Consider the following 43,679-nt stretch of genomic DNA (forward strand, 5'->3'; position numbering starts at 1 on the left):
TTCATTCTGCGCTTGGTTATTTGCCTCCGGATGAATTTGAAGCTGAGCTATTTGAAAAAGAACATAAATTTGGTCCCTGTCAATTTAGTCTAAGCTAAGATTACAGACATAGGGGTTCACTCCAATATGAATCGTCACTGTGAAAATCAAAATTATATTTATCTTTTAGGAAAATCAGAAAATTTGGATAATTGCTTATATTGTCTCCGGTAAGATCGTTATCATTTTTATTTGAAGAATAAAGTCCAAAACGAGATAATCCTATACCAATAAACTCTTTTAACAAAGGTGTTCCCGCTGGTTTAGAAGCTCCTGCCCCAAATATAAAGACTTTATTCATAATCTAATCCTATTTTTTGCGCTGGTTTTTCCGGTGACATCATAAGCTGATGAATCGCTTCAAAGATTGATATTATCTTTTCATCTTTAAATTTACCATATATTCAATTCTCAGTGGCAAAATTAATATAAGAATCCAAATAGCCACAATGGGATTTTATTTTTAAAACCGGTCTCTGTATCATCTAAAACCAGGAATGAATCTTTAAGATTTTTAATCTGGTCAAAATTTTTATTTTTTCCGCCGATTTCAAAGATATTTTTGTTATCAATAAGAAAATCTCCTTTTGATGGGATTGAGACTTTATGAGAAGTATTAAGCATATTCAGGAAAAAAGTTTCCCTGATATTTCCAATATTTGCGGTCTTGTAATCTGTTATTGCATGAATTAAGTTCGGATTATTGAGATAAATCTTTTCAGGTTTTTCCAATTCCCGCAGGCCTCCTTTGCCTTTAGAAATACTCATTATTATCCCCGCGTCTTCCAAATATTTTAGATAAATTTTTAATGTCCGCTCATCTCCAATATCAAGAATGTTTTTTAGATTTTTTAAATCAGGCGTAAAAGGAACAGATGACGCTATAATAGATAAAAGCCTTTTGATTTTTTTAATACTATTACCGTTTAATGAAGGATGTATAAGCATTAAATCGCTTTCGAGTGTAGTATGTATATTTTGCTCCAGTGTTAAACGAAAAATGTTTTTATCCGCGTATTCCTTAAAATAAGGATAATAACCGTAGCTTAAATATTCCTTAAATAATGCAAGGACTTTTCTATTTTTTTGTTCAAGCATAGTTATAGCTTTGGCGGATATTTTTTGGTGATTTTTAGTTATTTCTTCAAGCCCATAACTTTGAAGCTCGCTTTCAGTTGTAATTTCAATAAATTCTCTAAACGATAACCCGGCCATTTTAAAAACAACTGCCCGCCTACTAAGATCATGGGTCCCCTTGTATATCTCCAGCGCCGAACTTCCGGATGCTATTATTTTTAATTTTGGAAATGTGTCATTTATGCTTTTTAATTCTTTTGACCAATTTGAATATTTGTGTATTTCATCAAAACATAAAAGCTCTCCGCCAAGCTTATAAAACTGCTCTGCTATTTCATAAAGTGAATATTTGCCGACAAGAAAATGATCTGCCTGTACATAGATAGCCTTATCTGTAAAAATATCGTTATTATACGAGGAGAGGATGTATTGAATCATTGCAGTGGTTTTTCCTACACCCCTCTGTCCTGTTATTATGGAAAAACGATTAGTTAATGGATTAACTTTCAGAAAATATCTCTTATATTCTCTGTTATAAATGTTAATAAAATTCTGGCTGAGTTTAAATAACTCTTCTATCATATAGCTCCTTTCTGATAGTATTGCAATACTATTAAACCATTAGTTTGTTAGTATTGTATTACTATTATATACATAATTTTTAGTATTGCAATGCAATTTTTTTAAATAGTTGACATTTGTATCCAAAAATGTGTATCATTTAAATCATTATGAATTTTCAAAACAAAATCTGGGGGAAACATCCGGTATTAGAAGCGATAAAATCGGGCAGGAGGGAAATAAAGGTAATATTTTTCAGCAAGGAGCTGAAAAGGGATAGTGTTGATGAAATCAAAAAATTAGCCAGGGAGAAAAATATTGATTTTGTTTCCAAAGACAAAGGTTTTTTTTATAATTTCGGCCAGAGCCACCAGGGTGTCGCGGCGCTTTTAGGTGACGCGGAAAGAAGGATACAAACCAGCGTTGAAGATATTTTAGAGGTAAGTAAAAAAAATGGGAAACCGGCATTTATTATTCTTTTGGACAGTATCATGGATCCGCATAATCTCGGGGCGATCCTTCGCACGGCTGAGTCCGCCGGAGTTGACGGGGTGATTATTCCCAAACACCGCGCGTGCGGCTTAACAGGGACGGTTGCAAAAACCTCCGCAGGCGCGGTGGAACATATTTTGATTGCTGAGGTAACGAATTTATCGCAGGAAATCGAACGGCTGAAAAGTGAAAATATCTGGGTAGTAGGATTAGATACCAGGGCTGAAAAAAGTATTTATGAAATGGACCTGAAAATACCTTTGGCTATTGTTATTGGAAGCGAAGGAGAGGGCTTGCACAAATTGATTAAAGAAAGATGCGATTTTCTGGCCAATCTGCCCATGAACGGCAAAATAAATTCGCTTAACGCCTCTGTTGCCGCGGGAATTTGCCTGTATGAAGCGGTGAGACAGAGAAAAAATAGTTGATATTGACTAATTTATTTTTTTTGATATAATAATAATTTATTTTTAAATTTGGCGGTTTTTGCCGATGTAGCTCAATGGTAGAGCAAGTGATTTGTAATCACTAGGTTGGAGGTTCGATTCCTCTCATCGGCTCCAGATTTTTGCGCAAGACGCAAAAATCAGAGCAATCGAGAATCGAAATTCGAAAATAGAGGAAAAAATTCGATTGCGGTCTATTTTCGATTATCAATTTTCAGAATTTCATATTTACCAATTCGGGGAGATACCCAAGTGGCTAAAGGGAACAGACTGTAAATCTGTCGTCTTCGGGCTTCGAAGGTTCGAATCCTTCTCTCCCCACCAGTTTTTTGCTCTTTGAGTAAAAAACAGAGCAATCGAGAATCTAGATTCGAAAATAGACAGAAATATTTTATTAATCTAATTTCGATTCTCAAATTTCGATTTTCTAAAAAGCGGGAGTAGCTCAATGGTAGAGTTCTAGCCTTCCAAGCTAGCCACGGGGGTTCGATTCCCCTCTCCCGCTCCAAGATTTTTGCACTTTCGCGCAAAAATCAGAGCAATCGAGAATCGAAATTCGAAAATAGAAAAAATCTTTTATTAATCTAATTTCGATTCTCAAATTTCGATTTTCTAAAACGCCCATGTAGCTCAGTTGGTAGAGCACATCCTTGGTAAGGATGAGGTCACCAGTTCAATCCTGGTCGTGGGCTCCACACTTCGCTAAAGCTTCGTGTGGCCTGTGGCCATTCAAAAGCGAAATGTGTCAAGAAACTTGGGATTGAACTGGGAAAAAAGGTTTAAAAAAAACGGTGGATGAATATCTTAAAGATGAAGATGTCCAGCTAATGCTTCGTTTTAAAGACGGTGATAATTCATCCTTTGAAATTCTTCTTGAAAAATATCAGTCCCCGATAATTAATTTTTTATATAAAATAACAGGAAATAAAACAGAGGCGGAGGATTTGACCCAGGAGGTTTTTATCAGAGTATACCATTCCGGGAAAAAATACATTCCACAATCGAAATTCTCCACATGGATTTATATTATCGCGAAAAACACTGCGCTAAATGATATAAGAAGAAAAAAAGGTATTTTGCGTTTTTTAAAAAAGGATTTGGAAGAGCCAGAGAAAAAAATTCCGGATAATAAAAATCCATCAGCCTTGGCTCAGCTGGAACTAAAAGATCTCCAAAAAGTTGTTAAAAACGCGATTGATTTACTGCCGCCAAACCAAAAGATTGCCGTGATTTTATCTAAATATGATAGTTTATCCTATGAAGAAATTTCACAAATTATGGACTGTTCAATTTCTTCTGTAAAATCCCTTTTAAACCGCGCGAAAATATCTTTAAAAGAAAAACTTGAAAAATACGTTTATGATTAAATTTTAATTGTTAATAATTTATGGCCGGAAAAAACTGTAAAAAGAAAATATATGAAAAAGCGATAAAAAATTGGCCGCAGGATGAGAGGCCCAGAGAGAAGCTCTTGAGATGCGGTGAACATACTCTTAGCGATACGGAATTACTGGCCATAATATTACGGACAGGTATAAAAGGACAAAGTGCCGTTGATTTATCCAGGACGATTATCCAAAAGTTTAAAACATTTCGCAATATGGGCCATACAAATATTAAAGACTGGGACATAAAAGGTTTAGGAATGGCGAAGATTGCCCAGGTTAAAGCAGCTATTGAAATAGGCCGCAGGTTCGGAGAAGAAATTCTGAAGGGAAAAAAGGTAAAAATAGAAACTTCACATGATGTGGCAAAGATATTGATGAACAGGCTTAGAGACTTAAAAAAGGAAGTGTTTAAAGTGCTGTATCTGGATGTCAAAAACCAGGTAATTGAAATAAAAGAAATTGAAGAAGGTTCGGTAAACCAGGCAAGTCCAAATGTCAGGGAAATTTTACTGCCCGGTTTACAAAATTTTTCTTCGGGGATCATTTGTATCCATAATCATCCTTCAGGAGATTCATCTCCCAGTGAAGAGGACAGGCAATTTACAAGAAATGTAAAAGATGCCTGCGGCAGCCTGGGATTAAACTTTTTGGACCATATTATTATAGGCGACAATAAATACTTTAGTTTTGCGGATAAGGGATTGATATAAAAATTTTTTATTTGACCGCTCTGTTAAAGACTCTTTCAAGTTCTTCGGTATTTAATGATGCGGTTATAAACCCGGAAGCTCCGTAATGCAGTAATTTCAAATATTCTTTATTTTTTAATTTGTCCCCCGAAGTTATCAGGGCGGGTATCATGGGGAACAATTCTTTTAATTTTTTTAAAATCTCTGCTTGATTTTCTATTTCTTTAATAATACCAATTATAACCAGATTTATCCGGACATTATTCATAATCTCCAGGGCCATTTCTAAATTTAGGGCAAACATTATAAGATGTCCTTTTTCTGCCAGGGTCAGGCCCAGGGAATCAAGAATTTTAGGGTTTTTGTTAATAATTAGAATGTTGAATTTTTTTTGTCTCATAATAGATAATCCTTTCAGTGTTTTCCCAGCGCATTTAAAATTTCTTTTTTTAACGCTCCTTTGGTTTTTACGCTGTTTATGTCAAGTGACAGGTTCTTAAAGAGAAAAAAGAAATGGTTAAATATCATTGAACGGGGGATATTGGCATTTTTTTTGCAGCATAATTTATTTAAAAAAACTAATTCTTTTTTATTCAGCTTTAGAAAGATAATTCTGTCTTCCTTTTTATTATTTTTCATTTTTATTTCCCTTTACATGAAAAGTTGTTTAGGGCTTTTCAAAAATTAAAAAAATCAATTTCTTTTTTTATATGCTGCCACTGCCTCGGAGACCCTGACTCTCAGATCTTTTTCTTCCTTTATTCCCATAACATCAATTTTTAAATCCATCATCGCGTCTAAAATGGCCCTTAAAATATATGATTTAGGTAGTCTGTATCCTCCGGACCTTCTCATTGTGCTTCGCAGATTTTCCAGCCAATCATCTATTTCGGGAGTAATTGTAACAGGTATTCTGATAAGGTCTTTTCGGACATTACCGCGAAAACGTTTATATACAGTTCTTTTTTCCATACTTTGAAATATTATAATGTTTTGTAAAAAAAATCAAGTAAAATGTCAGAAAAATATCCATATTTTTTACCGCAACTTTTTCCTTAAATCTGTGTTTATACATATGGAGGCCAAAAAATGAGTTGCCGTGAAATAAAAAGCTCGCTGCCTTTATTCCTTGCAGGGGAGTTGCCGCAGGATGAAAAATCCAGGATAAAAATACATCTTGAGAAATGTTTAAATTGTAAAAAAGAATTGGAACTATTTCAAAAAAGCTGGGATTTGCTTGATATTGCTGATAAAATCCAGCCTTCAATTGCTTTTAAATCGAAAGTCCGCCGGAAGATTTCTGAAAACGGATATGACTGTCAGAAAAATAAATTTTTAAGGATGCCTGAATTTTTGCCAAAATGGGTGCCTGCGGCAGTTATAATGTTTTTATTAATGACCGGCGGCGGCGGGTTGTATTTAAGAAAAATTTTTATAAACCAAAGGATCCAGAATTACGCTTTGATATTTGAATATGAAAATACCCGGATCCCGGATGACCTGGATTTAGCGGAGGAATTGGAATTAATTGAAAATATGCACGTGCTGGAGGAGGTTGAATTAATTGATTCGATTAACTTGTAAGGTAGTTGTATTGACTTTATTTATCGCAGTGATTTCGGTTTTTATGGAAAATGGGGATATTGTCTTCGCGGAAGATTCCGTTGAAGTTATTACAGGGGAAGATATGGACATAGTTGAAAATCTTGAATTGCTGGAGAATGAAGATATCGAAATGTTTAGGAAGATGGAAATTTTAGAAGAAGACGATTTTGAATCGGTTGAAGAATTGGATGTCCTTGAACCGGAGGTGTCTGAAGATGAAGAAAAAAAATAAAATAATGTTTATCCTTGCGGTGAATCTTTGCATTTTTTTGGGATGGAAAGGGCCTTTTGTATTTGCGGGTGTGGATAACCCGGGAATTAAAGTAAATGGAGCATTGATAGAAAAATGGAAAAGGTTATCTCCTAAAGAAAGAGAAATGATAAGGGACAGGTACCGTCTTTTCAAAGATATTCCTCTGTCCGAAAGGGAAAGCTTTAAAAGAAATTTAAAACGGTTTAACGCCCTTTCGCCTGAAAAAAAAGCGGAAGTTAAGCGTAACTGGAAAAGGATGCAGAATTTATCGGTAACGGACAGAAAAAGGATTTTATTAAATTATGAAAAATGGAAAAATTTACCTCCCGGGAAAAGAGAAGAATTAAAAAAGTTATATAATAAGTTTAAAGAAATGCGGTCTGAAGAACGCAGGCTTTTTTGGGAGAAACAAAAACGCTGGCAGTCTTTGACCCCTGAAGAAAAGAGGCGTTTACGGCAGGAATACCAGATAAGAGAAAGAAACCGCAAAAGACCGCCTCCGCGGGAATAAAAATTTTTTAAAAATTTAATTGAAACTTTTTTTGGAGAATTATTGGTATAATAAAATATAATTAAAAAGAAAGGAGTGTAATTCATGAAAAATAAAGCAGTAAGCATATTTTTGACAGTATTTGTGTTTTCCGTTTTTTTTACCGGATGCAATATGTTTGGAAAAGATGACGAAAATAATCCGACATCATCAACAACTACCGGGGGAGGCACTACGACGACGGGAACTGCTTCTACATCTGACCAGAGTGATGTGGAAGAGGCTCTGGCAAACGATGATCTGTTTACCCAGGAAATGAGCGATATGCTGGACGAAGATGAAAGTATGATGGAACTGTCATCCAAAGATGATGGATTTAAACTTTCCCCGCTGAGTCTTATTGACACAACTCTGCCGAGGGCAGAATATCATCAACGCTGGAGAAGACAAAGAACGGGACTTTCGAATATTAGTAAAACGTTGGAATTTGGTAAAAGTGGTGATACAAGCTATTGCAATATTACAGTTGCCAGAAATATTACGGGACTGTTTTGGGTTGATACGACCCGCGACGGCATAAAGAATCCCGGGCATAAACCTTTCGCGGATACAATTACCCACAAGTGGTATTTTGAGAAATATCCCGGCAGGGGCTGGCACCTGGCAAAAATTTCCCCGCGTGAAATAAAATTGACTGATACATCAAAACAAAAAGTCTTTATTGATAAAATCCAGGTTGTGTCTAATGGTCAGACGGTTATAGAAATAACCTCGCCGGGCCAGATGATTTTAAGGGATAGCCTGCCTCTTTTTACCTCGGGGCAAGAGGTTAAAGTAATGGCGACAGTTAGAAATACCAGCCCAAGTTATTATCCGGAGACCTTTGTTTTCCTGCACCATTTTTCAGCGTTTGGAATACATAAACGTTTAAAGATGGTCGATGACGGAACAAACGGTGATGATATCGCCAATGACGGAATCTGGACAGGTACATGGAGGGTTTGGGGAAATTTAAGGCATTATGCGGTTATTGACGTTTTGGATTCAAAATGTCTCCAGAACCAGACAGATGACGATTATAATTCAAACGCGTGGGGTTTGCCATACAGGGTGATACCTTAAGTAAATTATAATTTTTAGAATAATTAAAAAACCTCTCTTAAATTTAAGGGAGGTTTTTTATTGGAAAGTTAAGAAATAAATAAAATTTGAATGAATTTTAATTTTTTTCTTGACAAGTTATATTTTTTTGTTATACTTTACACTTTATCGGTATAATTATGCCGGTAATCGTGAAGGAAGTATAACGTAAAACGTAAAAAGTGTATAGAGTTAAAGTTATATACGTGTTACGAATCACGAATTAGGTATTTAACGAGGAGGAATAAAAAATGGCTAAGGAAAAATTTGAGAGGAAGAAGCCGCATGTAAATATAGGGACAATAGGGCATGTAGATCATGGAAAGACGACGTTAACGAGCTCGATAACGAAGGTATTATCAAAGAGCGGTTTAGCGCAGGCAAGGAACTATGATGAAATAGACAACGCACCGGAAGAGAAGGAAAGAGGAGTAACAATCAATGTGCATCACACGGAATATGAGACAGCGAACCGGCATTACGCGCATGTAGACTGTCCCGGTCACGCGGATTATATAAAGAATATGATAACGGGGGCGGCGCAGATGGACGGAGGGATACTGGTGGTAAGCGCGGCAGACGGGCCTATGCCGCAGACAAGGGAACATATACTGTTGGCAAGGCAGGTAGGGCTGCCTGCGATAGTGGTATTTTTGAATAAGATAGACATGGTAGATGATAAAGAGCTTTTGGATTTGGTGGAGTTGGAAGTAAGGGAATTATTGAGCGCGTATAATTTTCCCGGGGAGGAGATACCTGTAATAAAAGGGAGCGCGTATAAGGCGATGGAATGCGCATGCGGGAAGAGAGAATGCCAGTGGTGCGGGAAGATATATGAGTTAATGGACGCGGTGGACAAATATATACCATTGCCGTCAAGGGACGTTGACAAGCCGTTTTTGATGTCAGTAGAGGATGTGTTTACGATAACTGGACGTGGGACGGTAGCGACAGGGAGAGTGGAGAGGGGGATAGTAAAGGTAGGGGAAGAAGTGGAAATAGTCGGGATAAAGGACACGAAGAAGACGGTAGTGACTGGGATAGAGATGTTCCGCAAACTGCTGGATGAAGGAAGGGCGGGTGACAACATAGGCGCGTTGTTAAGAGGCGTGGAGAAGAATGATGTGGAAAGGGGCCAGGTATTGGCGAAGCCCGGGAGTATAACGCCGCACAAGAAATTTAAAGCAGAGGTGTATATATTGACAAAGGAAGAAGGAGGGCGTCACACGCCGTTTTTCAACGGGTACCGTCCGCAGTTTTATTTAAGGACGACGGATGTAACAGGAATGACGAAACTTCCGGAAGGTGTGGAGATGGTGATGCCTGGAGACAATGTAACAATGGAAGTGGAGTTAATATCAAAGATAGCAATGGAAAAAGGGTTAAAATTCGCGATACGCGAGGGCGGCCGGACGATAGGTGCCGGGGTCATCGCGGAGATACTGGAGTAGAATGAAATGCGGGAGATAATTACTTTAGCATGCACTGAATGTAAAGAGCGTAATTATTCGACGATGAAGAATAAAAAGAAACATCCGGATAGAATGGAGACTAAGAAGTATTGTTCTTCGTGTAATAAACATACCTTACATAGGCAGACAAAATAGAAAATCTGCATTTTACGGGATAAAGGTTATTTCCCATCCTAACTAGTGGTAAATAATCAAAATATTTCTTTAGCTCTTGATTCTAGGAGCGTCGGTTAACGGTAAACCACCGGTCTCCAAAACCGGAACTGCGGGTTCAATTCCTGCCGCTCCTGCCAAAATTTTTCGCTTTGCGAAAAATTAGAGTAATTAGTAATTTGTGAAAAAAAGGAGAAGTTTTTAGTCACACATATATAGGATAAAATGGTAGAAAAGATAAAACCTTTTTTTGAAGAAGTAAAAACTGAGATTTTTAAAGTAACCTGGCCTACTAAGCAAGAAGCTTCAGCAGGGACAGTATTGGTGGTAATAGTTTCTATATTGTTATCCGTTTTTATAGGATTTATGGATTTGGGTTTTTCGAAATTAATTCAATTTTTATTAAAATAACTTCGATATTTTGGGATCGATATGGCAAAAAACTGGTACGTACTTCATACCTATTCAGGGTATGAGATGAAAGTAAAAGCGAATCTGGAGCATAGGCTGGAAACAATGGGGATGACCGATAAGGTTGGTAAAATTCTCATTCCTACCGAAGAAGTTGCTGAAATAAAAAAAGGTAAAAAAGAGATAACCGTTAAAAAAGCTTTTCCGGGCTATATTCTTATAGAAATGGAAATGGACGAGGAGTCTTGGTATGTTATCAGGAATACACCCGGAGTTATGGGGTTTGTTGGTGCGGGCGCTAAACCTATACCTTTGGAGGAAAATGAGGCTAAAGGTATTATTGACAAGGTAGAGAGAGAAAAATCTAAACCGAGGGCAGAAATACCATTTAAGAAAAACGATACAATAAAGGTAACAAATGGGCCCTTTGTGGGGTTTTCCGGTGTGATAAAAGAAATTCATCCTGAACGCGGGAAAGTTAAAGTGATGGTGACAATATTCGGCAGATCGACCTCTGTCGAATTGGATTTTTTGCAGATAGAAAGAGCGTAAAGAAAACTAAAGGGCTGAAAACAAAAGAACGAAGATATAAAATTTTAGATTGATAAAGGAGTTATATGGCGGGGAAACTGATCGCGATAGTAAAATTACAAATACCGGCCGGGAAGGCTAATCCTGCTCCACCGGTAGGGCCGGCACTGGGCCAGCACGGTGTGAACATTATGGAGTTTTGCAAGGCTTTTAATGCAGCTACACAGGCTCAGATGGCTGAAAATTTAATAATTCCTGTAGTTATCAGTATTTATAGTGACAGGACCTTTACATTTATAACAAAGACTCCGCCAATGGCTGTTCTTATCAAGAAATCCGCCAAAATTGCTAAAGGATCGAGTATGCCTAACCGTGAAAAAGTTGGAAAGATTACAAGGCAGGAAGCGGAAAAAATTGCCCAGACAAAAATGAAAGATCTTAATGCAAAAGATTTGAAAGGCGCGGTGAAAATGGTTATGGGAACTGCACGAAGCATGGGTGTAGAGGTGGAGGAAACATAATGCAGCATAGTAAACGTTATAATACAGCAAAAAATTTAGTTGAGAAAGATAAAGCTTACACATTAAAAGAAGCAGTAGCTTTATTTAAACAAATGCCAAAAACAAAATTTGATGAGACAATAAACGTAACCATAAAACTTGGTGTTAATCCAAAGCACGCGGATCAAATTGTTAAGGGGACTGTAGTGTTGCCGAAAGGAATTGGCAAAACAGTGAAAGTATTGGTTATTGTAAAAGGTGAAAAAGAGAAAGAGGCTAAGGAGAATGGTGCGGATTATGTCGGCGCTGAAGATATATTAGAAAAAATTTCAAAAGGCTGGCTGGATTTTGATGTAATAGTGGCAACTCCGGATATGATGAAGGAACTAAGCAAATTAGGAAAAATATTAGGCCCGAAGGGATTAATGCCCAATCCTAAAATGGGGACAGTCACTTTTGATGTCGGCAAAGCGGTGAGAGATATTAAAGCCGGGAAAGTGGAATTTAAAGTTGATGATGCCGGTGTCATGCATACAATTGTAGGTAAGGCCTCTTTTAATGAAGAGTCAATTTTGGAAAATCTAAAGACATTATTGGAAGCTGTGTTGATCGCCAAACCATCTGGTGCTAAAGGGCAATATTTAGAAAATGTTTACCTTTCGTCCAGCATGGGGCCTTCCATAAAACTGGATAAGCAAGAAATAGTAGCGCTTCATTAGGAAATTAACAATTGTAAATTGTCAATTGACAATTGGTATTAAGTAGGGGGTGAAAGCAGTGGTTCGAGCAGAAAAACAAAAAAAAGCTGAAGAGTTGCAGGATAAGATTTCAAAGGCCAAATGTTGTGTTTTAACCGAATATCGCGGGTTAAATGTAGAGAATATTAATAAGTTGAGAAAAAAAATAAGAGAAGCCGGGGGCGAATATCGTGTTGTAAAAAATACATTGACTAACATAGCCTCAAAAAATCTGGGTCTGAACGGATTGGAAAGCCATTTGAAAGGGCCTACGGCAATAGCATTTGGATATGAAAATGAAAGTGCGGTGATTAAAATATTATTTAATTTTAGCAAAGGTTTTGATAATTTCAAGGTAAAAGCAGGAGTTTTGGATGGGGTTAACGTAATAGATGCAGATATGCTTAAAAAATTATCAATGCTGCCTGGTAAAGAAATTTTATTATTACAGTTAATATCTTGTATAAAAGGGCCATTGTTTAATCTTGTTAATGTATTACAGGCAAATTTACAAAATATGGCTTTGGTAATTAATGAATTAAAACTTAAAAAAGAAAAAGAAGGTGTTTGAACAATTTAAAATTAATTTAAAATTTGCACTTTGCAATAAATTGCAATGTAGCGAAGCGACAAGGAAAGGAGCAAAGAAATGCCTGATACAAGAATAAATGAACTAGTGGAAAATATTGGAAAATTGAGCGTGCTGGAATTATCCGAATTAGTTAAAGCAATTGAGGAAAAATTTGGAGTAAAAGCTCAAAGCGGTATGACTATGGCATTTGCGCCTGCCGCAGCAGCCGGGGGCGCCGCGGCAGAAACAGCGGCCAAGGCGGAAAAAACTGAATTTGATGTTGTTCTTGTTTCTGCGGGGGAAAAGAAAATTCAGGTTATTAAAGTAGTCAGGGAGCTTACAGGATTGGGGTTAAAAGAGGCCAAAGATTTAGTTGATAACGCGCCTAAGAATGTTAAGGAAAAAATAAGCAAGGAAGAAGCGGAAAAATTCAAGGCTAAACTGGAAGAACAAGGCGCAAAAATTGAAATAAAGTAAAAATTATATTGACAAATACTATTATAGTATAATATAATAAAAATTTTGTGATTATTAAATAATTATGGCAGACTATAAAAAATACGGTTTAAGAAAAAGACTAACGTTTTCAAAAATTCCGGAAGTTTTGGATGTTCCTAATCTGATGGAAATACAGAAAAATTCATACGAGGAATTTTTGCAGATGGACACCCCGCCTGAGAAAAGAAAAATGCAGGGGCTCCAGGAGGCATTCAGTAAAATATTTCCTATTACGGATTTTAAGGGAAATGCAACGCTGGAATTTGTAAGTTACAATTTCGGGAAGCCTAAATACTCGGTTTTGAAATGCCAGGAAAGGGATATGTCTTATACCGCGCCCCTAAGAATAAAGACCCGCCTTATAATACGTGAAGACGATAAAACATCCGGAGAGAAAAAGGTAAAAAGTATTAAAGAGCAGGAAGTATTTATGGGTGAACTTCCCTTGATGACTGACAGGGGTACATTTGTAATTAATGGTGCTGAAAGGGTAATTGTAAGCCAGCTGCACCGTTCCCCCGGCGTAGCCTTTTCTACGGAAGATAAGGCTGGCAGGCATACACTGGGCAGAAGATTGTATGTCGCTGAAATTATTCCCTACCAGGGGGCATGGATGTCTTTTGAAGTGGATGCCAGGGAAGTCATTTATGCAAGGATTGACAGGAAAAGAAAATTTCCTGCAACAATGCTTTTAAGGGCCTTAGGGTATAGTTCCACCGAGGACATTCTTAGTTTATTCTTTGATGTCGTAAAAACAGATTTACGGAAAAAAACAAAGAAGGAAGTTGTTGATTTGATTTTAGCGCAGGATGTGGTGGATGTTTCTACCGGTGAAATAATCGCGCAGGTTAATCAAATAATTACACAAGAATTATATGACAGTCTGAAAAAGGCTGAGATAAAAGAAATAAAAGTCCTTGATGGGAAATTAATGGAATTTTCTCCTGTCAGGACGACACTTTTGAGAGACACGGTTTTTACCACAAAAGAGGCATTAATAGAAATATATAAAAAGCAGAGGCCGGGGGACCCTCCAAGCGTTGAAAGCGCTCAGGCGCTTTTGGACCGCTTATTTTTTAATCAGCGCCGGTATGATTTGTCCCGTGTAGGGCGGTATATGTTAAACAGGCGGTTAGGTTTAGATGTTTCTATTGATGTAAGGACCTTACGAAAAGAGGATGTGGTTGGTACTATAAAAGCTTTGCTTTTTTTAAAACATGAAGGAGAGGTTTTAGAGGATATAGACCATCTTGGGAATAGACGCGTCAGGTCAGCGGGAGAACTGCTTCAAAATCAGATAAGGATTGGTTTAGCCAGGATGGAACGGACAGTAAAAGAACGCATGTCGATTTCAGATATGGATGTTATTATGCCAAGCCACCTGATAAATGCTAAACCGTTAACTGCAGCTGCGCGGGAGTTTTTTGGAAGTTCACAGTTGTCCCAGTTTATGGACCAGACGAATCCTTTAAGTGAATTAACCCATAAAAGAAGATTGTCGGCTTTAGGTCCCGGCGGACTTTCGAGAGAGCGGGCGGGTTTTGAGGTCAGAGATGTTCATTATACGCATTATGGCCGGGTTTGCCCGATTGAGACGCCGGAAGGTCCCAATATAGGGTTGATTGTTTCTTTAAGCACATATGCAAGGGTTAATGAATATGGTTTTATTGAAACACCATATAGAAAAGTAACTAAAGGTGTGGTGAGTGATGTTATAGATTATTTGTCGGCAGATGTGGAGGATAAATATATCATTGCGCAGGCAAATGCCACAATCGACAGCAAAAATAAATTCCTGGCTGATAGAATTTCTGCACGGCATAAAGGCGATTTTCCGTTAATTACGCCGTCTGAGATTAATTATATGGATGTTTCGCCAAAACAACTTGTCAGTATAGCGACTTCCTTAATTCCTTTTTTGGAACACGATGATGCTAACCGTGCGTTAATGGGGTCGAACATGCAAAGGCAGGCAGTTCCGCTACTCCGGGCGGAGTCTCCGCTTATCGGTACCGGAATGGAATACAGAGTGGCCCGCGATTCAGGAGCAGTGATTATCGCGAACCACAGCGGTATTATTGAATCTGTCTCTGCAAATGAAATTGTGATTTCTTATATGGATGAGGATAAGAAAAAGCCGCAAAAAGATGTATATTCCCTAATGAAATTTAAACGGTCAAACCAGGATACATGTATAAACCAGAAGCCGTTAGTTTCTGCGGGGGACAAGATAAAAGCCGGCGAAATAATAGCTGACGGCCCCGCTACGGAATTGGGGGAGTTGGCTCTTGGCCAGAATGTTCTTGTCGCATTTATGCCCTGGTGCGGGTACAACTTTGAAGATGCGATTGTTATCAATGAAAATATTGTAAAAAAAGATTTTTTTACATCTATTCATATAGAACGTTTTGAATTAGAGGCGCGGGACACCAAACTCGGCAAAGAAGAAATCACCCGTGATATACCTAACGTGAGTGAAGAGGCGTTAAAAAACCTGGATGAACGGGGAATTATCAGGATAGGTGCGGATGTCAAGCCCGGCGATATTTTAGTCGGCAAAATCAGCCCGAAAGGCGAGGTTGAATTGACACCGGAGGAAAAGCTTTTAAGAGCAATATTCGGGGAGAAAGCAGGAGATGCAAGAGACGCTTCACTGCGTGCATCGCCTGGTGTTGAAGGTAAAGCCATAGATGTCAAGGTTTTTTCACGCAGTGAGAAGGATAAAGATGAAAAGACACGCGAAGAAGAAAAACAGAGATCTAAAGAGATTGAAAAAGAGTATTTAAAAAAATGTAACACGATTGAGAAAAAGATGTGTGAAGATATTGCAAAAATAGTGGAAGGTTTGCCATCGAATACTAATATTGTAAATGAAGAAAACAAAAAAATATTAATTAAAAGCGGTAATACGCTGACTTCTGCGAGATTGGAAAGATTGGAACCAAGCCAGATTAAAAATATAAAAGTCCCGGATAAAGAAATAATGTCGAGGGTCCAGTCTATTAAACTGGAGGCGCAGACAAAAATTGCGGAACTTGAACAGGAAAAGGAAATACAGCTTGAAAAGATAAAAAAGGGGGATGAACTCCCGCCCGGAGTCATTAAATTAGTAAAAGTTTATATAGCTAAGAAGCGTAAATTGTCGGTTGGGGATAAAATAGCAGGCCGTCATGGGAACAAGGGAGTGGTTGCGAGAATTGTCGCGGAAGAAGACATGCCGTATTTGAAAGATGGGACACCGGTGGATATTATTTTAAATCCACTGGGGGTTCCTTCGCGTATGAATGTAGGCCAGATTTTAGAAACTCATTTGGGATGGGCCGCGCATAAATTAGGATGCCATATTGCATCTCCGGTGTTTGACGGGGCAAAAGAAATTGAGATTAAAGAATTGCTTAAAAAAACAGGATTTCCTGAAAGCGGTAAAACCACTCTTTATGATGGACGGACAGCCGAACCATTCGGCCAGGATATTACAGTTGGTTATATTTATATAATGAAGCTGGCCCATTTAGTTGATGATAAAATTCACGCGCGTTCAATCGGTCCCTACTCGTTAGTTACTCAGCAGCCTTTAGGCGGTAAGGCCCAATTTGGCGGGCAAAGGTTCGGAGAAATGGAAGTTTGGGCATTGGAAGCGTATGGCGCGGCATATACTTTACAGGAATTATTGACTGTAAAAAGTGATGATGTCATGGGGCGGACAAGAATTTATGAATCAATAGTCAAGGGGAATAATGTGTTGGATGCCGGAATGCCTGAGTCATTTAATGTTCTTGAAAAAGAGTTACGCAGTTTAGGCTTGAATATTACGAGAGAGATGTGTGAAGAAGATTCTGAAAAGAATTTAGATGATTTAACTTTTCAAGGACGGGAAGAGAAATCCGCCTCGAAAAAAGATAAAAAGAAAAAGAAAAAAGAAAAAAAATAATTAAAATTATGCAGGATTTAATAAAAAAATTAAAAGGCGAAGAGAAAAAAGAATTTAATGCCATTAGAATTAGTTTAGCATCTCCGGAAATGGTGATTTCGTGGTCGCACGGTGAGGTGAAGAAGCCCGAGACAATTAATTACAGGACTTTTAAACCCGAAAAGGACGGTTTGTTTTGCGAGAGGATTTTTGGACCGGTAAAAGACTGGGTCTGTAATTGCGGAAAATACAAAGGAATAAAACACAAAGGTGTTGTTTGCGATAGATGCGGAGTTGAAATTACACAGGCCAAGGTTCGCAGGGAAAGAATGGGCCATATTGAATTGGCAACACCGGTATCCCATATATGGTTTTTTAAAGGGACCCCGAGCAGGATTGGATATATATTGGATATTTCATTATCCTCACTTGAAAGAGTTTTATATTATGAGGATTATATAGTTATTGACCCCGGGAAGACAAATTTCCATAAAAAACAGCTTCTGAATGAAGAGGAATATCGCAAGGCGCGTGAAAAATACGGAGATAGTTCATTTTCCGCAAAGATGGGAGCCGAGGGGATAAGAGGCCTTTTAAAAGAGGTAAGTGTCGGTAAATTAAGCGATGAGTTAAGGCGTGAAGCGAAAGAGGCATCCACCTTAAAGAAAAAAAAGATAATTAAAAGATTGAAGGTAGTAGAAGCTTTCAGGAAATCCGGGAATCTCCCTGAATGGATGATTATGGATATTATTCCCGTGCTTCCCGCGGAACTTAGGCCTTTGGTTCCATTAGATGGCGGGCGGTTTGCGACCTCTGATTTAAATGATTTATATAGAAGAGTAATAAATCGTAATAACAGGCTAAAAAAGCTTATTGAATTAAGGGCGCCCGATGTTATTATCCGGAATGAAAAAAGAATGCTCCAGGAGGCTGTGGACGCGCTTTTTGATAACGGCCGGCGGGGCCAGGCAGTAAAAGGGCCGGGAAAGAGGCCGTTGAAATCCCTGAGCAGTATGCTTCGCGGAAAACAGGGCAGGTTTCGCCAGAATCTTTTAGGTAAACGGGTTGATTATTCCGGCCGTTCAGTAATTGTAGTCGGCCCTGAATTAAAGTTACATCAGTGCGGGCTGCCCAAAAAAATGGCTTTAGAATTATTCAAGCCGTTTATAATAAAAAAATTAGATGAAAAAGGATTTACACATACAATTAAAAGCGCGAAAAAAATGGTTGAAGATGTCCGCCCGGAGGTATGGGATATTTTAGAGGATGTTGTAAATGAGCATACAATTTTATTGAATCGCGCCCCTACTCTTCATCGTTTAGGTATACAGGGTTTTGAACCGGTTTTGGTTGATGGAAAAGCCATCCAGATTCATCCATTGGTTTGCGCTGCGTTTAATGCTGATTTTGATGGTGATCAAATGGCAGTTCATGTCCCTTTGTCTGTTGAGTCTCAGGTAGAATGCAAGGTCCTTTTAATGGTAACCAATAATATTCTTTCTCCCTCAAATGGCAAGCCCATTACAACTCCAACCCAGGACATGGTTTTAGGATGTTTTTATTTAACCTCAGTTAAAAGCGGGGAAAAAGGCGAGGGCCGGATTTTTTCCAATCCGGATGAAGTGGTTTTTGCGTATGAATCAAAAGAACTTGGTTTACATTCAAAAATAAAAGTTCGAATACAGGGTCAGCTTATTGAAACAACTACAGGCAGGATTATTTTTAACCAGTTATTGCCGCAGGAATTGCGTTTTATAAATAAAAACATGGACAAAGGGTCTCTGGTAAAATTAGTAACACAGTGTTACCATAAGCTTGGACAGAAGGACACAATTCTTCTTTTAGATAAATTGAAGCATATTGGATTTGAACATGCAACATTGGCAGGTATCTCAATCTCTATCGATGATATGATAATACCCAAGGAAAAGAAAAAGATACTGGACAAGGCTATATCAAAAGTTCAGGTTTTAGAAAATCAGTATAGAAAAGGTATTATCACTGAGGGTGAAAGGCATAATAAAGTAATAGATACATGGACACATGTTACTGAGGAGATAACGGACAAATTATTTTCTGAATTGCGGGAAGAAAGCGATATTAAAGGCAATTTTAACTCTATTTTTATGATGAACGAATCAGCCTCCCGCGGCAGCAAGCAACAGATCAGGCAATTAGCGGGGATTAGAGGTTTAATGGCAAAACCGTCCGGAGAGATTATAGAGTCGCCGATAACGGCAAATTTCCGTGAAGGTTTGACAGTTTTGGAATATTTCATTTCTACTCACGGAGGCAGGAAAGGACTGGCAGATACCGCATTAAAGACAGCTGATTCAGGATATTTAACAAGACGGTTGGTTGATGTTGCCCAGGACGCAATTATTGTTGAGGACGATTGCGGAACAGCAAACGGGATTAAGATTGAAGCGATTAAAGAAGCAGGCGAGGTTATCGAAAAATTGGGAGATAGAATTTTAGGAAGGGTTGTCCTGGATAATATTGTTGATCCGATTACAGATGAATTGATTTTGAGCGGGGGAGAGGAAGTAAATGAAAATGCAGCTGTTAAAATAGAAAAAAGCAGAATTGAACGTATACGGATTCGTTCTGTTTTAACATGCGAATCAAAAAGGGGAATATGCGCGAAATGTTATGGAAGAAATTTGGCAAATGGAAGGCTGGTTGATCTGGGCGAGGCTGTCGGTGTTATTGCGGCACAGAGTATCGGAGAACCCGGGACACAGTTAACGATGAGGACATTTCATATCGGCGGGACGGCGAGCCGGGTGGTTGAGCAGTCCCGGATTGAAGCTAAAGGCCAGGGGATTATTAATTTTCATGATATGAGGACAATAAAAAAGTCTAATGGAATAACAGTCGTTCTCAGCCGCCAGGGAGAGATTTCAGTAAGTAACGAAGCGGGAAGGGAGCTTGAGAGGCATACGGTTTTCTACGGCGCAGAATTAATGGTGGAAGAAGGAGATAAAGTAAAAGAAGGAGATATTCTGGTCCAATGGGATTCTTATAATATTCTGATTTTAAATGAACATACAGGGAAGGTGGTTTTCAAGGACATTAAAGAAGGTATTACAATGCGGGAAGAGCTGGACAGGGATACAGGTTTGAAAGAAAGACTTATTGTTGAACATAAAGAAGAAACGTTGCAGCCGCAAATACTTGTTGTTGATAAATCAAGCGGAGACGCATTGGCACGTTATCCTATGCCTATCAAGGCTCATTTAGCAGTTAATAGCGGTGATATGATAACAGCAGGAGATATACTTGCAAAAATTCCGCGCGAAACCACTAAAACTAAAGATATTACAGGCGGGTTACCCAGGGTCGCTGAGTTATTCGAGGCGCGCCGGCCAAAGGAATATGCGATAATTTCGGAAATTGACGGAATTGTCAAGTTTGCCGGCATATCAAAAGGTTTAAGGAAGATAATCGTTTATAATGAAGAAACAAACATGGAAAAGGAATATTTTATTTCGCAGGGTAAACACCTTACTATCAGAGAGGATGATAAAGTTAGAGCTGGTGAGCAATTAATGGATGGGCCTCTTAATCTTCATGATATATTACGGGTAAAAGGTGTGGAGGCTCTGCAGAGATACTTAGTGGATGAGGTCCAGGAAGTTTACCGCCTGCAGGGAGTAAATATTAATGATAAACATATAGAAATTATTGTCAGGCAAATGCTTAGAAAAGTAAAAATAGAAGATGCTGGAGATACAAGCTTTTTATCACGGGAAGAGGTTGATAAAATCGAGTTCAAAGAGGAAAATGAAAGAGTAATAGCTAAAGGCGGTAAACCCGCCACAGCGAAACCGATACTTTTAGGAATAACAAAAGCGAGTTTAAGAACAGAAAGTTTTATATCCGCGGCCTCGTTCCAAGAAACGACCCGTGTTTTGACTGAAGCAGCAGTGTCCGGAAAATGTGATTTTTTAAGAGGGTTAAAAGAAAATGTGGTAATAGGGCATTTGATTCCAGCTGGAACTGGAATGGAAAAATACAGGAAGGAAATTTCACCGGCTGAACAGGAAACTCAACCGGTTGCAGAATAATCAAAATATTTTAAAGGGGATTTTGATTTTAATAAAAGGGAAGATATGCCGACAATAAATCAATTAATAAAGAATGGAAGAAAAAAACCTTATTGGAAAAGTTCAGCCCCGGCGCTGCACGAATGTCCTCAAAAACGCGGGGTTTGTATCAGGGTTTATACAACTACCCCTAAAAAACCCAATTCAGCTTTAAGAAAAGTTGCAAAGGTAAGATTAACGAACGGAATAGAAGTAACTACTTATATTCCCGGAATAGGCCATAATTTGCAGGAACATTCAATAGTCTTAATTAGGGGGGGGAGGGTTAAGGATTTACCTGGTGTCCGGTATCATATCGTGCGTGGAGTATTAGATTCTATGGGTGTTCAGGACAGAAAACAAGGCCGGTCAAAATATGGTGCAAAAAGGCCAAAGGCGGAAAAATAAATAAGAACCTAGGGGTGATATTATGTCAAGAAAAAAGATAGTAATAAAAAAAAGAATAAATTTTGATTCCAAGTTTAACAGCGATATAATTGATAAGTTTATTAATAAACTTATGATGAGAGGAAAAAAGAGTATCGCTGAAGGGGTTTTTTATGGAGCAATGGAGCGGATTGAAAAAATTACAAAAGAAAATCCAATGGAAGTTTTTAATAGAGCGCTGGATAATGTTAAACCTTATGTTGAAGTAAAGTCCCGGCGGGTCGGAGGTTCCACCTATCAGGTTCCTGTTGAAGTTAAGCCTGACAGGAGAGTGGCCTTGGCTACTCGCTGGATAATAAGTTATTCGCGTGAAAGAAAAGAAAAAACAATGGCGGATAACTTGGCTTCAGAGATAATCGATGCAGGTAAAAAACAGGGTGGATCTGTAAAGAAAAGAGAGGATACGCACAAAATGGCTGAGGCTAATAAAGCTTTTGCTCATTATCGCTGGTAAGGTAGGTAATAAGTTTTAAGTCAAAAGTTATAAGTTAAAAGATTGAGACTAAAAAGGGAGGGAAAAGAAACGCTTAACTCTTTCAAATAGTTGGGATTTTACTTAAGCTTAAGATTTAATAAACACTTAAGACTTAAAACTTATTACTTATTGACTATTTTGAAGGAGGTTAGTTTTATGGGACGACCCGTCCCCTTGGAAATGACAAGAAATTTCGGTATCATGGCGCACATTGATGCCGGGAAAACAACAACAACAGAACGGATTTTATTTTATTCTGGAAAAACACATAAGATAGGTGAAGTTCATGACGGTACGACTGAAATGGATTGGATGGTCCAGGAAAAAGAGCGGGGAATAACAATCACTTCAGCCGCGACTACCTGTAGCTGGAGAAACCACCGGTTAAATCTAATTGATACCCCTGGCCACGTGGATTTTACGATAGAAGTTGAACGTTCTTTGAGGGTTTTAGACGGTGCAGTTGCAGTATTTTGCGCGGTAGGAGGTGTTGAACCTCAATCAGAGACGGTATGGCGGCAGGCTGACAAGTATAATGTCCCAAGGATAGCATTTATTAACAAAATGGATCGCAGGGGATCGGATTTCTGGAATTGCATTAAAGAAATGAGGGAAAAATTAGGAGCAAATGCACATGCAATTCAGATACCGGTTGGAAAAGAAGATGAATTTACCGGTGCTATAGATTTGGTCAAAATGAAAAAAATAGCATGGGCAGATGATGACAGCGGAAAGGGTTTTATTATAGAGGATATCCCGGAAGATTTAAAGGAAGAAGCTTTGAAAAACAGGGATAAGCTTATTGAAGCTATCAGCGAAATAGATGAAGGGTTAATGGAAAAATATGTTGAAGGTGCTCCTATTACAGATAATGAATTGAGTAATGCAATAAGGAAAGCCACTGTTGAAATTAAGGTTTTTCCGGTTTTGTGCGGGGCTTCTTTAAAAAATAAAGGTGTTCAGGCGCTTTTGGACGCAATTGTAGATTATCTTCCAAGCCCATTGGATATACCGCCAGTGAAAGGGAAAGACACTTCCACAGATAATGAAATTGAAAGGGTTGCAGATGAAGATGAACCTTTCAGTGCCCTGGCATTCAAGATAATGACAGACCCCTATGTAGGAAGGTTGACTTATTTTCGTATCTATTCCGGGAAATTAAGTGCAGGGTCTTATGTGTATAATTCGAGGGCCGAAAAAAGAGAACGGATTGGCCGTTTATTGCAGATGCATGCAAATAAAAGGCAGGAAATAGAAGAATGTTATGCGGGAGACATTGTTGCTTCGGTAGGGCTGAAATATACAACGACCGGAGATACATTATGTTCGGAAGATAAACCTGTGGTTTTGGAAGCTATGGTTTTTCCCGAACCTGTTATTTCGATTGCTATTGAACCAAAAACGAAGATTGACCAGAAAAAACTGGGAGAATCTCTATATAAATTAGCGGAAGAAGATCCGACTTTTAAAATCAGTGTAAACGAAGAAACAGGGCAGACAATTATTTCCGGGATGGGTGAATTGCATCTTGAAATTTTGGTTGACAGGTTGCTTCGGGAATTTAATGTAGCGGCAAATGTGGGGAAACCACAGGTGGCCTATAGAGAAACAATTAAGAAAGAGGCTGAAGATGAAGGTAAGTATATCAGGCAGACAGGAGGCCGCGGCCAATACGGACATGTAGTTTTAAAAATAGAACCGATAAGCACAAAAGAAAAGCGGCTTGAGTTTGTAAATAAAATTGTAGGCGGCGCGATACCGAAAGAGTATATAACACCAATTGAAAAAGGTATTCAGGAAGCAATGGATGGCGGTGTTTTGGCTGGTTATCCGGTAGTCGGTATCCGGGCTACACTTCTTGACGGATCTTATCATGATGTAGATTCTTCCGAAATAGCCTTTAAAATAGCCGGCTCATTGGCGTTTAAAAATTGTGCTAAAAAAGCGTCACCGGTTTTAATGGAACCGATTATGGAAATTGAAATAGTTACACCGGAAGAATTTATGGGAGATGTTATTGGTGACCTTAACAGCCGCAGGGGAAAAATAGAAGGGGTTTCAATTAAAGCAAACGCGCAAATAATAAAAGGCAGCGTTCCCTTATCGTCAGTTTTTGGTTATGCGACTACTTTAAGGTCTCTTACGCAGGGCAGGGCCACTTATACTATGCAGTTCTCGCACTACGCAGATTTACCAAAACCAATTGCGGATCAGTTGATAGAAAAAGTGCAAGGGGCAAAATAACGTAAAACGTAAAAAGTGTATAGAGTTAAAGTTATATACGTGTTACGAATCACGAATTAGGTATTTAACGAGGAGGAATAAAAAATGGCTAAGGAAAAATTTGAGAGGAAGAAGCCGCATGTAAATATAGGGACAATAGGGCATGTAGATCATGGAAAGACGACGTTAACGAGCTCGATAACGAAGGTATTATCAAAGAGCGGTTTAGCGCAGGCAAGGAACTATGATGAAATAGACAACGCACCGGAAGAGAAGGAAAGAGGAGTAACAATCAATGTGCATCACACGGAATATGAGACAGCGAACCGGCATTACGCGCATGTAGACTGTCCCGGTCACGCGGATTATATAAAGAATATGATAACGGGGGCGGCGCAGATGGACGGAGGGATACTGGTGGTAAGCGCGGCAGACGGGCCTATGCCGCAGACAAGGGAACATATACTGTTGGCAAGGCAGGTAGGGCTGCCTGCGATAGTGGTATTTTTGAATAAGATAGACATGGTAGATGATAAAGAGCTTTTGGATTTGGTGGAGTTGGAAGTAAGGGAATTATTGAGCGCGTATAATTTTCCCGGGGAGGAGATACCTGTAATAAAAGGGAGCGCGTATAAGGCGATGGAATGCGCATGCGGGAAGAGAGAATGCCAGTGGTGCGGGAAGATATATGAGTTAATGGACGCGGTGGACAAATATATACCATTGCCGTCAAGGGACGTTGACAAGCCGTTTTTGATGTCAGTAGAGGATGTGTTTACGATAACTGGACGTGGGACGGTAGCGACAGGGAGAGTGGAGAGGGGGATAGTAAAGGTAGGGGAAGAAGTGGAAATAGTCGGGATAAAGGACACGAAGAAGACGGTAGTGACTGGGATAGAGATGTTCCGCAAACTGCTGGATGAAGGAAGGGCGGGTGACAACATAGGCGCGTTGTTAAGAGGCGTGGAGAAGAATGATGTGGAAAGGGGCCAGGTATTGGCGAAGCCCGGGAGTATAACGCCGCACAAGAAATTTAAAGCAGAGGTGTATATATTGACAAAGGAAGAAGGAGGGCGTCACACGCCGTTTTTCAACGGGTACCGTCCGCAGTTTTATTTAAGGACGACGGATGTAACAGGAATGACGAAACTTCCGGAAGGTGTGGAGATGGTGATGCCTGGAGACAATGTAACAATGGAAGTGGAGTTAATATCAAAGATAGCAATGGAAAAAGGGTTAAAATTCGCGATACGCGAGGGCGGCCGGACGATAGGTGCCGGGGTCATCGCGGAGATACTGGAGTAAAAATGGCTGAAAAGATAAGAATAAAATTAAAAGCATTTGACCATCGCCTGCTGGATCAGTCAGTAAAGGAAATTGTAAAAACGGTTAAGAAAACCGGCGCCAGAATTTCAGGGCCTGTACCAATGCCGACTGAGATTAATCGTTGGACTGTTTTACGTTCGCCTCATGTTGACAAGAAAAGCAGGGAGCAGTTTGAGATGCGGACACATAAACGGGTGATTGATATTCTTGAGCCGAATCCTCAAACAGTGGATGCATTAATGAAATTAGATTTAGCAACTGGTGTGGATGTTGAAATTAAATCATAAGTTATGAGTTTACGAGTTAGTGAGTTTAAGGGCTTTAGAGTTTTAAAGAATTAACTCCTGGCTCTTGAACACTAAAATGCAAAAACTCTATTAGGAGCGAAAATGTCATTAGGTCTATTAGGTAAAAAATTGGGTATGACCCAAATTTTTGATAAAGACGGGAAAATAACCGGCGTAACGGTAATTGAAGCCGGGCCATGTTATGTGATTAAAAATAAAACTGAAGAAAAAGACGGGTACAGGGCTGTTCAAATTGGATATAAACCTGTAAAAGAGTCAAAATTAAATAAACCGGAACTTGGACATTTAAAAAAGAACGGCGTTCAGCCTTTAAAATATTTGCATGAATTTGTTTTGAATAAGGACGAAACAGCGGAAACCGGCAGCCAGTTAAAAATTGATACTTTATTTAAAAGCGGTGATTTTGTTGATATTATAGGAAAATCCCGCGGGAAAGGTTTTGCCGGCGGTGTTAAACGATATGGTTTTAAAGGAGGTAAGGCAAGCAGGGGGTCTATGTTTCACCGCGCACCCGGGTCGATAGGCGCAAATACTTTTCCCGGCCGCGTATGGAAAGGAAAAAGACTGCCGGGACATATGGGTGATGCTAAAGTAACAAGCATAGGATTATATGTGGCCCAGGTAGACCCGGGAAACAATTTCCTGATGGTAAAGGGAGCAGTTGCGGGTGCACCGGGAGGTTTGGTTGTGGTTGAGAAGAGCAAGCGGAATAAACGTGTAAAAGTTACCCAAAAAGTTGCTGAGGAAAAGAAAGGCAAGAAACCATCTGTCAAAAAATAAATTTAACTAAATGTTGAGGCGATATTTATGGAAAAAATTAATATTTTAAATCAAAGCGGTAAACAGGTCGGGGAGCTGAAATTAAAAGAAGATGTTTTTACCGGCAATGTTAATAGAGCAGTTTTGGCTGATTCGGTCAGGGCTCATCTTAATAACAGGCGGCGTGGAACATCCAGTACTAAAGAGCGGGGAGCTGTGAGCGGCGGAGGTCTTAAACCGTGGAAACAGAAGGGAACCGGTCGTGCGCGGGTTGGAAGCATTCGTTCTCCCCTTTGGCGCGGCGGAGCGATTATTTTTGGGCCGCATCCGCGTTCCTGGAGTTTCCAACTGCCCAGGAAGGTGAAAAAAATTGCGATAAAATCGGCATTGACAGATAAGTTTATTAGTGATAAAATAAAAGTTTTAGACGATATAAACTTTGAGAGTTCGAAAACCAAATTAGGATTGGAGTTATTAAAAAATCTTAACGTTTCTGGCAAGATACTTTTCATCCTGCCTGATAGAAACGGAAGTGTAGTAAAATCTTTGCGTAATATCAGGGGAGTGAATATAATTTTTACTGATTCAATTTCGGTTTATGATATTTTAGGCTGTGATGAAATTATTACCACGGCGAAAGCATTGAAAAAAATAGAGGAGCTTTTAGAATGAACCCCGCCCCTCCTAAAGAGCAAGTAATTGCAAAAAGAGGGGATTAAATTATTAACGGGGTTTTTAATTAAAAGGCAGTAAATCCCAAAAAAGAGGAGGAGCGGGGTGAAATATATTCCACAATCGATAATTTTCCGGCCTATTATTACTGAAAGAGCTACTTTAATGCGGGATAAAGACAATAAATATTTGTTTGAAATAGCGCCAGAGGCTAATAAGAAAGAAGTAAAGGCTGCGATTGAAGAACTTTTTAAGGTTAAAGTAAAAAGAGTTAATATGATGAATGTTATGGGTAAATTTCGCAGGGTAAGAGGAAAAATCGGGAAAAAATCAGATTGGAAAAAAGCGCTTGTCACTTTAAAAGAAGGAAATAAAATAGACATTGTTGGAGTATAAATATGGGAATAATTCAATATAAACCGACTTCACCTGCAAGAAGAGGCATGAGTGTGCAGGATTTTTCAGAGCTTACAGATAAACGACCTGAGAAAGCATTAACTATTTCTAACAGGCGTATTAATGGGCGGAATAACCAGGGACGGATAACTATCCGGTATAGAGGCGGAGCCCATAAAAAATTGTTCCGGGTTATAGACTTTAAAAGAGATAAGTATAATATTCCGGCCCGTGTTGTTTCTATTGAATATGACCCTAATAGAACCAGCTGGATTGCACTTTTAAATTTTCGTGATGGAGAGAAAAGATATATTGTGGCACCCAGCGGGCTTAAGGTTGGAGATGAGGTTTTTTCCGGGAAAGGTTCGGAAATAAAAATTGGTAATTATTTACCCTTGAGGGAAATTCCATTGGGAACCACTATTCATAATTTGGAATTAAAAATTGGTAAAGGCGGGCAGCTTGGGCGAAGCGCGGGCTGTGCAATAAATTTGGTGGCCAAAGAAGGAGATTATGCGCAGGTAAAAATGCCGTCAGGTGAGATCCGGTTTGTTCATCTTGATTGTTATGCGGCTATAGGCCAGGTCAGCAATACAGACCATATGAATGTATCTATTGGTAAAGCAGGCAGGTCACGCTGGATGGGTAAACGGCCGCATGTCCGCGGGGTAGCTATGAATCCAATTGACCATCCATTGGGCGGAGGAGAGGGCAAAACATCCGGCGGCAGGCATCCGTGTTCTCCATGGGGGCAACCGGCTAAAGGATACAAAACCAGGAGAAATAAAAGGACAATTAATATGATAATTAGAAGAAAAACCAAAAAGGAGAGAGGCTAAATGTCGCGCTCTATTAAAAAAGGTCCATTTGTAGATCAAAGTATTTTGGAAAAGATAGAAAGAATGAATAAGGCCGGTAAGAAAGAGGTAATAAAAACATGGTCCCGCGAAACAACGGTTATCCCTGAATTAGTTGGATTTACTTTTGCCATCCATAACGGGAAAAAATTTATTCCGGTTTATTTAACAGAAAATATGGTGGGACACAAGCTGGGCGAGTTTGCTCCTACAAGGACATTCAAGGCGCATGGCGCAGCTCATACAGAAAAAGCCATTGCATTAAAATAGGAAGAGGTTTATGGCAGAAATAGCAAAAGCGAAAGTTAAAAATATACGTGCAATTCCATGGAAAGCCAGGAAAGTGATTAATCTGGTTCGCGGGAAAAATATTGATGAGGCTATTAATATAGTCAGTTTTATGCCGCAGGCTGCAGCAAAAACTGTAAAAAAATTATTGAAATCGGCATTGGCCAATGCGGGGCAGCGAAAAGGAATTAATAAAGAGAATTTATATATAGAAAAGATATTTGTTGACCATGGCCCGGTGTTAAAAAGATTCAGGCCGGCTCCGATGGGAAGGTCAATGGCTGTATTAAAAAGATTGTCACATATTACAGTTATTTTAGGTGAAAAAGAAAAGAAGCAAAATAGGAGGAAACGTGGGGCAGAAGACGCATCCGTTAGGACTTAGACTGGGAATTATTAAAGATTGGGATTCCCGGTGGTATGCTAAGAAAGGTTATGCGGATTTATTGCATGAAGACCTTAGAATAAGGGACACCATAAAGAAAAAATTGCACCATGCCGGAATTCCTAAGATTAGAATTGAAAGGGCGTCTAAAAAGGTAAAGGTAGATATTTTTACGGCAAGACCCGGTATAATTATCGGGAAGCAGGGTGTTGAAGTTGAGAAACTGCGAAAAGATTTACAGCAATTGTCGGGTAAACAGGTAACTATAAATATACAGGAAATAAAAGATCCAAATCAGAATGCCCAGTTAATAGCAGAGAATATTGCAGCGCAGATTGAAAAAAGGATAAGCTATCGCAGGGCGATGAAAAAATCAGTAGATATAGTTTTAAAATCAGGTGCGGAAGGGGTTAAGATTGAATGCGGGGGCAGGTTAGGCGGAGCGGAAATGTCCAGAAATGAGTGGTACTTAAGAGGCAGAGTACCTCTTCATACATTACGCGCGGATATTGATTATGGGCAGGCGGAGTCGCACACAACTTATGGAATTGTTGGTGTAAAAGTGTGGATCTTTAAAGGAGAGATTTTAGATACAAAGAATATAACTCAATAATTTTTAATTTTGGATTCAAAATTAATAGCAGGAGATAAAGCTTATGTTAATGCCCTCAAGGGTTAAATATAGAAAAAGGCAAAAAGGACGGTTGACCGGAAAAGCAACAAGCGGCGCGGAAGTGAATTTTGGAGAATATGGCCTGAAATCATTAGAACCGTATTTACTTACTGATAGACAAATCGAGGCCTGTCGTATAGCAATTACGCATTTTATTAAGCGCGGCGGAAGGGTATGGCTCAGGATTTTTCCCGATAAACCGATTACGAAAAAACCGGCTGAAACAAGAATGGGTAAAGGTAAAGGTATGGTGGAATACTGGGTTGCGGTCATAAAACCCGGGAGAATTTTATTTGAATTGGGCGGTGTAACCGAAGATATTGCAAAACAAGCATTAAAAAGGGCAGCTTTTAAATTGCCGTTTAAAACAAAATTTGTTTCAAGGGACAGATTTTAAAAAGGCTAAGGAGTCAAGTTTGAAAGCAAATGAATTTAGAAATATGACAAAGGAAGAACTGGATAATAAATTAAAAGAAGAGAGACAGGCTCTTTTTAATTTAAAATTTCAGGCGACTATAGGGCAGGTGGAAAACAGGCTGAAGTTAAGGACAATTCGCCGTGATATAGCACGTATATTGACTATTTTGAGAGAAAAAGAGATAAAGGAGAGTAAGAATGCCTCAAGGTAAAAGGAAGGAATTTATCGGTGTGGTTAAAAGCGACCGGATGGAAAAGACGGTAGTTGTTCAATGTAAAAGGAGATGCAGCGAACAGCTTTATGGTAAAGTTTTAACCAGGTATTCAAAGTTTATGGCTGAAAATCCGGGCAATAAGGCTAAGATTGGGGATATAGTAAAAATTGTTGAAACGAGGCCTTTAAGTAAAAATAAGAGATGGTATGTTGCTGAAATTATTGAAAAGAAATTGGCAACGGGAGACAGTAAATGATTCAGATGAGAACTATGTTAACTGTAGCGGATAATTCGGGGGCGCAATCAATTCAATGTATTAAAGTATTAGGCGGTACCAGAAAACGCTATGCCCGTATCGGAGATATTATTGTGGCCGCGGTAAAAGAGGCTATACCGGGCGGAGCGGTAAAAAAAAGCGATGTTGTTAAGGCTGTAGTAGTTAGAACAGCAGGAATATCTGCAAGGAAAGACGGTTCTTATATCCGTTTTGATAATAATGCCGCTGTAATTATTAACGATCAGCTTGAACCAAGAGGGACAAGGATTTTTGGCCCAGTAGCAAGAGAATTAAGAGATAAGCAATTTATGAAAATTATTTCTTTGGCACCAGAGGTGCTGTAAGGAGAAAGATGGCAATAGGTATCAGGAAAAATGATAATGTGGAAGTGATCTCGGGAAAAGAAAAAGGCAGAAGAGGCAGAGTGTTAAAAGTGCTGCCTAAAGTACGCCGGTTAATGGTGGAAAATGTAAATTTAGCGAAGAAACATACACGCCCCACCAAGGAAAACCCTCAGGGTGGAATAGTGAAGAAAGAAGTCTCATTAGATTTATCTAATGTAATGTTGGTATGTAATAAATGTGACGAGCCGAGACGGATAAGACATAAAATAATTAGTGAAGGCAATAAGGTGCGTGTATGTGGAAAATGCGGAGAGACATTTGAAGCAAAATAGCGCTGAAGAACTGAAGTCTGAAGTTATGAAGGAGATTGAATGGCAAGATTAAAAGAAAAATTTAAAAAAGAGATTTCGTTGGCACTGAAAGATAAGTTTAAATATAAAAATATAATGCAGATCCCGAAAATGGAAAAAATAGTTATTAACATGGGGCTTAGTGAAGCAATCCAGAATCCAAAAATAGTTGATGTTGCGGTCCAGGAAATGGCATTGATAAGCGGACAAAAACCTTCCATCCGCCGTGCGAAAAAATCCATATCTAATTTTAAATTGCGGGCAGGTGTTCCTATCGGATGTATGGTAACATTGCGCGGGGATAGGATGTATGAATTTTTTGATAGATTTGTAAATATAGTGTTGCCAAGAGTAAGAGATTTTAAAGGGGTCAGCAATAAGTCTTTTGATGGAAGGGGAAATTATAATATAGGAATTAAAGAACAAATAATTTTTCCTGAAATTGATTATGATAAAGTTGATAAAATCAGAGGAATGGACATTACTTTCGTAACAAGTGCCAGGACAGATGATGAGGCAATGGAGTTACTTAAAATGTTAGGAATGCCGTTCAGGGAGTAAAAATGGCAAAAACATCAGTTATTGAAAGAGCAAAAAGAGTACCGAAACATAAGATACATAAACACAACAGATGCCGGATTTGCGGCCGCCCCCGCGGTTATTTAAGAAAGTTCGATATGTGTAGAATCTGTTTTCGTAAATTAGCGCTTTGCGGGCAGATCCCGGGAATTACAAAGGCAAGCTGGTAAGCAAAGATTAGGAGGAATAAATAATGCCGATAATGGACCCAATCGGTGATATGCTGACAAGTATACGGAATGCTAATATGATCCATAAAGAAAAAGTGGATATTATTGCGTCTCGTATAAAAGAGCAGATTATCAAAGTTTTAAAGGAAGAAAGATATATTAAAGATTTTGAAAAAATAAAAGATAGAAATAAATCGGTTTTAAGAATATCTTTAATGTATACACAAAACAAAGAGGGAGTAATCAGCGGAATTAAAAGGTTAAGTTCCCCTGGCTTAAGGGTATATTGTAAAAAGACCAATTTATTCAAGGGAAATAAGGGGTTAGGGATAACTGTTCTTTCAACCTCAAAAGGAATTATGAGTGATAAGATGGCTAGAAAGGAAAATATTGGGGGGGAAGCCATTTGTTATGTGTGGTAGGCTTTAAGAACGGAAAAACTGATTTTTTCAGATTTAAGTTTTTTTAGTCTAAGTCTATTAAAGCGGAGAAAATATGTCAAGAATAGGTAAATCAGCAATAGAAACAGGTCCTGATGTTAAGGTGCAATTAGAAAACGGTGTTATAACTGTCCAGGGTCCAAGGGGAAAATTATTCCAGCAAATGCCAAGCGGAATTAATTTTAAATTGGAAGATAAAAAAATAGTGTTGACAAGAAATGGTGATGAAAAAAGGGAAAAAGAGCTTCATGGTTTAATACGCAGTTTAATTGCCAACATGGTAAAAGGTGTGACAGAAGGGTTTAAGAAAGAATTAGATATTATCGGGGTTGGTTTTAGAGCGCAGGTAAAAGACAAAAAGTTGATAATGCAGTTAGGGTTCAGCCATCCGGTTGAATATCCCGCGCCAAATGGTATAACCTTCTCTGTAGATGAGAAAGGCACGAGAATAACAGTTTCAGGATTTGATAAACAACTAGTGGGGGAAACAGCGAGTATTATAAGAAGATTCAAAGAGCCTGAACCTTACAAAGGTAAAGGAATCAGATACGTGAATGAATATATCCGGAAGAAAGCGGGTAAAGCGGCAGCCGGCGCTGGTGCCGGTGCGGCAAAATAATCAAGGTAAAACATGAGTAACATAAAAAAAATTACATCAAGAGAATTAAGACATAAAAAGATACGGCAAAAGGTAAAAGGAAATGAAAAACGTCCGCGTTTGAACATATTTCGTTCTACGAAACATATTTATGCCCAGATTATTAACGATGATACCGGAAAAACTTTGGTTACTGTTTCTTCTTTAACTCCTAAAATAAGGGAAAAGATAAAAACGGGCGGGGATATTAATGCGGCTAAAATAATTGGAGAGGAAATTGCAGATTCAGCAATTGCTTTAGGCATTAAAAAAGTGGTTTTTGACCGCGGCGGATATGTGTTTCATGGCAGGATAAAAGCATTGGCAGAGTCTGCCAGGGGTAAAGGATTGGATTTTTAAAAAAAATCTAAAAAGGGGTAGAAACTTGGATAAAGTACAGGATGTTCAATTGATCGAAAGAATAGTAAGAATAGTTCGGACCGCCAAGGTTGTAAAAGGCGGGAGGAGATTTGGTTTTAGCGCATTGGTTGTTGTTGGCAACGGTTATGGCAGGATTGGCAGGGGGTTAGGTAAGGCAAACGAAGTCCCGGATGCTATCAGGAAAGCATTAGAGCAGGCAAAAAAGAATATGATAGATATTCCTATCAAAGGGACAACTATACCATTTAGTATAAATGGAGAAGCGCTTGCCACTACTGTTGTTTTAAGGCCTGCCGCGCCTGGAACCGGAGTCATTGCAGGTGGTGCCGTCAGGGCTGTTTTGGAAGGACTGGGTGTTCAGGATATATTAACGAAGGTAATCGGTTCAAGTAATGCCATTAATATTGTTAATGCTACTTTTAACGCCTTGGAAAATATTAAGAAAATAGAAGAGATTTCAAAAACCAGAAAGAGTTCATCTGAGGATGTAAAAAAAGATGTCTAAACAATTAAAAATAATTCTAAAAAAAAGTATTATTGGTACCACGCCTAAGCAAAGAAAAATTGTTGAGTCACTTGGGTTCAGATATACAAATCAAGAGGTAGTTCATCAGGATTCATCAGTTATACGCGGTATGGTTAAGAAAATACCTCATATGCTGAAAGTTTTGGAAATATAAGGAGTAATACGGTGAAACTGGAAGAATTAGGGAAGTGGGGAAGCCCGCGAAAAAAAAGAAAACTGGTAGGAAGAGGTATTGGTTCCGGCCACGGTAAAACATCCTGTAAAGGGCACAAGGGGCAAAAGGCGCGTTCAGGCGGGAGTATTTGTCCTGGTTTTGAAGGCGGACAGATGCCATTGATCCGAAGGATCCCTAAACGAGGTTTTACCAGTGTTGATAAGAAAGAATATGTTATTATAAATTTGAAGGATTTAAATAAATTTGAAAAAGGCGCAAAGGTAACACCGGAACTGCTGATGGAAAAAGGTTTTTATAGAAAAAAAGGCGCAAGGATTAAAATTTTAGGCATGGGGGAGTTAAAAAATCCCCTTGATTTAAAAGCCCATGGTTTTAGCAAAGACGCGCAGGAAAAAATAAAGAATGCCGGCGGCACTTTTGAAATTATAAAATAAAATATGTTAAAAGGTTTCCAAAATGTATTACAACTTGAAGATTTAAAAAAGAGGATTGGTTTTACTGTCCTCTTATTGGCTGTTTATAGACTGGGTTCCCATATTCCCACCCCTGGGATTGACGGGCATGCGTTAAGCGCTTTTTTTAACCAGTCCAAAGGGACGCTTTTCGGTATGTTCGATCTTTTTGCCGGCGGCGCGTTAAAACGGGCTACTATTTTTGCGTTAGGGATAATGCCTTACATTAACGCGTCAATCATCATGGAGCTTTTAACTACTGTAGTTCCTCATTTGGAGAATTTGAAAAAGGAAGGCGAAGAGGGAAGAAAAAAGATAATACAATATGTAAGATACTTTACTGTTGTTCTTGCTATGGTCCAGGCGTTTGGCATAAGTTTCTGGCTGGAAAGTTTAAAAAGTACAGAAGGAATGGTTGTCATAAATCCAGGGTTTGGATTTAAAATTCTGACAATAATAACCTTGTCTTCGGGGACGGCTTTTATAATGTGGCTGGGAGAACAAATTACCGAGCGGGGTGTGGGTAATGGAATTTCCCTGATTATTTTTATCGGTATTATTGCGGAGATGCCCGGCGCATTGATACAAAGCATTGAATTGATAAAAGGCGGGCAGATAAATATTGTAATTTCTTTGCTTGTACTGGTATTAATGGTTGTTGTTATCGGAGCAGTTGTTATTCTTGAGAGCGCTCATAGAAAAGTCCCTATTCAATATGCAAAAAGAATAGTCGGGAGGAAAGTTTATGGAGGGCAATCCACGCATCTCCCTTTAAGATTAGACCAGTCAGGTGTTATTGCGGTTATTTTTGCGTCTTCCGTGATTATCTTTCCTGCAACCATAGCGGAATTTACCCATATCGGATTTTTGGTAAAAATAGCAGGCTGGTTAAATTATGGGACAGTATTACATACATTATTATATGTAGCACTGATTATTTTCTTTTGTTATTTTTATACAGCAGTTACATTTAACCCGGGTGATATTGCCGAGAACATAAAAAAATCCGGGGGGTATATCCCGGGAATCCGCCCGGGAAAACCGACTGCCGAATATATTGATTATATTTTAACACGGATTACTTTAGTTGGGGCAATAGGGATATCGATTATTTCTGTTCTCCCGACTTTTCTTATGCAGGGGCTGAAAGTGCCTTTTTATTTTGGAGGGACCGCGCTTTTGATTGTTGTAGGCGTGGCGCTGGATTTAATGCGCCAGATAGAGTCCCATCTTTTAATGCGCAATTATGATGGGTTTATGAAAAAAGGAAAGTTAAAGGCAAGGAGTAACTGAAAGGAGAACTTTTGCAAATTATTTTGCTCGGAGCTCCAGGTGTTGGGAAGGGAACGCAGGCCAGCCTTTTAGCAAAGAAGCAGGGAATACCTCATATTTCGGCAGGGGATATTCTTCGGCAGGAAATGAAATCCGGAACGAATCTCGGAAATAAAGCCAAAGACTTTGTTTCTCAGGGGAAACTGGTTCCTGATGAACTTATAATTGATATAATTAAAAATACTATAAAAGGCGGAGATTATAAAAAGGGTTTTATACTCGACGGGTTTCCAAGAACAATCGTCCAGGCGAAAGCTTTGGACAACCTTTTAGATAAATTGAATAGAAAAATAACTCTTGCACTTAACATAGATGTTTCAGCGGAGGAAATAGTAAAAAGACTTTCGGGAAGAAGGGTTTGCGAGAATTGTAAGGAAAATTTTCATATAGAATATAAAAAACCGAAAGCAGAGAATAAATGCGATCGCTGCGGCGGAAAGCTTGTTATCCGCGATGATGATAAACCTGAGACAATAAAGAACAGACTCGATGTTTATAGAAATATGACAGAGCCCTTGATTGATTATTATGTAAAAAAAGGGCTTTTGGAAAATATCCCAGGGAATAAAAGCATATTAGAAATTGAACAGGATATTGAAAAGGCTATTTTAAAAAAGGCAAAATAATGATTCCACTTAAGACTACGGAAGAAATAGGATATATCCGTGAAAGTGGGATAATAGTTGCGGGCGCGCTGGATAAATTAATGAAAGTTATTGGACCCGGTATAAAGACAATAGAACTGGATCGGCTGGCAGGCGAATTTATTCATACTAAAGGAGCGGAATCAGCATTTTTAGGTTTTAAAGGATTTCCAAAAAGCATATGTGTTTCAGTAAATAACGAAGTTATTCATGGTATCCCGTGTGAACGTGTAATTAAAAAAGGGGATATTGTAAGTTTGGATATTGGTGTTGTGAAAAACGGGTATTATGCTGACGCGGCGGTAACAGTAGGGGTTGAAGAAATTAAAGAAGATGCGGAAAAACTGATGCATTCGACACGGGAAGCTCTTTTTAAGGGTATAGAAAAGACTTTTTCAGGTAACAGATTGGGTGATATTTCTTGGGCTATTCAGTATAATGTTGAAAAAGCCGGATTCTCGGTAGTAAGGAAGTTTGTCGGGCATGGCATAGGAAAACAGCTTCATGAAGAGCCTCAAATACCTAATTTTGGAAGTCCCGGACAGGGCCCGAAGTTGAGAGAGGGTATGGTATTAGCTATAGAGCCAATGGTAAATTTTGGCGGTTATGAAGTGGATGTTTGTGATGACGGATGGACAGCTATTACAAAAGATAGAAGTTTATCAGCACATTTTGAGCATACAGTTGCCATTACGGCAAATGGGCCGGTGATTTTAACATTGATAGAATAAATAGTTGTTAGTGAATAGTAGATAATTATAAGAAAAATAATGTCTTCAACTAATTACTGTCTACTGTTCACTATTCACTAATATTAAGGAGAAAATGGCTAAAGAGAAAGCTGTTGAGGTTGAAGGTAAAGTAGTAGAAGCATTACCTAATGCTATGTTCCGTGTTGAACTGAAAAATGGGCATAAAATGCTTGCCCATATTTCAGGAAAAATGAAAATGAATTTTATCAGGATTCTGCCGGGAGACAGGGTTTTAGTTGAATTGTCGCCTTATGATTTAAGCAGGGGAAGGATTACATATAGATATAAATAGCGCTGAAGGCTGAAGGCTAAAGGCTGAAGGAGTTTTTATGAAAGTGAGAGCATCAGTAAAACCAATTTGTGAAAAGTGCAAGATAATCAGAAGAAAAAATGTAGTAAGGATTATTTGTAAAAATCCTAAACATAAACAGAGGCAGAAATAATGTAGGGGCGGTTCTTGACCCGCCCAACAACAGGGCAATTCATGAATTGCCCCTACAAATAATATTGGAGGAAAAATGGCACGAATTGCTGGAGTGGATATTCCAAGAGAGAAAAGGGTAGAAATAGCCTTGACTTATATACACGGTATCGGAAGAAAAATATCGAATGATATTTTGAAAAGGGCCAGGGTCAATCCTGATACAAGGGTGAGAAGTCTGACCGAGGAAGAAGCAGGACGTATTAATGAAATAGTTGCACGGGAATATAAAGTTGAGGGAGAAATAAGGACTGCTGTTGCCATGAACATCAAGAGGCTGATGGATATAGGGTCTTACCGGGGTGTCCGTCATAGAAAGGGTTTGCCTTCCCGCGGCCAGCGGACACGTACAAATGCAAGAACAAGAAAGGGCCCAAGAAGGACAATGGGGATAAAGAAAGGTAAAATTGAAAAATGAGTACAAAGAAAAAGGAAAAAAAAGATATCAGAAACGGCATCGCTCATATTCATTCAACGTTTAATAATACCATAGTAACTATTACTGATTTACAGGGAAATGTAATTTGCTGGTCAAGCGCAGGGATTACCGGTTTTAGCGGTTCAAGAAAGAGTACTCCCTTTGCTGCCCAGAGGGCCGCAGAGAACTGCGCACAAAAAGCTGCCGGTCATGGGATGAAAAAAATAGATGTATACGTAAAAGGCCCTGGTGCGGGGAGGGAGGCAGCTATACGCGCCCTTCAGACAGCAGGAATAGAGATAAGTTTAATAAAAGATGTAACACCGATTCCTCATAATGGATGCAGACCGCCGAAGAGGAGAAGGGTGTAAATGAGACTACAATTTAACAAATTAATATGCAGTTAAATTGTATAGTCGAATTTACCCCGCACCAAAACTTTCTATTTGGTGTATGGTAAATTGTTAGTAGAAGTGTTGAAATTCTAGTGCAAAGGTTTATTTGTTACTGATAAACAGTTTTTGGTGCGGGGTTCAATTCGCACTATCATTTTTGTACGCACTTCATGCTTCATAAATGATGTGCTCATTGAAGGAGAATTAATGGCAAGATATTTGGCTTCAGATTGTAAATTATGCAGAAAAACAGATTTTAAATTATTTTTAAAGGGAAACAGGTGTTATTCGGATAAATGCACCCTGGAAAAAAGAAAGGTTCTTCCGGGACAGCACGGGGCAAATAAGAAAAAATTATCTGAATACGGATTGAGGCTTAGGGAAAAGCAGCGTTTAAGGTTTACCTATGGGCTTTTGGAGAAACAGTTTAGCAATTATTTTGATAAGGCGGCCAAGGCAAAAGGGATTACAGGAGAGAATCTTTTATTACAGATGGAAAGACGTTTAGATAATATAGTTTTTAAATTGGGATTCGCGGTTTCCAGAATGGAAGCCAGGCAATTAGTTACACATGGGCATTTTTTGGTCAATAAAAGGAAAGTAAGTTTTCCTTCCTTTTCAGTGAAAATTGGAGATGTGATTGAAATAAAAGAGAAATCGAAAGAGAATGTCAGGATAAAAGAAGGATTGGAATTGCTTGAAAAACGCGGACAAACAAACTGGCTGGAATTAAATAAAGAACAGTTAAAAGGAGTTGTGAAATATTTCCCGGCAAGAGATGAAATGGGTATTCCGATACAAGAAAAATTGGTTGTAGAATTTTATTCACGTTAAAAGTTTTCCAAAAAAGGAGATAGAAGAAATGGAAAAAACACTTTGGAAAGGTATGGAGAGGCCAAGAAAAGTTATAGTTGAGCAGGACACCTTGACTCCTACCTATGGAAAATTTATTGCAGAACCTTTTGAAAGGGGTTACGGGATCACAATTGGCAATTCGCTTCGGCGGGTATTAATTTCATCTCTACCGGGAGCGGCGGTGACTTCTGTAAAATTTGAAGGTATTACACATGAATTTACTACTATCCCGGAGATTAAAGAAGATGTTACTGATATAATTTTAAACCTGAAAGAATTAGTGTTAAAATTAAACGGGACAGGTCCTGTAAATATTAATTTAAATGTTCACGGTGAAAAGGAAGTAAAAGCCAAAGATATAGAAGCCCCTTCTTCTATAGAAATATTAAATCCGGAACAGCATATTGCGACACTCGGGAAAAGAGGGAAACTTAATTTAGAGTTAACAGTAGATGTAGGCCGTGGTTATGTGCCTGCGGAATTTAATAAAAAAGAAGGACAGGCCATTGGTGTTATTCCTGTAGATTCTCTTTTTTCACCTGTTAAAAAAGTGACCTTTGATGTGCAGAAAACAAGAATCGGACAAATGACAGATTATGACCGTGTGGTTTTGGAAATCTGGACAAATGGAAGTATTAAACCGGAAGACGCTTTAGGGTACGCGGCCAAGATAGTGAAAGATCATATGTCGGTTTTTATTAATTTTGAAGAAAAAGAAGAAGTAATCTCTGATGAGAAAGATGAAGATAAAAAACTTAATGAATTATTGGACCAGAGTGTAGAGGAATTGGAACTCTCTGTCCGTGCGGCCAATTGCCTGAGGAATTCAGAAATAAAGACAATAAGAGATTTAGTGCATAGGTCCGAAATTGATATGTTAAAATTCAGAAATTTCGGAAGAAAATCCTTGAATGAAATCAAGGAAATTTTAGTCAGCATGGGTCTTTCTTTCGGGATGAAGATAGATGAAAAAAATAAGAAGAGGAAAGAGGAGTAATTATGAGGCATCGTAACAATAAGCGAAGATTGGGAAGAACTGCTTCTCATAGAAGTGCTATGCTTAGAAATATGGTTACTTCATTTTTGGAGCATGAAGAAATTGTTACTACTGAAGCTAAAGCTAAGGAATTGAGGAGAGTAGCTGAAAAAATGATTACATGGGGAAAAGAAAACAACTTGAGCGCCAAGCGGGAAGTTATGCGTATTGTGAGGGACAAAAATGTTATGAGGAAACTTTTTGAAACAATAGCGCCGCGTTTTGCAAGCCGTTCAGGTGGATATACAAAGATTGTAAAAATCGGCACACGGCTGGGAGACGCCGCGGAAGAGGTAATGATTAAACTGGTGGGATAAAAAAAGTTAAAAATCAGTAGGACTTAGAGGACTTAGGGGACGGAGGACTTAGGGGACGTTGGTGCTGAAATTGCTTTACAGCATTCAATAATATGTGAAGACGATCCCTATCTGCAGGAATTAGTACGGTATATACATCTGAATCCATACAGATAGAGTGCTCAGATAGGCGTGTAAGGAATATTAATTGATAAAGTAAAGTCCGATTTGAAGGAATAAGGTTTGTAAAAACAATATTGCAAACAGGCTAATATTTGGGTGGAGACCGTAAGCAAAAAAATATATTTTTTGTTATAGGCTAAGTGTTTTTTCTTGACTTACTTTCTTATAGGCGTCCCCTATTCTCTCCTTCCGGTATTCCGGCTGCCTATTTAGATAAATCAAAAAAAGTGGCCTGAAATGAATCTGAATGACCAGCCGGATTGGAGCGGATTTTACACGATCTGAAGCATTGAAGATTTATCTATTTTAGCTCTATTTTGAATCAAAGAGACGGAAGGAAAATACCTAACACCAGCGAATTCATGCTATATACACGAAACACAACCATAATACTTAATTGTTTTCTATTTGAAATTTAAAAAACCACTTGACAAATGATAGCAAATATACTATCATTTCAATATGAAAATAGTTTTGGATACCAATGTGCTATTCCAAGCAATCTATAGTGATAAAGGCGCATCGCATAAGATATTGTCCTTAATAAGGTCAGGGGACTTGACATTACTGATTTCAACGACAGTAATTACTGAATATGAGGAAGTTCTCAAACGAAACATCGGGGAGCTAAATTTAAACAAAGAAAATATTGAGGACCTTCTGGTTTATTTTGGTTATATTGGCAAAAGGGTTATTCCGCACTACTTATGGCGTCCTAATTTACAAGATGAAGATGATAATATATTTGTTGAATTGGCATTAAACGGCAATGCCGATTGGCTTATAACACAAAATATCAGTGATTTTAGAAATAACGCCGAATTAAGATTTTACGATCTCAAGATTGACACACCATCAAATTTTCAGAAATATTGGAGGAAGAAAAATGAAAAATAAAGCTAGCGTTTTAACCATTCGTATACCAAAAAGATTGAAAAATGAAATTGAAAAGGTGTCTGATACCCAAGGGGTATCAATAAACCAATTCGCGTTATTCGCATTTACGAAAGAAATAGTTGAAATTGAGGACAATAAGTATTTTCAAAAAATATTAAAAAATAAAACCCGGGAAGAGATATTAAGCAATTACGACAATATTATGTCTGGTAAAAAATATTCAAATGAAAATGTTCCTGACTGGGACAAAATATAATTGAATTAGAAATTGTCAACCAGACGCCAGACTGTGTGAAAACTGACACTAAAATCACATAAATTCAATTTGTTTATTCAAAATAGTATTAAATCATTTTTATTTTAAAAATATCGATCTGATTCCGATTTTACCTGCCAAATAAAAATATATTGAAAAAACCCTCTATGCAAAGAGCTCCTTTTTGTGCTAAAAAAGTTTTTCTTTGGGTATTTACTGATTCAAATATAATAGCATACTTATTTTTATGGTATAATTAAATCGCCATGTTTCTTCCTGGATGGTTTAATTATTTTTTATCTTATTATTTTGAAACCCGATTCCTTGGGCATAAAAAACCCATATTAGCCGGATTTAAACTTACCCATAAATGTAATTTGGCATGTAAACATTGCCCGTTTTGGCGGAGACAATACCCGGAAAACCTGAAGTTTAACCAGGTGATTGATATCCTGCACAGACTGCATCAATTAGGTGTCCGCCTGATTGTTTTTGAAGGCGGGGAACCGTTTATTTGGCAGGACGGGAATTGGACCCTCGCGGATTTAATACCGGAAGCAAAAAAATTATTTTTCAGCATAGGAATAACCACAAACGGGACATTCCCGCTGGATGTCCCCGCCCATACAATCTGGGTAAGTTTTGACGGTCTTGAAAATACACATAATTATATTCGCGGGAAACCGGTTTTTAATGAGGCGGTTAGAAATATAAAATCCTCTGCCCATCCCGGCATCTATGCAAATATTACGATAAACAGGATAAATGTAAAGGAAGTGCCGGAACTTGTCAAATATTTAAATAAGCTTGTTAAAGGAATCACTATCCAGTTCCATTACCCCTATGAAGAGGCAGACGAACTTATGGCGTCTAAAGAAGATCGCCGTATTGTCCTTGATGAATTGATTGACCTTAAGCGGGAGGGTTATTCTGTTGCAGATTCGGTTTCCGCACTTGAGGCCTTGAAAGAAAACACATGGCGTTGCCATGACTGGATGCTGGCGGATGTTGACCCGGACGGGAAAATAAATTTAGGATGCTACGTGAAAAACCGCGGCAAAGTCAGCTGTAAAGACTGTGGCTTCGCCGCCCATACCGAAATTTCCCTTGCCTATGATTTAAACATAGAGGCGTTTCAGGCGGGGAGGAGGATATTCAGGTATCAGAATGGGTAGCGGGGCTTCAGTAACCGGTCAGTTACCGGTGGAAATCAGGTAGGCGCAGGCTTTAGCCTGCGAGGAATCAAGTGAATAATAAATCTTAAAGACAACAGCAAAAAAAACCGAAGCAAAAGCCATAAAAAAAGGGAAT

59 protein-coding genes, 5 tRNA genes and 1 pseudogene are annotated in these 43,679 nt (G+C 38.6%); 60 read left to right on the forward strand and 5 right to left on the reverse strand.

The window, feature by feature from the left end:
• Nucleotides 1-100: 100 nt before the first annotated feature.
• Nucleotides 101-340: a hypothetical protein gene (locus AB1498_09315; protein MEW6088489.1), complete on the reverse strand. Its 240-nt coding sequence runs from the start codon at nucleotides 338-340 to the stop codon at nucleotides 101-103.
• A 122-nt stretch (nucleotides 341-462) separates the two neighbouring features.
• On the reverse strand, nucleotides 463-1,698 hold the full coding sequence (locus tag AB1498_09320) for an AAA family ATPase (protein MEW6088490.1): 1,236 nt from the start codon (nucleotides 1,696-1,698) through the stop codon (nucleotides 463-465).
• Nucleotides 1,699-1,847: 149 nt separating this feature from the next.
• Between AB1498_09320 and rlmB the strand changes: the two genes are divergently transcribed.
• The 7 genes from rlmB to radC all read left to right on the forward strand — a co-directional run bounded on the left by rlmB (nucleotide 1,848) and on the right by radC (nucleotide 4,713).
• Nucleotides 1,848-2,597 (forward strand): 23S rRNA (guanosine(2251)-2'-O)-methyltransferase RlmB, encoded by a 750-nt coding sequence (gene rlmB, locus AB1498_09325; GenBank protein ID MEW6088491.1) that lies wholly within the window; start codon nucleotides 1,848-1,850, stop codon nucleotides 2,595-2,597.
• 60 nt (nucleotides 2,598-2,657) lie between these two features.
• A tRNA-Thr gene (locus AB1498_09330) sits at nucleotides 2,658-2,732 on the forward strand.
• A 121-nt stretch (nucleotides 2,733-2,853) separates the two neighbouring features.
• Nucleotides 2,854-2,939, forward strand: a tRNA-Tyr gene (locus tag AB1498_09335).
• Between the two features lie 110 nt (nucleotides 2,940-3,049).
• Nucleotides 3,050-3,123: transfer RNA gene (locus AB1498_09340), tRNA-Gly, on the forward strand.
• A gap of 111 nt (nucleotides 3,124-3,234) precedes the next feature.
• Nucleotides 3,235-3,310: transfer RNA gene (locus tag AB1498_09345), tRNA-Thr, on the forward strand.
• Nucleotides 3,311-3,406: 96 nt separating this feature from the next.
• Nucleotides 3,407-3,982, forward strand: coding sequence for an RNA polymerase sigma factor (locus tag AB1498_09350; GenBank protein ID MEW6088492.1), 576 nt, complete (start codon nucleotides 3,407-3,409; stop codon nucleotides 3,980-3,982).
• 20 nt (nucleotides 3,983-4,002) lie between these two features.
• Nucleotides 4,003-4,713 carry a DNA repair protein RadC gene (radC, locus tag AB1498_09355; protein ID MEW6088493.1) on the forward strand — a complete coding sequence of 237 codons (711 nt, stop codon included), beginning with the start codon at nucleotides 4,003-4,005 and terminating at the stop codon, nucleotides 4,711-4,713.
• A gap of 7 nt (nucleotides 4,714-4,720) precedes the next feature.
• On the opposite strand, the gene AB1498_09360 is transcribed toward radC, so the two are convergent.
• From AB1498_09360 to AB1498_09370, 3 genes are read right to left on the reverse strand one after another with little or no spacing between them, the layout of a single operon-like run.
• Nucleotides 4,721-5,092 carry a response regulator gene (locus tag AB1498_09360; GenBank protein MEW6088494.1) on the reverse strand — a complete coding sequence of 124 codons (372 nt, stop codon included), beginning with the start codon at nucleotides 5,090-5,092 and terminating at the stop codon, nucleotides 4,721-4,723.
• 14 nt (nucleotides 5,093-5,106) lie between these two features.
• Complete coding sequence (locus AB1498_09365; protein ID MEW6088495.1) at nucleotides 5,107-5,331, reverse strand: hypothetical protein; 225 nt, start codon at nucleotides 5,329-5,331, stop codon at nucleotides 5,107-5,109.
• A 54-nt stretch (nucleotides 5,332-5,385) separates the two neighbouring features.
• Nucleotides 5,386-5,664, reverse strand: coding sequence for a hypothetical protein (locus tag AB1498_09370; GenBank protein ID MEW6088496.1), 279 nt, complete (start codon nucleotides 5,662-5,664; stop codon nucleotides 5,386-5,388).
• A gap of 117 nt (nucleotides 5,665-5,781) precedes the next feature.
• Here AB1498_09370 and AB1498_09375 point away from each other — a divergent pair, with 117 nt between their 5' ends.
• The 53 genes and pseudogenes from AB1498_09375 (at nucleotide 5,782) to AB1498_09635 (ending at nucleotide 43,543) form a co-directional block, all read left to right on the forward strand.
• Nucleotides 5,782-6,276, forward strand: a complete 495-nt coding sequence (locus AB1498_09375) for a zf-HC2 domain-containing protein (GenBank protein MEW6088497.1) — start codon at nucleotides 5,782-5,784, stop codon at nucleotides 6,274-6,276.
• Complete coding sequence (locus tag AB1498_09380) at nucleotides 6,257-6,529, forward strand: hypothetical protein (protein ID MEW6088498.1); 273 nt, start codon at nucleotides 6,257-6,259, stop codon at nucleotides 6,527-6,529. Before AB1498_09375 ends, AB1498_09380 begins: the two co-directional genes overlap by 20 nt.
• Nucleotides 6,513-7,061 carry a DUF3106 domain-containing protein gene (locus AB1498_09385; GenBank protein MEW6088499.1) on the forward strand — a complete coding sequence of 183 codons (549 nt, stop codon included), beginning with the start codon at nucleotides 6,513-6,515 and terminating at the stop codon, nucleotides 7,059-7,061. The genes AB1498_09380 and AB1498_09385 overlap by 17 nt, the downstream gene beginning before the upstream one ends.
• An 84-nt stretch (nucleotides 7,062-7,145) precedes the next feature.
• Nucleotides 7,146-8,162: a choice-of-anchor X domain-containing protein gene (locus AB1498_09390; protein MEW6088500.1), complete on the forward strand. Its 1,017-nt coding sequence runs from the start codon at nucleotides 7,146-7,148 to the stop codon at nucleotides 8,160-8,162.
• Between the two features lie 269 nt (nucleotides 8,163-8,431).
• On the forward strand, nucleotides 8,432-9,631 hold the full coding sequence (tuf, locus tag AB1498_09395) for an elongation factor Tu (protein MEW6088501.1): 1,200 nt from the start codon (nucleotides 8,432-8,434) through the stop codon (nucleotides 9,629-9,631).
• 6 nt (nucleotides 9,632-9,637) lie between these two features.
• Nucleotides 9,638-9,787 (forward strand): 50S ribosomal protein L33, encoded by a 150-nt coding sequence (gene rpmG / locus AB1498_09400; GenBank protein MEW6088502.1) that lies wholly within the window; start codon nucleotides 9,638-9,640, stop codon nucleotides 9,785-9,787.
• An 84-nt stretch (nucleotides 9,788-9,871) separates the two neighbouring features.
• Nucleotides 9,872-9,945 (forward strand) — tRNA-Trp (locus AB1498_09405).
• A gap of 85 nt (nucleotides 9,946-10,030) precedes the next feature.
• Nucleotides 10,031-10,216: a preprotein translocase subunit SecE gene (secE, locus tag AB1498_09410; GenBank protein ID MEW6088503.1), complete on the forward strand. Its 186-nt coding sequence runs from the start codon at nucleotides 10,031-10,033 to the stop codon at nucleotides 10,214-10,216.
• 21 nt (nucleotides 10,217-10,237) lie between these two features.
• The gene (nusG, locus tag AB1498_09415) at nucleotides 10,238-10,768 is read left to right on the forward strand and encodes a transcription termination/antitermination protein NusG (GenBank protein ID MEW6088504.1); all 531 of its coding nucleotides are present in this window, start codon (nucleotides 10,238-10,240) and stop codon (nucleotides 10,766-10,768) included.
• Nucleotides 10,769-10,833: 65 nt separating this feature from the next.
• Complete coding sequence (gene rplK / locus AB1498_09420; GenBank protein ID MEW6088505.1) at nucleotides 10,834-11,268, forward strand: 50S ribosomal protein L11; 435 nt, start codon at nucleotides 10,834-10,836, stop codon at nucleotides 11,266-11,268.
• Nucleotides 11,265-11,966, forward strand: coding sequence for a 50S ribosomal protein L1 (rplA, locus tag AB1498_09425; GenBank protein ID MEW6088506.1), 702 nt, complete (start codon nucleotides 11,265-11,267; stop codon nucleotides 11,964-11,966). Before rplK ends, rplA begins: the two co-directional genes overlap by 4 nt.
• Nucleotides 11,967-12,024: 58 nt before the next feature.
• Nucleotides 12,025-12,555 (forward strand): 50S ribosomal protein L10, encoded by a 531-nt coding sequence (gene rplJ, locus AB1498_09430; protein MEW6088507.1) that lies wholly within the window; start codon nucleotides 12,025-12,027, stop codon nucleotides 12,553-12,555.
• A gap of 78 nt (nucleotides 12,556-12,633) precedes the next feature.
• Nucleotides 12,634-13,032, forward strand: coding sequence for a 50S ribosomal protein L7/L12 (rplL, locus tag AB1498_09435; protein ID MEW6088508.1), 399 nt, complete (start codon nucleotides 12,634-12,636; stop codon nucleotides 13,030-13,032).
• A 64-nt stretch (nucleotides 13,033-13,096) separates the two neighbouring features.
• Nucleotides 13,097-16,984, forward strand: coding sequence for a DNA-directed RNA polymerase subunit beta (gene rpoB, locus AB1498_09440; GenBank protein ID MEW6088509.1), 3,888 nt, complete (start codon nucleotides 13,097-13,099; stop codon nucleotides 16,982-16,984).
• An 8-nt stretch (nucleotides 16,985-16,992) separates the two neighbouring features.
• The gene (gene rpoC, locus AB1498_09445; protein ID MEW6088510.1) at nucleotides 16,993-21,033 is read left to right on the forward strand and encodes a DNA-directed RNA polymerase subunit beta'; all 4,041 of its coding nucleotides are present in this window, start codon (nucleotides 16,993-16,995) and stop codon (nucleotides 21,031-21,033) included.
• Between the two features lie 45 nt (nucleotides 21,034-21,078).
• Entirely contained in the window at nucleotides 21,079-21,459 is a 381-nt protein-coding gene (rpsL, locus tag AB1498_09450) for a 30S ribosomal protein S12 (GenBank protein ID MEW6088511.1), read from the forward strand.
• Between the two features lie 22 nt (nucleotides 21,460-21,481).
• Nucleotides 21,482-21,952, forward strand: a complete 471-nt coding sequence (gene rpsG / locus AB1498_09455; protein ID MEW6088512.1) for a 30S ribosomal protein S7 — start codon at nucleotides 21,482-21,484, stop codon at nucleotides 21,950-21,952.
• Between the two features lie 177 nt (nucleotides 21,953-22,129).
• Entirely contained in the window at nucleotides 22,130-24,217 is a 2,088-nt protein-coding gene (gene fusA / locus AB1498_09460) for an elongation factor G (GenBank protein MEW6088513.1), read from the forward strand.
• 84 nt (nucleotides 24,218-24,301) lie between these two features.
• On the forward strand, nucleotides 24,302-25,501 hold the full coding sequence (tuf, locus tag AB1498_09465; protein ID MEW6088514.1) for an elongation factor Tu: 1,200 nt from the start codon (nucleotides 24,302-24,304) through the stop codon (nucleotides 25,499-25,501).
• A gap of 2 nt (nucleotides 25,502-25,503) precedes the next feature.
• Nucleotides 25,504-25,809 carry a 30S ribosomal protein S10 gene (gene rpsJ, locus AB1498_09470; GenBank protein ID MEW6088515.1) on the forward strand — a complete coding sequence of 102 codons (306 nt, stop codon included), beginning with the start codon at nucleotides 25,504-25,506 and terminating at the stop codon, nucleotides 25,807-25,809.
• Nucleotides 25,810-25,911: 102 nt separating this feature from the next.
• Nucleotides 25,912-26,610 (forward strand): 50S ribosomal protein L3, encoded by a 699-nt coding sequence (rplC, locus tag AB1498_09475; GenBank protein ID MEW6088516.1) that lies wholly within the window; start codon nucleotides 25,912-25,914, stop codon nucleotides 26,608-26,610.
• A 27-nt stretch (nucleotides 26,611-26,637) separates the two neighbouring features.
• A complete protein-coding gene (gene rplD / locus AB1498_09480) occupies nucleotides 26,638-27,261 on the forward strand; it encodes a 50S ribosomal protein L4 (protein MEW6088517.1) in 624 nt (207 codons plus the stop codon).
• Nucleotides 27,262-27,375: 114 nt separating this feature from the next.
• The gene (rplW, locus tag AB1498_09485; GenBank protein MEW6088518.1) at nucleotides 27,376-27,657 is read left to right on the forward strand and encodes a 50S ribosomal protein L23; all 282 of its coding nucleotides are present in this window, start codon (nucleotides 27,376-27,378) and stop codon (nucleotides 27,655-27,657) included.
• A gap of 2 nt (nucleotides 27,658-27,659) precedes the next feature.
• A complete protein-coding gene (gene rplB, locus AB1498_09490; protein MEW6088519.1) occupies nucleotides 27,660-28,496 on the forward strand; it encodes a 50S ribosomal protein L2 in 837 nt (278 codons plus the stop codon).
• Nucleotides 28,497-28,784 carry a 30S ribosomal protein S19 gene (gene rpsS, locus AB1498_09495; GenBank protein ID MEW6088520.1) on the forward strand — a complete coding sequence of 96 codons (288 nt, stop codon included), beginning with the start codon at nucleotides 28,497-28,499 and terminating at the stop codon, nucleotides 28,782-28,784.
• A gap of 10 nt (nucleotides 28,785-28,794) precedes the next feature.
• Nucleotides 28,795-29,187: a 50S ribosomal protein L22 gene (rplV, locus tag AB1498_09500; protein MEW6088521.1), complete on the forward strand. Its 393-nt coding sequence runs from the start codon at nucleotides 28,795-28,797 to the stop codon at nucleotides 29,185-29,187.
• Nucleotides 29,156-29,800, forward strand: a complete 645-nt coding sequence (rpsC, locus tag AB1498_09505; GenBank protein ID MEW6088522.1) for a 30S ribosomal protein S3 — start codon at nucleotides 29,156-29,158, stop codon at nucleotides 29,798-29,800. The genes rplV and rpsC overlap by 32 nt, the downstream gene beginning before the upstream one ends.
• Before the next feature lie 43 nt (nucleotides 29,801-29,843).
• Nucleotides 29,844-30,257: a 50S ribosomal protein L16 gene (rplP, locus tag AB1498_09510; GenBank protein ID MEW6088523.1), complete on the forward strand. Its 414-nt coding sequence runs from the start codon at nucleotides 29,844-29,846 to the stop codon at nucleotides 30,255-30,257.
• Between the two features lie 19 nt (nucleotides 30,258-30,276).
• A complete protein-coding gene (gene rpmC / locus AB1498_09515; GenBank protein MEW6088524.1) occupies nucleotides 30,277-30,489 on the forward strand; it encodes a 50S ribosomal protein L29 in 213 nt (70 codons plus the stop codon).
• The gene (gene rpsQ / locus AB1498_09520) at nucleotides 30,476-30,748 is read left to right on the forward strand and encodes a 30S ribosomal protein S17 (GenBank protein ID MEW6088525.1); all 273 of its coding nucleotides are present in this window, start codon (nucleotides 30,476-30,478) and stop codon (nucleotides 30,746-30,748) included. Before rpmC ends, rpsQ begins: the two co-directional genes overlap by 14 nt.
• The gene (rplN, locus tag AB1498_09525; protein MEW6088526.1) at nucleotides 30,745-31,113 is read left to right on the forward strand and encodes a 50S ribosomal protein L14; all 369 of its coding nucleotides are present in this window, start codon (nucleotides 30,745-30,747) and stop codon (nucleotides 31,111-31,113) included. Before rpsQ ends, rplN begins: the two co-directional genes overlap by 4 nt.
• Nucleotides 31,114-31,121: 8 nt before the next feature.
• Nucleotides 31,122-31,445, forward strand: a complete 324-nt coding sequence (gene rplX / locus AB1498_09530) for a 50S ribosomal protein L24 (protein ID MEW6088527.1) — start codon at nucleotides 31,122-31,124, stop codon at nucleotides 31,443-31,445.
• Nucleotides 31,446-31,484: 39 nt separating this feature from the next.
• Entirely contained in the window at nucleotides 31,485-32,024 is a 540-nt protein-coding gene (rplE, locus tag AB1498_09535) for a 50S ribosomal protein L5 (GenBank protein MEW6088528.1), read from the forward strand.
• Nucleotides 32,025-32,026: 2 nt separating this feature from the next.
• Nucleotides 32,027-32,212: a type Z 30S ribosomal protein S14 gene (locus AB1498_09540; protein MEW6088529.1), complete on the forward strand. Its 186-nt coding sequence runs from the start codon at nucleotides 32,027-32,029 to the stop codon at nucleotides 32,210-32,212.
• Between the two features lie 23 nt (nucleotides 32,213-32,235).
• Entirely contained in the window at nucleotides 32,236-32,634 is a 399-nt protein-coding gene (gene rpsH / locus AB1498_09545; protein MEW6088530.1) for a 30S ribosomal protein S8, read from the forward strand.
• 73 nt (nucleotides 32,635-32,707) lie between these two features.
• Nucleotides 32,708-33,271: a 50S ribosomal protein L6 gene (gene rplF / locus AB1498_09550; protein MEW6088531.1), complete on the forward strand. Its 564-nt coding sequence runs from the start codon at nucleotides 32,708-32,710 to the stop codon at nucleotides 33,269-33,271.
• A 12-nt stretch (nucleotides 33,272-33,283) separates the two neighbouring features.
• Nucleotides 33,284-33,649 (forward strand): 50S ribosomal protein L18, encoded by a 366-nt coding sequence (rplR, locus tag AB1498_09555; protein MEW6088532.1) that lies wholly within the window; start codon nucleotides 33,284-33,286, stop codon nucleotides 33,647-33,649.
• A gap of 25 nt (nucleotides 33,650-33,674) precedes the next feature.
• Entirely contained in the window at nucleotides 33,675-34,175 is a 501-nt protein-coding gene (gene rpsE / locus AB1498_09560; GenBank protein ID MEW6088533.1) for a 30S ribosomal protein S5, read from the forward strand.
• Complete coding sequence (rpmD, locus tag AB1498_09565) at nucleotides 34,168-34,350, forward strand: 50S ribosomal protein L30 (protein MEW6088534.1); 183 nt, start codon at nucleotides 34,168-34,170, stop codon at nucleotides 34,348-34,350. Before rpsE ends, rpmD begins: the two co-directional genes overlap by 8 nt.
• An 11-nt stretch (nucleotides 34,351-34,361) precedes the next feature.
• Nucleotides 34,362-34,805: a 50S ribosomal protein L15 gene (gene rplO, locus AB1498_09570; protein MEW6088535.1), complete on the forward strand. Its 444-nt coding sequence runs from the start codon at nucleotides 34,362-34,364 to the stop codon at nucleotides 34,803-34,805.
• 3 nt (nucleotides 34,806-34,808) lie between these two features.
• The gene (gene secY, locus AB1498_09575) at nucleotides 34,809-36,116 is read left to right on the forward strand and encodes a preprotein translocase subunit SecY (GenBank protein ID MEW6088536.1); all 1,308 of its coding nucleotides are present in this window, start codon (nucleotides 34,809-34,811) and stop codon (nucleotides 36,114-36,116) included.
• An 11-nt stretch (nucleotides 36,117-36,127) separates the two neighbouring features.
• Nucleotides 36,128-36,781: an adenylate kinase gene (locus AB1498_09580; protein ID MEW6088537.1), complete on the forward strand. Its 654-nt coding sequence runs from the start codon at nucleotides 36,128-36,130 to the stop codon at nucleotides 36,779-36,781.
• Entirely contained in the window at nucleotides 36,781-37,530 is a 750-nt protein-coding gene (map, locus tag AB1498_09585) for a type I methionyl aminopeptidase (protein ID MEW6088538.1), read from the forward strand. Before AB1498_09580 ends, map begins: the two co-directional genes overlap by 1 nt.
• 94 nt (nucleotides 37,531-37,624) lie before the next feature.
• Nucleotides 37,625-37,843 carry a translation initiation factor IF-1 gene (gene infA / locus AB1498_09590; protein MEW6088539.1) on the forward strand — a complete coding sequence of 73 codons (219 nt, stop codon included), beginning with the start codon at nucleotides 37,625-37,627 and terminating at the stop codon, nucleotides 37,841-37,843.
• A gap of 37 nt (nucleotides 37,844-37,880) precedes the next feature.
• Nucleotides 37,881-37,994 carry a 50S ribosomal protein L36 gene (gene rpmJ / locus AB1498_09595; GenBank protein ID MEW6088540.1) on the forward strand — a complete coding sequence of 38 codons (114 nt, stop codon included), beginning with the start codon at nucleotides 37,881-37,883 and terminating at the stop codon, nucleotides 37,992-37,994.
• Between the two features lie 75 nt (nucleotides 37,995-38,069).
• Nucleotides 38,070-38,450 carry a 30S ribosomal protein S13 gene (gene rpsM / locus AB1498_09600; protein ID MEW6088541.1) on the forward strand — a complete coding sequence of 127 codons (381 nt, stop codon included), beginning with the start codon at nucleotides 38,070-38,072 and terminating at the stop codon, nucleotides 38,448-38,450.
• On the forward strand, nucleotides 38,447-38,821 hold the full coding sequence (gene rpsK / locus AB1498_09605; protein MEW6088542.1) for a 30S ribosomal protein S11: 375 nt from the start codon (nucleotides 38,447-38,449) through the stop codon (nucleotides 38,819-38,821). The genes rpsM and rpsK overlap by 4 nt, the downstream gene beginning before the upstream one ends.
• Nucleotides 38,822-39,052: 231 nt before the next feature.
• The gene (rpsD, locus tag AB1498_09610; protein ID MEW6088543.1) at nucleotides 39,053-39,679 is read left to right on the forward strand and encodes a 30S ribosomal protein S4; all 627 of its coding nucleotides are present in this window, start codon (nucleotides 39,053-39,055) and stop codon (nucleotides 39,677-39,679) included.
• Between the two features lie 28 nt (nucleotides 39,680-39,707).
• The gene (locus AB1498_09615) at nucleotides 39,708-40,697 is read left to right on the forward strand and encodes a DNA-directed RNA polymerase subunit alpha (GenBank protein MEW6088544.1); all 990 of its coding nucleotides are present in this window, start codon (nucleotides 39,708-39,710) and stop codon (nucleotides 40,695-40,697) included.
• A gap of 2 nt (nucleotides 40,698-40,699) precedes the next feature.
• Nucleotides 40,700-41,047: pseudogene (rplQ, locus tag AB1498_09620) on the forward strand (50S ribosomal protein L17).
• 630 nt (nucleotides 41,048-41,677) lie between these two features.
• Nucleotides 41,678-42,112 carry a putative toxin-antitoxin system toxin component, PIN family gene (locus tag AB1498_09625; GenBank protein ID MEW6088545.1) on the forward strand — a complete coding sequence of 145 codons (435 nt, stop codon included), beginning with the start codon at nucleotides 41,678-41,680 and terminating at the stop codon, nucleotides 42,110-42,112.
• Nucleotides 42,102-42,368, forward strand: a complete 267-nt coding sequence (locus tag AB1498_09630) for a toxin-antitoxin system HicB family antitoxin (protein MEW6088546.1) — start codon at nucleotides 42,102-42,104, stop codon at nucleotides 42,366-42,368. Before AB1498_09625 ends, AB1498_09630 begins: the two co-directional genes overlap by 11 nt.
• 266 nt (nucleotides 42,369-42,634) lie before the next feature.
• Nucleotides 42,635-43,543 carry a radical SAM protein gene (locus AB1498_09635; protein MEW6088547.1) on the forward strand — a complete coding sequence of 303 codons (909 nt, stop codon included), beginning with the start codon at nucleotides 42,635-42,637 and terminating at the stop codon, nucleotides 43,541-43,543.
• Nucleotides 43,544-43,679: the final 136 nt, after the last annotated feature.

It is taken from the genome of bacterium (assembly GCA_040754625.1).
Lineage (GTDB): Bacteria > JACRDZ01 > JAQUKH01 > JAQUKH01 > JAQUKH01 > JAQUKH01.

Excerpts from the sequence above, each read along its gene's own strand:
- AB1498_09315 (MEW6088489.1), bottom strand. The coding sequence starts at position 340 with ATGAATAAAGTCTTTATATTTGGGGCAGGAGCTTCTAAACCAGCGGGA.
- AB1498_09320 (MEW6088490.1), bottom strand. The coding sequence starts at position 1,698 with ATGATAGAAGAGTTATTTAAACTCAGCCAGAATTTTATTAACATTTAT.
- rlmB (MEW6088491.1), top strand. The coding sequence starts at position 1,848 with ATGAATTTTCAAAACAAAATCTGGGGGAAACATCCGGTATTAGAAGCG.
- radC (MEW6088493.1), top strand. The coding sequence starts at position 4,003 with ATGGCCGGAAAAAACTGTAAAAAGAAAATATATGAAAAAGCGATAAAA.
- AB1498_09360 (MEW6088494.1), bottom strand. The coding sequence starts at position 5,092 with ATGAGACAAAAAAAATTCAACATTCTAATTATTAACAAAAACCCTAAA.
- AB1498_09365 (MEW6088495.1), bottom strand. The coding sequence starts at position 5,331 with ATGAAAAATAATAAAAAGGAAGACAGAATTATCTTTCTAAAGCTGAAT.
- AB1498_09370 (MEW6088496.1), bottom strand. The coding sequence starts at position 5,664 with ATGGAAAAAAGAACTGTATATAAACGTTTTCGCGGTAATGTCCGAAAA.
- AB1498_09375 (MEW6088497.1), top strand. The coding sequence starts at position 5,782 with ATGAGTTGCCGTGAAATAAAAAGCTCGCTGCCTTTATTCCTTGCAGGG.
- AB1498_09385 (MEW6088499.1), top strand. The coding sequence starts at position 6,513 with ATGAAGAAAAAAAATAAAATAATGTTTATCCTTGCGGTGAATCTTTGC.
- AB1498_09390 (MEW6088500.1), top strand. The coding sequence starts at position 7,146 with ATGAAAAATAAAGCAGTAAGCATATTTTTGACAGTATTTGTGTTTTCC.
- tuf (MEW6088501.1), top strand. The coding sequence starts at position 8,432 with ATGGCTAAGGAAAAATTTGAGAGGAAGAAGCCGCATGTAAATATAGGG.
- rpmG (MEW6088502.1), top strand. The coding sequence starts at position 9,638 with ATGCGGGAGATAATTACTTTAGCATGCACTGAATGTAAAGAGCGTAAT.
- secE (MEW6088503.1), top strand. The coding sequence starts at position 10,031 with ATGGTAGAAAAGATAAAACCTTTTTTTGAAGAAGTAAAAACTGAGATT.
- nusG (MEW6088504.1), top strand. The coding sequence starts at position 10,238 with ATGGCAAAAAACTGGTACGTACTTCATACCTATTCAGGGTATGAGATG.
- rplK (MEW6088505.1), top strand. The coding sequence starts at position 10,834 with ATGGCGGGGAAACTGATCGCGATAGTAAAATTACAAATACCGGCCGGG.
- rplL (MEW6088508.1), top strand. The coding sequence starts at position 12,634 with ATGCCTGATACAAGAATAAATGAACTAGTGGAAAATATTGGAAAATTG.
- rpoB (MEW6088509.1), top strand. The coding sequence starts at position 13,097 with ATGGCAGACTATAAAAAATACGGTTTAAGAAAAAGACTAACGTTTTCA.
- rpoC (MEW6088510.1), top strand. The coding sequence starts at position 16,993 with ATGCAGGATTTAATAAAAAAATTAAAAGGCGAAGAGAAAAAAGAATTT.
- rpsL (MEW6088511.1), top strand. The coding sequence starts at position 21,079 with ATGCCGACAATAAATCAATTAATAAAGAATGGAAGAAAAAAACCTTAT.
- rpsG (MEW6088512.1), top strand. The coding sequence starts at position 21,482 with ATGTCAAGAAAAAAGATAGTAATAAAAAAAAGAATAAATTTTGATTCC.
- fusA (MEW6088513.1), top strand. The coding sequence starts at position 22,130 with ATGGGACGACCCGTCCCCTTGGAAATGACAAGAAATTTCGGTATCATG.
- tuf (MEW6088514.1), top strand. The coding sequence starts at position 24,302 with ATGGCTAAGGAAAAATTTGAGAGGAAGAAGCCGCATGTAAATATAGGG.
- rpsJ (MEW6088515.1), top strand. The coding sequence starts at position 25,504 with ATGGCTGAAAAGATAAGAATAAAATTAAAAGCATTTGACCATCGCCTG.
- rplC (MEW6088516.1), top strand. The coding sequence starts at position 25,912 with ATGTCATTAGGTCTATTAGGTAAAAAATTGGGTATGACCCAAATTTTT.
- rplD (MEW6088517.1), top strand. The coding sequence starts at position 26,638 with ATGGAAAAAATTAATATTTTAAATCAAAGCGGTAAACAGGTCGGGGAG.
- rplB (MEW6088519.1), top strand. The coding sequence starts at position 27,660 with ATGGGAATAATTCAATATAAACCGACTTCACCTGCAAGAAGAGGCATG.
- rpsS (MEW6088520.1), top strand. The coding sequence starts at position 28,497 with ATGTCGCGCTCTATTAAAAAAGGTCCATTTGTAGATCAAAGTATTTTG.
- rplV (MEW6088521.1), top strand. The coding sequence starts at position 28,795 with ATGGCAGAAATAGCAAAAGCGAAAGTTAAAAATATACGTGCAATTCCA.
- rplP (MEW6088523.1), top strand. The coding sequence starts at position 29,844 with ATGTTAATGCCCTCAAGGGTTAAATATAGAAAAAGGCAAAAAGGACGG.
- rpsQ (MEW6088525.1), top strand. The coding sequence starts at position 30,476 with ATGCCTCAAGGTAAAAGGAAGGAATTTATCGGTGTGGTTAAAAGCGAC.
- rplN (MEW6088526.1), top strand. The coding sequence starts at position 30,745 with ATGATTCAGATGAGAACTATGTTAACTGTAGCGGATAATTCGGGGGCG.
- rplX (MEW6088527.1), top strand. The coding sequence starts at position 31,122 with ATGGCAATAGGTATCAGGAAAAATGATAATGTGGAAGTGATCTCGGGA.
- rplE (MEW6088528.1), top strand. The coding sequence starts at position 31,485 with ATGGCAAGATTAAAAGAAAAATTTAAAAAAGAGATTTCGTTGGCACTG.
- AB1498_09540 (MEW6088529.1), top strand. The coding sequence starts at position 32,027 with ATGGCAAAAACATCAGTTATTGAAAGAGCAAAAAGAGTACCGAAACAT.
- rpsH (MEW6088530.1), top strand. The coding sequence starts at position 32,236 with ATGCCGATAATGGACCCAATCGGTGATATGCTGACAAGTATACGGAAT.
- rplF (MEW6088531.1), top strand. The coding sequence starts at position 32,708 with ATGTCAAGAATAGGTAAATCAGCAATAGAAACAGGTCCTGATGTTAAG.
- rplR (MEW6088532.1), top strand. The coding sequence starts at position 33,284 with ATGAGTAACATAAAAAAAATTACATCAAGAGAATTAAGACATAAAAAG.
- rpmD (MEW6088534.1), top strand. The coding sequence starts at position 34,168 with ATGTCTAAACAATTAAAAATAATTCTAAAAAAAAGTATTATTGGTACC.
- secY (MEW6088536.1), top strand. The coding sequence starts at position 34,809 with ATGTTAAAAGGTTTCCAAAATGTATTACAACTTGAAGATTTAAAAAAG.
- map (MEW6088538.1), top strand. The coding sequence starts at position 36,781 with ATGATTCCACTTAAGACTACGGAAGAAATAGGATATATCCGTGAAAGT.
- infA (MEW6088539.1), top strand. The coding sequence starts at position 37,625 with ATGGCTAAAGAGAAAGCTGTTGAGGTTGAAGGTAAAGTAGTAGAAGCA.
- rpmJ (MEW6088540.1), top strand. The coding sequence starts at position 37,881 with ATGAAAGTGAGAGCATCAGTAAAACCAATTTGTGAAAAGTGCAAGATA.
- rpsM (MEW6088541.1), top strand. The coding sequence starts at position 38,070 with ATGGCACGAATTGCTGGAGTGGATATTCCAAGAGAGAAAAGGGTAGAA.
- rpsK (MEW6088542.1), top strand. The coding sequence starts at position 38,447 with ATGAGTACAAAGAAAAAGGAAAAAAAAGATATCAGAAACGGCATCGCT.
- rpsD (MEW6088543.1), top strand. The coding sequence starts at position 39,053 with ATGGCAAGATATTTGGCTTCAGATTGTAAATTATGCAGAAAAACAGAT.
- AB1498_09615 (MEW6088544.1), top strand. The coding sequence starts at position 39,708 with ATGGAAAAAACACTTTGGAAAGGTATGGAGAGGCCAAGAAAAGTTATA.
- AB1498_09625 (MEW6088545.1), top strand. The coding sequence starts at position 41,678 with ATGAAAATAGTTTTGGATACCAATGTGCTATTCCAAGCAATCTATAGT.
- AB1498_09630 (MEW6088546.1), top strand. The coding sequence starts at position 42,102 with ATGAAAAATAAAGCTAGCGTTTTAACCATTCGTATACCAAAAAGATTG.
- AB1498_09635 (MEW6088547.1), top strand. The coding sequence starts at position 42,635 with ATGTTTCTTCCTGGATGGTTTAATTATTTTTTATCTTATTATTTTGAA.